The following is a 55,834-nucleotide window of genomic DNA, read 5'->3' on the forward strand; positions in this document are numbered from 1 at the left end:
GACAAATGCATGGCGATGCAGAGTTGCACTTGAATAGCCCCTTCGCTTACTCCTTCTTAAGGAATTTCAAGAGCGAGCTCGAAAGACGTTCTAGCCTGAAGAGGTTCCAGAAGGGGAAGCCCTATTATTCCCTATGGTCCATTGGGGAGTACACATTTTCTCCGTTCAAGGTGTTATGGAAAGAGATTGGTGGGAGTAAGTTCGAGGTGGCTTATGTAGGGAGTTCCGATATTGCGGGGCGTTCTGTTGTAGTTATACCTGACCACAAGTTGTACTTCATTCCCGTGGAGACTGAGTATGAGGCGGCATTTCTAACAGGGTTTTTGGGCTCTACGCCGATATCCAAAGCAATCGCCTCGTACGGTGCGTCGCTGAGTTTCGGTACTAGCGTGGCGAGCTACGTTAACATTCCAACTTACGATCCCAGTTCGGCGGAAATGCGAGAGCTGGCAGAAGCGGTCATCCGGGTCTCGGCAGGAGTCGGGAAAGTTGAAGATAGTGAGCAGTGCGAAATTGATTATTTAGTCGCGAGAATTGTCGAGAATTTGCGCAGAACTTAAAGTTGGCCGCTCTGCTTAGCTATAGGTATCGATACTTTTAGGGCGATTGTTTAGGCGTAAAGATTTACTGCTTGCTTATTAATGCTATTCCAAGCCTCAAATGAAAATGGATGGCTATGTTTAAAGTCCGGCAGAGCCCCATCCATCTCTTGGGGTATTGGGTCACTACACCCACGCGGGGCGCCCCGATAGCGTTACAGGCGTATTAATGCACGTGGTGCACGGTAAAGGTCCCGGGAGGCGCGCAAGCGTGGCGGGAAACAAGTGCGCGCACGAGTAAGAGAAGCGCGAGACAGGATAAGCTGCCTCGCGACCGTGCTTTCCCTGCTAGTTCAACGCGGGTCTAAGTGACAATAACTCGGATACTTGAGTCAGCTTCTTCTTAGAGAAGTTCCAAGCGTAAGTGCCGTCTCGGGTCCTGATCCACTTGCCGCCCAAACCTTTCAGCTCGTCTTTGAACTCAGTGGAGTCGCCTCGGACGACAAACGATTTATCTGAATACTCTTCGAGACGACAGTCGTGTCCAGGCTTATTCTCGATCCGTTTCGTCGCCGACTTCTTTGTAGGAGCAGACCTCTTTGCAGCGGTGGGCGCAGTGGGCTCCACTGCATCCTTGGTTGATGCCTTTGCCTCTTTGACGACCTTGGCATTCACGACGGCATCGACCGTCATGCCCCGCATCACGATCGTCAGTTGGCGGGACAGCTTCGCCTTCAGCTCATCGATCGAGCTGTACTCCTCCTGGATTCCCTTGTTCCTGATACTCGCCTTAAATTCCTCCAGCTTATCAAACTGCTTTGTGTCGATCTTGCCGCGCGGAATGGGCGCGTCGGAGTAGTACAGCATCACCGGCTTCTGCTTAGTAAGGAAAAACTTGATCTCCTCAACCGTGCCGCTATCCTCTACGCCAGTCGGTGTGCCCAGCCTTGTCCAAAATGCGCCGATGAGCATGTCGCAAGACTTGACCACTTGCTCGTTAATAAGGGCCTGAGGCCTATCGGCCATGCTCGGGGCACTGTGCGACTCCCACATAACGGGAAGTAGCACTTTTCCTGTCTCGGCTGAGTTCAGAGCATTCCACTCGTGCAAGCTCGCCGCAATCGCCTCGCGTTCGTGAGGAACGTCCGATGGCGATGCTATTAGGACATTGAAGACATTCGCTGAAAAAGACATCCTTGCCTCCCTGTGTGGTGCCTCAATCGAATCGCTAGAAACCGCACCTCAGCGAGCTATTTTTGACGCGCCGGACTGCGGGCTTTTACGCACCTGCCGGAGGATATTAGGGTCAGTGCCAAGCGTGAGCAAGAGGACACGGGCCATCTGTGTTCGGACAACCGCGTTGAGTTCCTGGGCAAAGTGTTCACCCAATGGGCCGAGCTCTGTCGCGTGGCATTGCGATACATCCAACCCGGAAAACCCAAACAGAACGCCTTCATCGAGCGCTTTAGCTGCACCTTCCGCGAGGAGGTTCTGGACTAACACCTCCTCGCACGGCTCCACGATAGGCGCGAGGCGGCGCATTGGCGGATGATCGATCACAACGAGATTCGTCCACGCGACTCAGTCAGCGGCGTGGGCCCCGTCAAGCTCCGTGCCCTTCACGCCAGAGCTCTACTTTAGAAACTTCTGCTTGACAGGTAAGCTGACGCTTCGCCCCTTTCTGACGTGGCAATCAAAAGATTGCTCCCGGTGTTCTAGCTGACCTCTAGCCCGCCATGGGGTCGCGAGTCTGCAGTGCTTCCTGCAAAAAGGCTGGTGTTCCAAAAGATAGGTTGTATTCTCTGCTTATGTGGATAATGCGTGCTCTGTCCACAAAAATAACCTGTGCTGGACGGCGCTCCCAGTCTCCGTTATTACTGCGGTAATCTAGCGGTGCTATGTAATACGCTGCCGCAGGATGGTCTGGGACCATCCATCGGTTAAAGGAGGCCGGCGTAGCTTCAAATTGTTTATGCTCTACATCGGTCGTCGAGCAGCCGCATTGTGCAAACGCAATCGGCATTTGTCCTAAGCTATCGCCAAAGACATGCCAGGCCACCAAGTCTAATCCGGCATCGCCACTATCGCCAGATTTAATCTGCGTATCACGAAATGTCGCGACTGCACGCAGTTGGTCGGCTAATTCTGTAAGTTTTTGCTGCTTTGTTCCCTGGCTGATTGTCGAATTCTTCCCGAAACTCTCGACTTTCCAGTGGGCTGGCATCAGCGCGCCAAACACTTTGGCGCCGATAGCCTCTAGATTATCCGCAATCTCCTGCATTCGCTTCCGATTTACGTACCTGAGGGTGGAGGATAGCAATAGCATCAGATACAACTGGTGGAGATTGTTTGTGGAATCATTCCTGAGGTAAAGCCTATCCTCAACTAGCTCGAACGGCCACGCATTTTTCATTCGCTTGTGTCTTGAGCCTAGCGCGACTGAAATGGCCTGCCAACGGCGCTCAAAGGCAGCATCCTGCTTCTCTACGGCGCTATCTTTCGAGAGACCCTCACCCTCATCCTCATCGTCCTGCTCTTCCTCTTCCTCTTCCTCTTCCTCTTCCAGGTTCACGTCAATGTCGGAGGATTGATCAAACGTATCAAAGAGAAAGCCACGGGAAAAGAATCCGTCACTACTGGTCATGGCACGAAGTTCCATGTAGTCGGCCCAGAGGTGGGTCGCAGATCCACTTGGAAGGCGCTCCAAATCCCTAATTAACTTTTGTTTAGGTGCTGGTGCTTGAGCTGCCGGCTGGGGCGCGATCACGATTCGTTACCCGCTTCACTCGTGGGGTTCTCAGGCTGGTCTGTTGCCTCGCCAGCCGCCCTATCACCTAATGGAACCATGTCTGCCTTGTCGCGCATCCTTCGTCGAATACTCGATCGAAGATCTTGAACTAGGTCATCGGCCGCCGCGACAGCCCTTTGGTGTGACTCATCGACATCAGATATGTCAGGCACCACGGCATACGCGCCCTTGAGGTTGTCTATCACAAGCCTCATAAATTTCTCGAACGCGCGAGTGGGGCCTTCACTCATTAAAAATGCTTTTTGAAGGTTCTTCTCCGCCTTCAAGTACTGCGTTGCAGGCTCCTTGTCCAACACCGCTGCTAAGATCTTGAGATTTCTAGATTCACCCAGAATCGTGAAGCCATCCTCTCTCGGTGAATACATCCAAAGGAACAAGTCTCGACAGTGATCCCTAACCAGGCCTGCGCCCACCACGTCCGATTTGGACGACAGGCCCGCGTATGTGTAAATAGAACGATACGAAAGCGCTGTTGTAAGAAGGCTGAAATCCACTGAAGAATCATTTACGCCAGAAAGCGAATAGAAGTCGGCGGACTTAGCCTGATCATAGACATTCAGTCCGGACAGCATCTGCGCGACATAATCGCTCCTGCTGCCGATTTCTTTCGCTAGCATCTTGTGCTGTTCTTCGTCGGGAAGATGGGAAAAGAACTCCTGCTTAAGCTGTTGCAAGTATCTTGCTTTGGGCAAAGGATCCCATCGCTTTGCCCCCGTGATATGACGATATCCTAGATACCGAAGGATGTCTCGTCGCTGAGCAAAAACAATGCAGGGCGCAGTTTCATCTTTGTGTGTTGCCGATGCGACAAGAGCTGCAATTGATGGTCGATCGATCTTTATCTTGCCTGCTAGGAGCTTCAGTGCAGCCAAGCGCCTGTTGCCTTCGACCACGACGTACGTTTCGGGCGAAGTCGCGGGCTGTGCCGGCGCAACTAGAAGAGGCTCACCAGAAAAGTAACCCTGCTCGCCAATTGAGCCCATCAGCTCTTGAACGTTTTCAGTCTCTGTCATACGCCCAATGACTTGCTCATCAGTCGACGTTTCAAATAATGAAAATCGCGGATTCTCAGGATCAAATAACAGCTGGTCAAGTGATATATCTTGAATAGATGTCGGCGGCTGAACTTGGTCGGTGGAGTTCATTGATTGGCCTGGCAGGCGATGGGAAGTGGGCTTAGTAGGAACATAGCATCGCCTGACGCGGGCCACAGATCAATTCCCAGCGCTTGTTGCCCGAACTTGTGCTGGCGAAAATGGCCGGCACAGCGTGTGTGCCAACCTTTTGACTGCGCCTTGGCGTGCAGTAGGATGGCCTTAGTTCCTCCTAATTCATGGAAATTTAAGGATAAAATTCCGGAAGTTGGGTCATGGGGGGGCATAGCTTGCATAAGCATCGGGGGCCAACGCCTTCATCAGGAATCTCCTCTTGTCTAGCATGCTTCCACGCTTGTATGTATCTCTTCGCTTCTCGCGGACTCGATGAGCTAGTGCCGCTTTGGACAGATCATCCTCGAAGACTATTGCCTCGCTAGCCCAACCCTTGAGTGTTGAACTGAGCCCGTGGAGTGTGATGTGACCAAAACCTATCCGTTTGAGAGGGGCCAGCATTGCGTCCTCGCTGGGTGCATCATCCATCAGGTCAATAGGTAACCAGAGCACGGGCTGCATGCGTGGTCTGACCAACGCCAGTGCAACCGCCACCAGCGGAATCGCCTAATGACCAGCCGCTTTCTGCTCAGGTCATCCGGTTAATGTAGCGGCATAGGCCGCATCCGGAATCACCATTTTCCGCGCTTGATATGGGCGCTGTTGTTTTAGAACGAAGTCCAGTCAGCAATCACGCGCAAGGTGTGCACCTGTATCTTGACGCGGTAGGCCCCAACCGCCGCCGCCAGTTCCCATGAGTCCACTCGGTCATCCTCCGTCTCTCCGGTCTATGAGAATTTTGGCTTCGATAGGGCGAAAGCACGGCCTAGATGAAACCTCTTGTCGCAAAAAGCCTACTAGCTATTCATGGCGAGCCGCCTCGGCGGCCAAAACGTGTCGACCCGACACATGTCATAGTCCTGCCCATACCCTTTCGCAGCATCTTTCGCCGGAAGGTCCGCGTACCAAGCCAGTTTTCTTTCATCCATCCCAGCGTCCACATGGTCGATGGCGAGAGACTTCAGCATGGCCTCATCAAAAGCTTCCAGCCAATCCGGATCAAGCGGAGTCATCTGCTGCGCTCCAAGTGAGCAGGAGAGGTGCCCACCCCCCGCCCCATTTCCTGCGACACCAACGAGCCACTTGCGACGCACCAAAGGAATTGCCAACCAATCCCCGCCAGATCAACAGGAACAAGCGATTTCCCATCCTCCGCACCAATGCGCATGTTGTTCATCGGAGCGTAGAAACTCTTCTAGCAAGACAATGTTGGACGTCCCCATGTCGGGAGGGTGGCTAATACAACACCCCCTGTGGAAATACGCCCGCCGGTTCTTGCTAGACGGTTTCTAACCTCCCGACGCCCTTGCCATCCCGGCAAGGGCAAGCCCTGCAGGAGGTCCAACATGTTGACGCCGTGGGAAGACGAACCCGATGACGCGCGCCCCAAGCGCAAATCCTACGCCCGCCCCGCACGCAGCTACCGCGTAGGCGCGCTGACGTACCCGGACCGCGAAGAGTGCGGTCCCACCGAGATTGTTCCCTACCTCAAGCTGCGCGGCCGCTGGCTGGACAAGCTCGGCTTCGACGTAGGCGCCCGCCTGAAGGTGGAGGCCACGCACGGCAGCATCACCCTTACGGTGGTGGAGCGGCCCGTGCCGGTGGTCAAGAAGATCCCCCGCAAGTTGCAGCGCCGCACCGGCTGAGCGCCCGCGCCCACCCGCCGGGTGGGCCGCTGCACGGCCAGTGCCCGCCAGCCCTTGCGGGCGGCCTGGCCGCACAGCCGCAGTGCCTGCCCCGGTTCGGCAGCGCTGCGCTGTGGCAGGCGCAAACGCCAGCACGTCACTGCACGCCCGGTGCAGTGTGGATGTACAACCTGTTTCATAACCCAGCAGTGGGAGGAACGCATGAGCAAGAGTGTCTTCATGCAGTTGGAAATGGCCGCTGGCCTGCGCGCCAGCTTTCAGCACGCGGCGGCGCGCGAACACCGCCCCGCCGCACAGGTGCTCCAGCGGTTGATGCGGGAGTATGTGGTGCGGCAATCGTGTGTGGATGCCGACGCAGAGGCCGGGGCCTTCGACCCGGTCGAGCGGCCGGCAGGCACTGTAGCCCTGGAGGGGGCGAGGGTGGCCAGGTGTGAACCGGAGGCGGTGCCGTGCTTTGAAAGCAGCGACCGGGATCTTGAGGCGATGGTTGCCCGGCAGCTTGGGTGGCGGTGTTCGCCGTTTGGGGTGGGGTGAGGGGCGGCAGCCGCTCTGCGTCTGACCGTTCATCTGGTGCGCCTGCCGAGGCGGTAGGCGTACCGCATCCGCCTTTATCGTCAGCCTGGCAGTTCACCGGGGCACTGGCCTTGTCAGGTAGACGCCTGGCACCCGGGTACTTCAAGCTGTTGCCGGCCTCAATGACAGGTGCAGGCATGACCAACTTCTCAATCGACTTCGTAAGCCCGCCAACCTTCGATTCCCTGGCAGTAGAGGTCTCATTCTGCTCGCAGCTTCTTTGCCGCATCGACCGCGAGCGGCAAGATGGTGCGCTTGAAGTAGAGTTCTTTCACCTGGCCAGGGCGCTGGGGAATGAGGTCACCATGAAGTTTTCTCTGGCTGAGTTCCTTCGGGTCGTTGAGCACGCCTCGGCGGAGTTGCTGGCGATTCCGCCGGCCTCTCTATCTCAAGCAGTACCAGGAAAGACCTAAGGCGAGTGTGCAGCTGCACCGGCGACCTTGTATCGGTTTGGCCAATCGTGCGCAGAAAATAAATGTGCGATGCACAGAGTCAATGGGGCATGGCAGGGATCACTCGGCGTGATCTATGTGACGTGCCACTTTGACCGAAACACCGTTTCCGCAAGATCAGATCCCTACTGTTCCGCTTCCTGAACTACGCTCTGTCGCGTAGGAAATGTCTGATGCGGCTAAAAGTGTGAGCGCGTTCCTGTTCGGTTCGTGATCCTCATCAACAGGAGCCGCATTCCAAGTTGCTAGCCTTCCCGCCACATCAAAAGCCAAGGACCCGGCGTGGGGCGCATTGCAATTGTCGTAGGCGATAGCACCAGCAGTGGCGGCACCGTCCTCACGGGCTCGCCCTTCACCGACATCAACGGCATGGCCGTCGCTCGCGTAGGCGACAAGGCCTTCTGCCCGAAGCACAAAGGTGCGTTCCCCATCGTCACCGGCGACGCCACCTTCATCGTGGATGGCCAGGCGCTGGCCAGGCATGGCGACGCGCTGGCCTGTGGGTGCAAAGTGCTGGCGGTGAAGCAGAGCACGGTGTCCGTGGAGTCGGGCGGTGGTGGCGCGGCCAAAGGTGGGGGCGCAGCCGCGGCAAGCCCCGTGGCGCCCGCCGCCGGTTTCGTCGCCCAAAGCACCACCGCCAAGGCGCCTGCAAGTCCGCCGGTCAAGCAGGACATCCTGCTGCACTACCACTATGGCGACCTCGACCGCACCCCGGTGCGCGGTGTGGCCTACCAGGTGATGCTGCCCGACGACAGCATCCGCACCGGCCACCTGGACGACGAGGGCCGCGCGCGCATACCCGAGGTCACCGTTGGCCCGGTACAGATGGTGCAGGTGCTGTTCCAGCCTGACGAGCCCGACGAAGACAACGCCGCCATCCTGGCCGCGCGCGCGCGGCTGAAGGCGGCTCTGGACGCCATCGTCGTGCAGACCCGCACTGACATGGCGCCGGAATGGCAGCAGTGGGACAAGGCCGGCAACGCCATACGCTGGGGCCTGCAGCGCGGCAACCAGGCGCTGGGCATGGGGCAGGGAACGTGGGACTACGTGGCCGGTACCGTGGAAACAGCGGTGGACATGGCCGTGCTCATGTACAAGGCCGACCGCGAGCTCAAAGAGTGGACCCGCCTGCTGCTCACCGGCGACCGCGACGGCCTGGACCGCAAGATCGCCGCGCTGCGCGCCACCGGCGGCAAGGTCATGGACGCCGCCAGCGAGGCCAAGGAGCTGTTCAACCTGCTGATCGAAGACCCCGGCATCACCGAGATGCTGCCGTCCTTCGGCGTAGCCTGGTGGGAGGCGGTACCGCCCGACGAGCAGGAGCGTATTGAGGCCCGCTTCAGCTCACAGATCATGGTGGACGTGGTGGTGTCCATCCTGCTGGCGGCCGTCACCGTGGAGTTGGGCGGCGCCGGTGGCTTTGGCTATGCTGCGGCCAAGGCGGGCAACACGGCCGCCCGCGTGGGCAAGAAGCTGCTGCACCTGATGGAAGAGGTGGAGGACGCATTCAAGGGCCTGGCCAAGGTGCTGAAGACGCGCAAGCGGCGGCAGGCCGATGGCAACCGCACGCCGGATGGTGGCAGGAAGATCGAGACCACGCGGTTGCCGAAGCGGATGCCGCGGAAGAAGTTGCCTTGTTTCAGCCCGCAAAAGCTACCTGCCTCGAAGTACCCGGAGATGGACCGGCAGTTGAAGGGTCAGGAGCAGGGACTGAACGATATGAGCGTTGAGGAGTACATCAAGGCTCGGGAGGCGTTTGATCCGAAGAATCGGGACAAGGCTGCTGCCCAGCAAGCAAGAGCGCGTTTCAAGGAGAAGATTCAAGCAGAAAAAATCGATGAGCTATCCATGGAGATGGACGACATGGCGGCTGCAGAGCGCATGGCGATGGAACATGCCGATGCCACAATGAAGACGATGCATGCCCTGCACAATCCTGACCTAGTCGCAGGTGGTGTGGATGACATAGCTGACTTTGGCGATGGCCAGGTCAACAAGACCATTGGTAGGCAGTGGAAGCTCGCGAAGAAGAATGAGAAGTCGCGCATCGACGTATTGGATGAGGCCGCTGCTAAAGTGCCAGTTGGAGAACGCCGGAAGACTAAAATGAATGGCGGTCTGGAGCGATGCAAATGATCAAGATGGTTGACGAGAAATTCGCCCACTTCTATGACAAGAAGGGCTTTGGCCCCTCACTTGAAGCCAAGCCTGTGTCGCAATCCCAGATTCAACACTATCGTGGACGATTGCCGGCCAAGCTTCTTGAATACTGGTCCGAATACGGCTTTGCCGGATACGGGCGTGGACGATTCTGGATGACGGATCCAGCAGAGTACAGCGATGTTCTAAACGCTTGGTTGCACCAAACGCGCTTCCACGGAACCGACAAGTACTACGTAATAGGCCGTAGTGCGTTCGGCAATCTGATGGTGTGGGGTACCGAAACGGGTCCCAGCCTAAGCATCGACTGTCCTTGGGGCATGATCTTCCCGAGCGACAAATCTCGATGGATGAACGAGGGAAAAGGTGACCTTCTCATCTCGAACTGGCTAGCCGGGATGCAAATGGACAGCCTAGACCAGGCAGATGAGGCCGATGCTCTTCTCTTTGATCGGGCGGAAAAGTTGTTGGGTCCACTCGCCAACGATGAGATGTATGGATTCGTCCCGGCCTTGGCAGCTGGCGGCCACCGCCGGCTGGATAGCTTGAAGCGCGTCAAGGCAGTTGAGCATTTGATGTTCCTCGCGCAGCTGGTCAAGCCTGAGGTCATGATCGACATCGTAAAGGAAGCAAAGGATCGAGGGCTGTGGAAGTAGTCTCCAGCGAGACGCAACCAAGTAGCCCCACGCCACCGAAGCAACAGCGCAACGTTCTCGACATGTCGCCACGAGTGTCGCCCGGAACCATGAAAGTCAATAGTGGCCTTGAGTGTTGCAAATGAAACCCGTGCTAGATGAGAGCTTTGCGTACTTCTACGACAGGAAGGAATTCGGACCTGCAGTACCAGGAGGCGCGGTAACTCCCGAGCACCTTGCCCGGTACCGTAGCAAGCTGCCTGCCCGGCTCTTGGCTTACTGGCAGCTCTTCGGTTTTGCTGGGTTTGGAGACGGAAGGTTCTGGCTTGTCGATCCTGCAGAGTATGAGGTCGCGCTTTCCACCTGGATCCAGGGCACGCCTTTTGACGGTATCGACGATTTCTTTGTCATCGGCCGCAGCGCCTTCGGGTGCCTTGATGTGTGGGGCACGAGAACCGGCCCGAGTCTCAGTATCCTGCCAATGTGGGGGATGCTCTTCCCCAGCGATAAGTCCAAATGGATGAAAGAAGGCGAGGCTGATTTTCTTGTGTCCATGTGGATCGAGCGGATGGACAAGGTTGATCTTGATGAGACAGACGAGGATGACCAGCCACTCTTCGAACGGGCGATGAAACTGCTTGGGCCGCTTCACGACGATGAGATGTATGGCTTCGTTCCTGCATTGGCATTGGGCGGGCCCTGCCGCTTGGACCACATGCAAAAGGTCAAAGCCGTTGAGCACCTTACGTTGCTTGCGCATCTTGGAGAGCGGGAGATCATGATGGATATCGTGAAGGAAGCAAAAGATCGAGGGCTCTGGAAGTAGTCTCCAGCGAGACCCCCCAAGCACCCACCCCCACACCCTGCTACCATTCCCCGGCATTCCAGCCAGCCAGCCCACGCACACATGCGGGACCGGCCGTCACACGTACGGCCCAGCGAGCCAGGACACCCTCCCGTGCCCATTCAAGGACGCTCGCATGTACCCCCGTTCCCTTCTCCGTTCGGCCGCGCTGGCCCTCGCCGTCACTCTCTCTCTTGGCACCCCGTCGGCGTTCGCCGTGGGCAAGGCCACCCCGGCTGCAGAAACCGCCGCCGCCGTGCTGCGCAAGCCCGTTGCCCAGGGCCTGTATGAGCTGGCCTACAGCCCCACGGTAGACGTGGTGTACGTGGCCTCGTCCGGTGGCTTCGGCGATGCCGCCGGTCCGGCGCAGCTGTTGCTGCTGGACCCCAACACCCTCGACGTTGAAGCGCAGATCCCGCTGGAGCGCAAGGCCTTCGGCCTGGTGCTGGACGACGCCAACCACCGCCTGTACATCGGCAACACCGTGGACACCTCGGTCACCGTGGTGGATACCAACACCCACAAGGTGGTGGGTATCGTGCAGCTGATGGAAAAGAAGGTGGGCAAGGACGGCAAGGCTGCCTACACCCACGACCTGCGCGAGCTGGTGGTGGATGGCGCGGCCAACCGCCTGTATGTCACCGGGCACTCTGGCGACGGCAGCGTGCTGTTCGTGGTGGACACGCAGTCGCTGAAGGTGGTCAACACCATTCCGGGCTTGGGCAACGCCAAGGCACCGGGCCTGGCGCTGGATGCCAAGAGCAAGCGCGTGTACACCTCCAACCTGCTGGCCGAAGTGGTCACCGTGGGCACCGACAGCGGCAAGGTGGAGCAGCGCTTCAAGGTGAGCGCCGAGCAGCCGATGAACATCGCGCTGGAGCCGTCGGGCAAGCGCCTGTTTGTTACCGACCAGGGCTCGGAGATGATCCGCAAGTACCAGGCCAGCAGCTCGGGCTTCACCTCCACCCACCCGGGCCAGCGCGTGCTGGTGCTGGACCGCACCACCGGCAAGGAACTGGCCAGCATCCCCACCGACGCCGGCCCGCTGGGCATCCTGCTGGACGCCAAGCGCAAGCGCCTGTTCGTAACCAACCGCGAAGCGGGCACGGTGACGTCGTACAACAGCGACACCTACAAGCCGCTGAAGACCTACTCGCTGCCCACGCACCCGAACAGCCTGGCGCTGGATGCGAAGAAGAACGTGCTGTACGTGACCGTCAAGAACGGCGACAACGAGGCCAAGGGTAGCCCGGAGTCGGTGGCGCGGATCCAGCTGGACTGATGCGCTGATGCGGTGCCCATCCGCGGGAGCGGGTGGGCACGGTAGCGTCATCCCTGTGGATCAGCTGCGGTGCAACGCATGTTGGACAACGTTGCCGTAAAGGCGGCTAGCTCGAGATGAGACTGCAGGTGCTTGTCAGTTCCTTGTCCTCGCGGGCCTCGCCAGCCAGGTTTGGAATGGCCGCGATGCCTGAATTCAGGTAAGACAACCCGTCGTCAGTCCTGCCGACGGAACACAGGATCTTCGCTGCATTGATGATGACGAACCGGCGAAGGCGTGCATCCGAAGGGGACAGCGAAATGGCTTCGGATATGCTGCTCAACGCTCCTTGACCGTCTTTCATCCGGAACTGTGCGTAAGCCTTGCTGTTCCAGCTAGACGGGTTGGAGGGGTCGAGGGTTAGCGCCGTATCCAGATGACGCAGTGCAAGCGAGAAGTTGCCAGCCACAATCTGCCGCTGCCCAACAGCCAACTCACTATCCGCGCGCTGCCGTGCGGTGGGTTGCTGCGCCATGCGCTGTTGTTTGTCTGCTAACAGTACCGAGATTTTTGCGCGTACCAGCGTGTTTTCGGGCTCGTCAGAGAAGACTGCGTAGGCCACTGCTACGGCACCTTGAGACACGGCCGGGTCGTCGGAGGTGATTCTTTGGTATTCCTGTCTGACGAAGTCCTGGATGCGCTGGTTACGAGCCGCTTTGGCATCCTCATTACGCAGGCCAAGCTGGCTCTCCTTGTCGCGCAACTGCATTTTATGTACATCGATCGCGAGCTGGTGCTGGCGTTCGGCCATGTTGGTATTGCCGAAGTACGTTGCAGCCGCCAGCACGACAATCACTGCGGGCATCACGATTTTGCCGAAGGTGTCCTGGCGTAGTCCTTTGCGGGCAAGTCGCAGTTTCTCTTCCTCGATGTCGAGCTTGCGCTGTTCGGGGTCGGGAGTGTTCATCTTTTCTTCCTTGAATGCTGAGGCTGGCGGCCCCGGAGCTTGGGTCCTCTGTGTACTTAGCGGCGCCAAAGCCGCTGAATTTAGCGTGTGCGCCAATGTGATCCCTTGCGCGATAATCAACGGTCGCGTCCATCGCTGACGCACCGCTACCGAGATCACGGATGTCCCCACCTTCCCCGCGCACCCTCACCGCGATGCCCGCCGAACTCCGCTCCCGTTTGCAGGCCGACCTCACCCGCCAGCGCGCCACCGGCAATCTGTGGCTGTTGATTGCCGTCTGCCTGGCTGTTGCGATCACCGCCTACTTCGGTTGGCTGGGCCTGCACCGCGCGCATGCCGCGCCCACTTGGGTGCCGATGATTCTGGCAGCGGTGGTGGGGTTGGCTGGCATCGTCGCGGCGGCGCTGGTGCGGCAGCGTCGCCCGGTGTGGCTGCGCGAGGCACTAGCATCTTCCGAGGTGGCGGTGATGGAGGGTGCGCTGCAGTCCGCCGAGATCCTGCCGCAGCAGGCACGCTTTGCGCGGGCGCCACGCAGCTACGTGCTGGGCGACTACCGCCACTTGGTGCTGGAGGAATCGCCCGGGACCGACGCGCTGTCCGGCTTCGTGCCGCAGCACGTGTTGGGCCCCGCACCGGGCACGCCGCTGCGCCTGGTATGGAGCGCGGCGCATCCCGGTCACCTGCTGCAGGTGGACTACCCCGGCATGGCGGCGGTGGCCGATGCACCCGTACCGATGGACGCACAGGATTGGCGCGACCTCTGCACCCGTCCGGTGGCGGCGCTGCGTGCAGCGGCTTGGCTGTGTGGTGCGGCGCTGCTGGGCATCGCCGTGCTGGCCGCAGTGCCTGCCGTCGGCGCGGGTGTCCGGGTGTGGCTGTGGGCGGGCGTGGGCGTTGCGCTGCTGTGGCTGCTGGGTGTGTGGGCCCCGGTGGCGCGGCTGTGGCTACAGCGCGGGCAGCTGCGCCGCCATACCGTCAGCGGGCCCGTGCAGGAGTTGATGTGGGCGCGCCGCAACGATGGTCGCCAAGGCGTTGAGCATGCGCTGTTTGCGCGTCTGGGCGGGCAGTGGCATCTGCTGGACACGGCCGGCAAGGCCAGTGCGCTGCAGACCGCGCTTGTTCCCGGCGCACCGCTCACGGTGCGTTATGCGGTGCTGGGCGACCACCGCGTGCGGCTGCGGCATTCGGCGGCGCCGGCCTGAGCGGTCACGGCCGGCGCGCTGCAACGTCTGGCGTTGCAGCGCGTGCCGCTGTCACTTGCGCTCGTAGTACGCGCGCGCCTCGCCATGCACCACGCTCAACGCGTTGACCTTGCCCCACGCATCGCGGTGGAACTCGATCTGCAGTCCGTCGATATCCGGTGACACGAAGCGGTTGGGGGCAAGCGGCAGTACTTGCCCGTCCTGCGTCCGCCCGGCAACGCCCACGCGCACCTGTCCGTCGGCCACCTTCACCTGCAATGCAGGAATGTCGAAGATGTCGGCCAGGGCGCGGCGATGCGCCATGGGTACCGAAAGGTCCTGCGCGAACACGCCGGCGTAGTCGGCATAGGCCGGCGCGCGCAGGTCCAGCGCGATGGGACGTACCGGCGGGTTGACGCCACGGCCCAATGCGTCGGATAGAGCATTGCGGATCTCGGTGGTGAGCTCGGCGCCGTTCTCGCCATTGGTTAGGATGACCAGGCCGTCGCCGCTGTCCAGATAGCCTTCGATCCACGCGCGGTAGCTGTCGTTGGAGCCGCCGTGGTGGAAGATGCGGGTGGCGCCGCTGCCGTCAAGGCGCGGGCCCAGGCCATGCCAGCTTGGGGACACCTCGGTCATCATGTCGATGGCGATCGGTTGCGGCAGGAAGCCGCCTGGCGCGCGATAGCTGTTGGTCAGCGCCGCCACGAACGCGGCCAGATCATTGGCGCTGGTCCACAGGCCCGACGCACCGGCTTCAGGGAACGTCTGCCAGCCGCGCGGCAGGGCGGTGGGCGCGCCGTCGCCGTCGTGGGCCTTGGCGATGTTGTCGAGGGTATCCGGCGGGGTGGTGAAGCGGCTGCGCTGCATGTGCAGCGGTGCGAACACCTGCGCGCGGGCGAGTGCATCCAGGGGCTGGCCGCTGGCATCTTCAAGCACCTGCTGTTCCACCATCACCCCGCCGCCGGAATAGTCGCCACGCTCGCCGGGGGCGTGGATCAGGCGCACCGGCTTGTTCTTGGCCGGGGCGATGCCGTCCAGCGTTTGCAGCAGCGTGGGCAGCGGCTCGCCCGGCAGGTAGTCGGCAAAGCCGTGCACGCCCAGCCCGGCGGTGTGCGACATCAGCATGCGCAGGCTCACCTGCGGGGTCGGGGTGGTGGGCGTCGCCGCCAGCTTCCAGCTGCGCAGGTAGGTGGTGATGTCCTGGTCCAGCGCGAGGCTGCCATTGGCCACCAGCCGCAGCGTGGTGGCCGCGGTGATGACCTTGCTGACCGAGCCGACCGAGAACAACGTGTCCGCGTTCACGGCATCGCGGCTGCCGGCCTGGCGCAGGCCGTACCCGGCACTGTGCACCAGCTTGCCGTCACGCAGCACCGCAATGGCCACACCAGGCACGTGGTAGTGGGCCATGCGCGCCTGCAGCGACCAGCGCGGCAGCGAATCGCTGGCGGGCACCACGCTGGGGCGCAGGCCGGCGGTCAGTGCGCTGTCGATGGCGGTGTCGTGGCGGTCGGCGGCGAAGGCGGGCAGGGCCAGCAGCAGTGAGAGCGTGGTGGTGAGTGCGCCACGCAGCAGGATGTGGCGGGGCGGCAGCACGGTGGCGGCAGGGGAAGCGCGACGGATCGAAACCATGCGGAACCTCGGGGTGGGGTGTGCGGGCGGGAAACCGGACGTGCGGCGCTGCCAAACGCAGGCCGCAGTCGGCCGGTGATGGCCGGGCTGCGCACCACGTGGGGGTGCTGTTGCAGGGACGGGTTACGCGCGGTGTGCGCGCGGGCTCAGCGGCGGCCGGTGACAGCGCCGCGTTGGATCAGGTAGTCGCGCACGCGGCTGTTGCGCGCCTGGTTCAATGGCGAGCGCCACTGCCCGGCGTCGGCCACCACGCCCAGGTTGACGTCGGCACCGTGGTTGACCAGGTAGGCCACGGTGTCCACGTCGCCGGAGCGGGCGGCGTTGATCAGCGGGGTTTCGTCGTAGGCGACGATGCGGTTGACGTCAGCTCCGGCGCTTACCAGCCGCTCCACCACGGGCAGGTGGCCGCGGCGGGCGGCGGCGATCAGCGGGTTGCCGTCGCCACGGGAGGCCAGGTCCGGCGCGGCACCCAGGGCGAGCAGCGCGTCTACCGTGGCCAGTTGCCCGTGGCGCGCGGCGGCGATGAGCGCGGTGCCGTCACCGGGAAGCAGGGTATCCACGGCGACGCCGCCTTGCACCAGTTGCCGCACCTGCGCGAGGTCGCCTTCTGCAGCGGCGTCGAGCAGGCGTTCGGCCTGTGCCGATGCGGTGCGTGTGGCGGCGTCGCTGTCAGGCGCCACCACGGTCGGCGCGCCCAGGCGCGGGGTGGCGGCCACGGTGACACCTACGTGCGTGGCCAGCGCGGCCAGGCACAGGGCGCTCCATCGCACCCGGGTACGCCAGCTCACCTGCCCCCGCTGCAACTGCAGCAGCCCGTCCACACGCTGCGTCAGCCCACTGCGGCTGCCCGACATGCCCACCGCCAGTGCGGCGCGCTGTGGGCGTTGCTGCACCATGCCGGCGATACCGCGCAGCAGCGAATCGGCGTAGTCGCGGCCACTGCTGGAGCGGTGCGCGGCGCGGGCATCGCAGGCCATTTCGCGGGCCAGTTCCAGCCGGTTGCCCAGCATGCGCAGGCACGGGCTCCACCAATACACCGCAAGCAGGGTGCGCTGCAGGGCGGTTACCCAGAGATCACGGCGCTGCACGTGTGCGGCTTCATGCAGCAACAGGTCGCACAGCGCCGGGGGCGACAATGTGCTGGCCAGATGCGGTGGAACCAGGATGCGCGGTGCGAACAGGCCCACCACCATCGGGCCGGCCACCGCATCGGACAGTGCAACGCCGCAGCCGCGCGGCAGTGCCGGGCCCAAGAGGGCATCCAGTGCGGGCGAAGGGCGTGCAGCACTGTGCAGCCGCCGTGCCTGCCAGATGCCCTGCGCCAGGCGCAGTAGTCCCCAGAGCGTGCCCAGCAGCCAGATCATCGCCAACGCCTGCAGCGCGGTGGGTACGAAAGCGGACAGTGATGCAGTGGGTGACGCTGGCGCGGCCGGTACAGCGGATGTCGGTAGTGGCGTCGACTGTGCTGCAGTCGGTAGGGCCACCGCGGCCTCGGCTACGGTGACCACTTCGCGCGGCAGCAGCACCAGCAACGGCGACACCGCGGCCAGTGCGAACGCACCGCACAGCAGCCACGAACGTGCCTCGGCGCTGAGCCGCGCGCGCTGCACTACCAGCAGCACCAGGGCCAGCAACAGCGCTGCATGCCACAGGTGCTGCACGGCAACGGTCAACAGGGTGTGGGTGGTGTGTGCGCTCATGCTGATTTCCCCGGGGTGCCCGCGTCGTCAACACGCTTCTGCAGGGCGGCCAGTTCGTCGGCGTCCATGTCGTGTTCGTCGATGAGGTGCTGGGCCAGCACGCTGGGCGAGTCGTTGAAGAACGACTTGAGCAGGTTTTCCAGGGCCTGGCGGCGGGCCTCGCTGCGGCTGATGGCGGCGCTGTAGATGAACGCGCGGCCTTCGCTGCGGTAGGTCACCAGGCCCTTCTTTTCCAGCACTTTGAACATGGTCAGCACGGTGGTGTAGGCGACCGGCTTCTTCTTCGACAGTGCGTCGGTTACCTCGCGTACGGAGGCTTCCTTGGTCTTCCACAGCACTTCGAGGATGCGGCGCTCGGAGTCGGTCAGGGTTGGCGAGCTGGGGCGGGCCATGGGCTGTCTACTGGTTTCTTAGTTGATGAGCAGATCGTGCGCCCGCCGCGCACGGCATGTCAACTATGTAATTAGTAATGGGGCAGGCCGCGTGCCAGGCGCGAGGACCCGGGGCGCTTGGATGTGGGGCTGCTGGGCGGGTGCGAAACCGGTGCGCTCAGGCGTTGGCTACGCAGGCCGCCATGCCTGCGCACGCCGCGCTGCGGGCGGCCGGAGAAGCGGCACACCCGTGCGAACGCGGCGCCGCGGGGCAACATTGGCATGTCCCGACCTGCATGCTGCTGCGCAGTGCCCTGCGCAATGCGGCGCGCGAGGCGGGGTGTGCGCCCACGCCGTGCAGCAGCAACGTGCGCGCCAGGCCGCCGCAGGCAACGCGCGGCAGGGCCAGCACGGCTGGGGCGGTGGCGCGGGGATAAAGCGGGCGAAGGTCCATCTGTCCCGGTCTCTGTGGAGTGGCACGTGATGCAGCATGCGGCGCAGCTGTCTCACAGGTTGAGACAGCTGCGCCGATGGACCGCGCCGCTACGATGGAGGAGACACGCATGTGTGCGGCGTGGTTGACCCGGAGTGGATGACGCGCCGTACGGTTGATGTGCGATTCATTCCCGTACGCCGTGCGCTGGCGATGGCGCGTGCAGGCGCGCACCGCTGTGCAGGCGGCGTAGACGTTGCGGTGGATTTTTTCACAGGCCGCGCGGTGCCGTCTGCCTAGCATCGGCCACTCTCTTCCCGCCCACACACGGAGTTTCCATGACTGCTTCCCGCGTTCGTCTGCACGTTGAAGACACCGGCGGTACCGGCCGCCCGGTGGTGTTGATCCACGGTTGGCCGCTGTCAGCCGAATCCTGGAAGGCACAGGTGCCGGTGCTGAAGGACGCCGGCTATCGCGTGGTGGCCTACGACCGCCGTGGCTTCGGGCGTTCGGACAAACCGGCCGCCGGCTACGAGTACGACACGCTGGCCGACGATCTGGCCGGGGTGATCAACGACCTCGACCTGCGGGATGTCACGCTGGTGGGCTTCTCGATGGGCGGCGGCGAAGTGGCCCGCTACATCGCCCGCCACGGCGAGCAGCGCCTGCACAGCGTGGTGTTCGCCTCGGCCGTGCCGCCGTACATGCTCAAGACCGATAACAATCCCGAAGGCCCGTTGACCCCGGCCAAGGCCGATGAGATGAAGCAGGGCCTGGAGCGCGATCGCGATACCTTCTTCGATGGCTTCACCAAGGACTTCTTCAGCGCCAACGGTGAGCTCAAGGTCAGCGAAAAACAGCGCCAGGAGGCCATCGCATTGTGCAAGCAATCCGACCAGACTGCCGCGCTGGGCTGCATGAAGGCCTTCGGCACCACCGACTTCCGCGAGGACCTGAAGAAGGTCACCGTGCCCACCCTGGTGCTGCACGGCGACAGCGATGGCACGGTGCCGTACGAGGGCTCGGGCAAGCGCACCCACGCGGCCATTGCTGGAAGTGAGGCGGTGGTGCTGAAGGACGCGCCGCACGGCTGCAATGCCAGCCACGCCGAGCAGTTCAACGCGGCGTTGGTTGCGTTCCTGGCCAAGTGACGGTGCGGTAGCATCTGCCCATGCGCCAGACCCGCACCCCGCCGTGGAAGAAACCCAATCCCAAGGGCGGGGCCTCGCGCCCGTTGTCGCCGGCGCAGAAAGAAGCCGCACGGCAACGGGCCGAAGAAAACGGCCGGGCGTATCCAAACCTGGTGGACAACATGTGGGCGGCAAAGCTGCCGCGCGGGGAGTAGCGCACCCCGCTCACGCATCGTCGCCCGGAAACGAGCGGCGACGTCAGCGACGAACCGCGAGTACGCCGTCCATGGCCAGGTCGGCCTTGAAGCCGGCCTTTTCCAGACGCTTGGCCACTTCGCGCGGCACATCGCGGCCGCTGGTGAGTTTGTTCGGCGCGCCGGTGTAGTGGAACATGCGCCCGCCCTTGCGGATCACCCGCGCCAACTGGTCGTAGAACACCTGCGAATACAACTCGCCGGCAATGCCGAAGCGCGGCGGGTCGTGCAGGATGGCGTCTACCGAGCTGGATTCGATCCCTTCAATGGCCTGTGACACATCGGCATGGGTCAGCGACAGGCGTCCTCCGCTGCTGGCCGCCTCCGGGTCGGGCGACCACGGGTTGAGCGTGCGCAGCCACAGCACGTCCGGGTTCTTCTCGAACGACTGGATACGGGTGACGCCACCCTCCAGGCAGCACGCCGCGAAGTACCCGAGCCCGCCGCACGTATCCAGCACGGTCTTGCCGGCCGGGGCGATCAGCGCCACCTTGCGCCGCGCGTCTTCAAACGGCGACACCTGCGCGCTGGGCAGCATCTTGATGCCGTCGATTTCGAAGGTGGGGGCATCCCACTCGGTGGGCACCAGCTTGATCAGCGCCGAGCCGAAGCGCGAGACCGCCAAGAACTCTTCGCCGTCCCAGTAATACAGGGTGCGGTCCTTCGTCTTGCCCGGGTAGTCGTAGCGCTCGCCCTTCCACAGCCAGTGGTCGACAGCCAGCGTGGCGGTGCCGGTGGACAGGCCGAGGTCGAGCGAGCCGGTCCATTCGCTTGCGCCGCTGTCGCGGGTGCGGGTGAGGGCTTCGGCAAGCGGGCGGGTCAGCAGGGGGCCGGTGTAATGGGGCACGGGAGTGGGGGCGCCGGGGCTGCGGGGCAGCGTGGCGTCAGGTCAGCCAGGGGAGGGCATCGTACCTGAGACCGCGCCCGGGGGCAGGCTGCGGCCGCGCGGGAGGCTCTATAGTACCGGCGGCATACCGTGCTGCAGGGCCTTACAGGGAATCGACGTGGTCACACCGTTGGAGTACATCCGCCATTTCCCGCGCTGGCCGCGCGCACTGATGATGCTGGGCGTGGTGCTGGTTACCGGCTGCAGCGCGCCGCATGGCCCGCCGGCAGGCGCCTTGCAGGACGTGCAGTCCATCGAGATCCGGTACCAGTACAGCGGCTGGGGCCGGGTGGACGAAGTGCACCGATTGGAACCGGGCGCGGGCCGACGCACGTTCCAGCGCAGCTCGCAGCTGGACAGCCAGGACGACCCGGATGCGGTGGTGACCGATGCGATCCCGGCGCAACGCGTTGCCGAGCTGCTGTGGGCGGTTTCCGGTCCACCGTGGTCGCGCGAGCGCGGCGTGGACGCGGTGGCGCGACGGGTGCGGCCAGCGCGGATACTGGAGCAGGCGCTGCCGGACTATTCGACGCCGGCACCTGGTTGCACCCCGCGCGCGTTCGAGGCCAAGGTGCATGCGCTGCTGCAGGGCGCCTCCCTGAAGGCACAGCTGGGTCGTTACTACGCCAGCGGCATCTGGACCGATGATGACCCCGCCATGCGGGTGGTGATCCGCTACGAGCACCGACCACCGCAGGTGCTGGCCTCCAACGAGCGCACGTTGCTGATGCTGCCGTGGGTACTGGGTGACCCCGGCGCAGGCGATGCCGCCGTGACCACCTGGTCGGTGCCTGTCAGTCAAGCGCTGCGTCGGCTGCTGCCCGACTCCTCCAAGGCGTTTGAACGGCTGGGCCGTCGCGAGGACGCGATCCTGGTGGAGCGGATCGCCGCCACCGCGCGGGTCGCCTGCGAGGCCCAGCAACGCTGACGGTCGCGCGCATCAGGTTCCGTAGCGCAACAGCGTTCCACGGCTGAACAACCACTGGCAGCGTTGCTTGCGCATGGCACGCACCTGGCCGCCTTCGACCACCACATGCGCATCGTCCAGCGCTTCGCCGTGGACGCGTGCACCGGGCTTGAAACGGAACACGCCACTCTGGCCGTCCGGGGTCAGCAGGGCCTCTTCGATCTGGGCAAGCTCGGCCGCACTGAACAGGGCCGCGCGCTGTTCGTCGTCGGGAGTGATCAGCGGTGTGTCCACCTGGCGCCAGGGCGAGGCGAGCCGGTAGGCGATGAAGTAACGGCCGTCCACGCGCGTCAGTTTGACGCCTTCCCGGCTGTAGGCCCCCGGTGCGGCATAGCAGCCGATCAACCGCCCCTGGCCGATCGAATCACCGTTGCCGCAGCCGGCAAGCAGCACAAGCGCAGGCAACAACAGGGCGAACAATCGCATCGGGCAGCCACGGGTGCGGGTGACCGCGCAGTGTAGCGTCGCCACCCCGATGAGGAGATGCCTGACCCGCTGCGGCTCATGCGATGACAGCACCGTGCGTGGCTTTCCCAGCCAGCGGCACTGCGTGTCCTGATCGTTGCTTCGCAGGCGGACACGGACACTGCGTGCATGTCCTCCGATTACCGCCCCTGGCAGCCCGGCAACGCGTACTTCTTCAGCGCGCACCTGCACCGTGCCCACACCGGGTTGCTGGTGGAGCACGCGCAGGCATTGCGGTTGGCGTTCCGGGTAGCGCAGCAGGCACGGCCATTCCGCATCGACGCCATCGTGGTGCTGCCCGACCATCTGCATGGCGTGTGGACGCTGCCGGCAGGGGACGATGACGGGCACCGGCGCTGGACACAGATCCAGGCCATCTTCGACCGCCATCTACCGGGCAAGCCGCCGCGCGCGGTGCTGCGTCGCGATCGTTCCGCGCGGCCGCTGTGGCACAGCAGTTTCCGCGAACACCGCATCCTGGACGAGGACGATTTCCATCGGCACGTGGCCTATGTGCACCAGAACCCGGTGAAGCACGGCCACGTGCGCGATGCGATGGAGTGGCCGTACAGCTCCATCCATCGCACGGGGCGGCAGGAGGAGGTGCCATGCTGAGGTAATGCCCGTTGTCGCCAGGATCAGCCGCAGCGCACCTTGAACACCGGCCCGGCCCCGATCAGTACCAGGGCCATGTAGTCGCTGTTCTTGTCCTTGCCCTTGAGCGTGGCGCCCGGGTTGAAGTGGAAGATACCGAACCCGCCAGTGGGCCGGACCAGCGCCTTGTCGATCTGGTCGGCATCGTCCTTGAAGTAGCGGGTGATGTCCGCGCGCGAGGAAACCTGCAACGCCGTGGGATCGCGCTGCCATTGCTCGTCGCGGTTGAAGCTGACGAAGTACTGGCCCTGCTGCTGCTCGATGCGGAACTCGGCGGGTTTGCGTGCGTGGGTGGCGTAGCAGCCCAGCAGGGGATCGGCGGAGAACACGCCCGCGCCGTTGTCGTGGTTGCCGCAGGCGCCAAGCAGCAGTACCGGGGCAAGCAGAAGCAGTGAAGCGGCAAGGCGCATGGCGGTGACCTCCTACGGCGGTAGGCGCAGTCTAGGCAACCTCGTCCAACGACGCCGTGTAGAGCGGCCAGCGTGTACGCCGCTGCCATGCGCCCGGGTGTACGGTGGAGGCATTCCAGACGAGTAGCGCCTGTGCCCCAGGACACCCTTTCGCCCGCACCAGCATCCGTTCCCGCATCACCGCGTGCCACGCGCGCCCCGCTGTTGGGACTGTGCAGCTTCCTTGGCCTGCCCGTGGGCGGTGCGGCCGGCTGGCTGGCCGGCGTGGCCAATCACGGCGTCATTGCCGGGGCCGGGACCACCGGCGTCGCCATCGGCGTGCTCGCGGCGGCGGCCGTGGGGCTGGTGGCCAGCATGGCTTCGCGGGTGCGCCAGGAACGTTGGCCGTGGCTGGGGATCGTCGGTGCGGTGGTCAGCACGGCACCGTTGGCGCTGTTCCTCGTGTCGATGCTGCTGCACCGCTGAGTGCGGTGACGGCGGGCGGCCGCGCGCTGACGCGGGGCCGTATCACGCCCGCCGCTACGGCTGACACCCGCTCAATGCCGATGCCGCCGCCATGCGTTCCACACATGCGTGGCCGCCAGCAGCAGGCTGCCGGCGACGGTCATCGGGGTTTCGCTCTCGTGGCTGGGCCACTCGGCGGCCCCGGCCAGCAACAGCAGCAGGCCCAGCGCAGCGCTGGTGACGGCCGCTGCAGGCAGGCGTTGCTGGCGGTGCGCGCGCCACAGGGCGAAGCCGGTCAGTGGGGCGGCGATGGCCACGAACAGCACGTGCACCCATTCGGCCTGCGCCCACACCCCGAACAACGGCAGGGTGGCGGCCAGGATCGGCAGGGCCAGGCAGTGCAGCAGGCACAGGCTGGACAGGGCGATGGCGCCGGCATCGAGCAGGGTTGAGGAACGCTTCATGGGGGTGGGGCCCGGATCGGTGAATGTTATATAGTAACATTTCATTCCGCTGCGGACCCTGTCCTTCCATGAACGCCACTGCTGCCCCCACCGATGCCCGCCTGCCGGTAACCGTGTTGTCCGGTTTCCTTGGCGCCGGCAAGACCACGCTGCTCAACCAGCTGCTGCGCAACCGCGAGGGACGGCGGGTGGCGGTGATTGTCAACGACATGAGCGAGATCAACATCGACGCGCAGCTGGTGCGCGATGGCGGCGCGGCGCTGCGCCGTACTGAAGAGACCCTGGTGGAATTCAGCAACGGCTGCATCTGCTGCACCCTGCGCGACGACCTGCTGCAGGAGGTCAAGCGGCTGGCCGCCGAGGGCCGCTATGACTACCTGCTGATCGAATCGACCGGTATCGCCGAACCGATGCCGGTGGCGGCCACGTTCTCGGTACGCGATGAGGACGGCTTCTGCCTCAACGACATCGCACGGTTGGACACGATGGTGACGGTGGTGGACGGGCAGCAGTTCCTGCACGACTTCGGCTCGACCGACCGGCTTGCCGACCGCGGCCAGCAGGCCGGCGCCGATGACGCGCGTGGGGTGGTGAACCTGCTGGCCGAGCAGATCGAGTTTGCCGATGTGATCGTGGTGAGCAAGTGCGACCTGATCACCGACGACACGCTGCAGTCGACCCTGGCCGTGCTGCGCGCGATGAACCGCGAGGCGCGGCTGGTGTTGTCCGAGCACGGCAACGTACCGCTGCACGAGGTGCTGGACACGCATCGCTTCGACCACACCAAGGCGCAGTTGGCACCGGGCTGGATGCAGGCGCTGCGTGGCGTGCATACGCCGGAGACCGAGGAGTACGGCATCAGCAGCTTCGTGTACCGGGCGCGCCGCCCGTTCCACCCGCAGCGCTTCGCACAGCTGCTGCAGCAGGGGCTGGGGCCGGTGATCCGCAGCAAGGGCTTCTTCTGGCTGGCCAACCGCATGGACTGGGTGGGCGAGCTGTCCAGCGTGGGCGCGGCTACCCGCACCGAGGCTGCCGGTTTCTGGTACGCGGCGCGCCAGCGTGTGGAGGCCGGGTTGGAAGACACTCCGCCGCTGCTGCCACCGCCGCAGGTGCCGTACACCGACGTGGGGTGGGTGCGCCAACAGGCCGCCTGCTGGACCGCGCCCATGCCGGGCATGGACGAGGTGGGCGATGCCGGCGAATACCAGGCCATGCGCCGGATGTGGCATCCGTGGTGGGGCGATCGCCGCCAGGAGCTGGCGGTGATCGGGGTGGAGATGGACGAACGCGCGGTGCGTGCCGAGTTCGACGCTTGCCTGCTCACCGATACCGAAATGCGCGCCGGACCGATGCTGTGGCAGCTGCTGCCCGACGCGTTCCCGGCGTGGTCGCGGCACTGACGCGTCCGTTTACACCGCCGTCAACGACCAGCCTTCGGCGGCTGCGTCCAGGTAGTGGGTCAGCCCCACGGCGTCGAGCAGCGCCGGGTCGTGCGAGACGAGCATCAGCGTGCCCGGGAACTGGCTGAGCATCTGCTCCAGCGCGGCCAGCGAGGGCAGGTCGAGGTGGTTGCCGGGTTCGTCGAGCAGCAGCAACTGCGGCGGCGCGTGCGCGTACAGCACGGCGGCCAGCGCGGCTTTCAGGCGCTCGCCGCCGCTCAGCGTGGACAGCGGGCGCAGGCTGCGTTCGGCGTCCAGCCCGAGCAGCGCAAGCCGGGTGCGCGCATCGGCGTCGCCGCCGTCGGGTTGGGCATCGCGCAGCAGCTCCAGCGCCGTTGCCTGCGCGGGCAGCGACGACAGGGATTGGTCGAGCAGCGCGGTGCGCGCGGCCACCGTGCAGGTACCGGCGACGGCCTCACACTGGCCGGCCAGCAGCCGCAGCAACGTGGATTTGCCACTGCCGTTCGGGCCGCGCACGCCGATGCGTTGGCCGCGCTGCACCTGCAGGGTAAGGTGCTGCCACGGTGGCGACACCCACGGCAGCTGGAGGTCGGTGAGCTCGGCCACGCGCTGCGGCCCGGGCTCTGCGTGGTGGGGGGGCAGCAGGGCAATTCCGGTGGCATCGTCCAGCTGTGCAGCGGCGTCGCGCACGCGGGCGTCCACCTCCGCGCTGCGCTCCAGCTGCTGGGCCTGCCAGCGCCCGGCACTGTGCTCGCTGCGGTTCTTCATGCCGCCCAGCAGGATCGGCGCCTGGTTGGCCGTGCGCGCGGTGCGCTGCGCGCGCGACTGGCGGTGCTCAAGCCGTTCGCGTTGTTCGCGCGCGGCATCCTGTTGGTGGCGCCGTTCGCGCTTGCGCAGGGCGAGCAGTTCGGTGGCGGCGCTGTGCTCGTCGTGCTTCTGCGCGGCGTACAGGTCGTAGTTGCCGCCGTAGCTGCGCAGCCCGCCCGGCGACAGTTCGACGATGCGCTGCATCGCGCCCAGCACGCGGCGGTCGTGGCTGATCACCACCAGGCCGCCGCGCCATTGCGCCAACGCATCCAGCAGCCGCGTGCGGTGGCTGGCATCGAGATGGTTGCTGGGTTCGTCGAGGATCAGGCCGTCGGCCTGCGACAGCAGCGCACCGCCAAGGGCCACCTGCATGGCCTGGCCACCGCTGAGCGACGCGGCCGGCCGCGCGGGATCCAACGGCGGCAATCCCAACTGCTGCCATTGCGCCTGCAGCTGTTCGCGGATGTTCCAGCGCTCGCCCACCGCGGTGAAATCGGCGGGGTCGACACTGCCGGCCTCGATGCGCGCCAACGCATCCAGCAGCGGGGCCACGCCGGCCAGGGCGGCGATGCTGCCCGGTGGGGCGCCGCTGTGCTGGGCCAACAGGTGCACGCGGCCGGTGCGTTGCACCTGGCCGGCGCTGGGCGCGTGCTGGCCAGCCAACACGCGGGCCAGCACGCTCTTGCCCACGCCATTGCGCCCGACCAGACCGGTCGGGGTGGTGTCGATGTGGGTGCTGATATCGGAAAACAGGACCCGCCCATCGGGCAGGGTGCAGGTCACGCGGTCGAGCGTGAGAGAAAATGCGGTCATGCGACCTCCGGGGATGCCGTGGGTTCCCTTCACGCACGGGGCGGGAAGGACACAGGCCGTCAAACAGACGGCGGGGCATCACTGGCGCATGCGGGCATACCTCATTACACAGGCGACTGGCTGTCGCGCGGCCAGTATAGATTTGCACCGGGCCAAGGGAGTGAATGCACGCTGTTCAACAGCTAACCCCGGTGAGCCGCGCGCTGACGAAATCGATGAATACCCGCAGCTTGGGCAGCACGTGGCGGCCCGACGGCCACAGCAGGTGGAAGGTGCCGCAGGCGTGGATCTGCTCGGGCAGCACGCGCACCAGGCGGCCATCGGCCAGCGCAGCACGCACCGAGTGCTCGGGGATGTAGCCGATACCGCGCCCGGCCAGCGCGAAGGCCAGGCGCGCCTCGATGGTGTTGGCCACCATCGATACCGGCAGCTCCAACGCCGGTTCCCCGGGTGCGCGTGGCAGCGGCCACGGTTCCAGCTTGCCGCTGCTGGGGTAGCGGTAGTGCAGGCAGTCGTGCTGCAGCAGGTCGTGCGGGGTCTGGGGCGTGCCGCGCCGTGCCAGGTAGTCCGGCGAGGCCACCAGGTAGCGCGGGAACACGCCCAGCCGGCGCGCGCTGAGCCGTGAGTCGGACGGCTCGCCCACGCGCAGCACCGCATCGAAGCCTTCTTCGACCACATCCACCAGGCGGTCGTCGAAATCCAGCTCCAGGCGGATGCCGGGGTAGGTGGCCATGAACGCCGACAGGATCGGCAGCGAGAGGTCACCCACCAGCGGCAGGCTCAGCCGCAGCACGCCACACGGGGCGGCGGCCTGCTGGGCCAGTTCGGTGCGGGCGGTGTCCAGCTCGTCGAGGATGCGCCGGCACCGCAGCAGGAAGCGCTCGCCCTCGGCGGTGAGGGTCACGCTGCGCGTGCTGCGGTGGAACAGGCGCACGCCCAGCGCCTGCTCCAGGCGCGTGATGGTCTTGCCGGTGGCCGAGGCCGACACGCCGAGCAGGCGTCCGGTGTCGACGAAGCTGCGGGTGTCGGCCACGTGCACGAACGTCTGCAGGTTGCCGATGTTATCCAGTGCCGACATGGCCGAACCCAAGGGGAAAGGCGCCACTCTAGCGGCCCGGCGCAGCGGCGGCGCACGGCCGGTGGGATGCAGTGGTGCGTGCCGCGGTGGCATCGGCTGCATCCCTTGCTGGTACGGGGTCTGCGCGGATTGCGGAATGCAGTGTCCGGAATGTGTGGACCGCTGCCTGGGTGTTTGGCGCGCCGCCGAACGCCGAGCATGGCGCTCCCCCTGTTGCTGGAATGCCGCCATGTCCTCCGTGCTTGATGCGCCCCCCTTTGCCCCGCTGCGGCTGGCCGCGGTGGATGCCTTACTGTCACGCGCCGGTGCCAGTGCCTGTTCCAGCAGGACGTGGGCATGAGCGGCGCTGGCATGAGTGGCGAGGCCGGCGCGTGTGCGCTTGCGGCTGAGCCCGTGGCGGCCGAGCGGCTGCCGCTATCCGGGTTGCTGGCGCTGGCCTGCGCCGGCTTCATCACCATCCTCACCGAAGCCTTGCCGGCCGGGCTGCTGTCGCCGATGAGCGCCGATCTGGGCGTGAGCCGCGCGCTGGTGGGCCAGCTGGTAACCATCTATGCGTTCGGGTCGCTGGTGACCGCGTTGCCGATGACCGCCCTTACCCAGCGCCTGCCGCGGCGACCGCTGCTGCTGGCCGCGATCGCCGGTTTCGTGGTGGTCAATACGATTACAGCCCTGACCCACCACTACGCGGTGATGCTGGTGGCGCGCTTCGTCGCCGGTATCAGCGCGGGCTTGCTGTGGTCGTTGGTGGCCGGCTATGCCAGCCGTATGGTGGCGCCCCGGTTGCAGGGGCGCGCCATCGCGGTGGCGATGGTGGGTACGCCGTTGGCGTTGTCGCTGGGCATTCCCGCCGGCACCTTGCTCGGGCAGACCATCGGCTGGCGCTGGGCGTTCGCGCTGATGTCGCTGCTCAGTGTGGGCCTGCTGGTGTGGGCACGGCTGGCCTTGCCGGCGCTGGCGGCACCGGGCGCGGGCGCGCGGCAGACGCTGGGCGCGGTGTGGCGGCTGCCGGGCATGCGCGCGGCGCTGTTGACCATGTTCCTGTTCGTGCTGGCGCACAACGTGCTGTACACCTACATCGAACCGTTCGCGGCCTTGTCGGGCGCGGTGGCCTGGCTGGACCGGCTGCTGCTGGTGTTCGGTGTAGCCGCGCTGGCGGGCATCTGGATCACCGGCTTGTGGGTGGACCGCTGGCTGCGCGTGCTGGTGCTGGCCAGTACGGCCGGGTTCGTGCTGGCCGCGTTGGCCTTCGCGCTGTGGCCTGCATCGGCCTGGGTGCTGGTGCTGGGTACGGTGGTGTGGGGCATGGCGTTCGGCGGCGTACCCACCTTGTTCCAGACCGCCGTGGCGCGCCGCGCCGGGGTGGCCGGCGACATCGCGCAGTCGTTCGTGGTCACCGGCTGGAACCTGGCCATCGCCATCGCCGGGGTGGTGGGTGGGGTGATGCTGGAAACGTGGGGCGAGCGGTGGCTGCCGGCGGTGGTGCTGGCACTGTTGGCCGCCACGCTGGTGGTGGTGATGCGCCGGCCGGGGGCGTGGGGGCCCAGCGCGGATCGGTAATGGAGGACGCGTAGTGCCGGGCTCTGCCCGGCATTCCCGCAGAAGAGCAGCCGGGCAGAGCCCGGCTCTACGTCCCCGCGCGGTGAGTACTGAGCGCGTGGCGACGCGTGGTACTGCCGCGCCACGCGAACCGCAGGGCGCCATTGCGTATAGCGCGTCGCCACGCGCCCGGGACCCACCGTGTCGCGACGTAGAGCCGGGCTCTGCCCGGCTGCTCTTATGCGGCAATGCGGAAATGCCGGGCAGAGCCCGGCACTACGCGTTCTTCGCCCCGACATTCCCGAGTCCCGCCATGACCCATGGTTTAAGGTGGTGCCACGGATCAGGAGGGTTGCGTGCGCCACATCGGATTGCGTTGGATGGGACTGGGACTGTTGGGACTTGCCGCTGCCGTGCAGGCGGCGCCGGACCAGCGCATTGCGCTGACCATCGATGACCTGCCCTGGCAGCGGCTGGATGAGCGCGATGATCCGGAACTGGCGCAACGCCATGCGCAGCTGCTCGCCGCGTTGAAGGCGGCGCAGGTGCCGGTAGTGGGGTTCGTCAACGAGATCAAGTTGGAGCGCGATGGCCAGGTGCAGCCGGCGCGGGTGCAGATGCTGCGCGACTGGCGGGACGCCGGGTTCGAACTGGGCAATCACACCCGTGGCCACGTGGACCTGCATGCGATCGGGCTGGACGCCTACGAACAGGACATCCTGCGTGGCGAACAGACCTTGCGCCCGTTGCTGGCCGAACGCGGGCAAACGCCGCGCTGGTTCCGCCATCCGTACCTGCGTGCCGGGGAGACGCCGCAGCAACGCGCTGCGCTGGCGGCCTTCCTGGACCAGCATGGGTATCGCATCGCGCCGGTCACGGTGGACAACAGTGAGTGGATATGGGCGTTCGCCTACGACCATGTGCGCGACACCGAGACCGACCCGGTAGTGCGCGAGGCGCGGCTGCGCCAATTGCGGCGTGGCTATGTGCCCTACATGCTCAACAAGCTGGACTACTACGAAGACCAGTCGCGGCAACTGCTGGGCCGGTTGCCGGCGCAGGTGTGGTTGATGCATGCCAATGCGCTCAACGCGGCCAGCATCGACGAACTGATCGCCGCTACCCGTCGCCGGGGCTACACGTTCATCACCCTGGAGCAGGCGCTGCAGGACCCGGCCTATGCGCATGCCGACGGCTACAACGGCGCCGGCGGCATCAGCTGGATCCACCGCTGGGCAATGGCCGAGGACAAGCCGCGCAGCTTCTATGCGGGCGAGCCCAAGGTGCCGCGCTGGGTGCTGGAGTTAGCGGGTATTGCGGACGAGTAGGGCCGGTCCCCGGAAAATGTGGTGCCGGGCTCTGCCGCGCCGCGCGACCGGTGGGCGCCAATGCGTACAACGCGTCGCCACGCGCCTATACCCATCCGCGTTCCCCGGAAAACGTAGTGCCGGGCTCTGCCCGGCAGTTCTGTATTACCCGCATAACAGCAGCCGGGAAGAGCCCGGCTCTACGCTACGTGTAGCGCGTTGGGTCCTGGGCGCGTGGCGACGCGTTTTACCCCACGGCGCCCCACTGGTCATGGGGCGCGGCAGAGCCCGGCTCTACGCTACGTGTAGCGCGGTGGGTCCTGGGCGCGTGGCGACGCGTTTTGCCCCAAGGCGCCCACCGGTCACGCGGCGCGGCAAAGCCCCGCTCTACTCCACCGCGCTGTTCGGGTTCTGGAAGTTCTCGCGCGCCTTGCCGTACTGCTGCAGGCGCTGGTGGTGGAAGGCGATGAACTCCTCCGGGGGCAGCGCACGCGAGAACAGCCAGCCTTGCCCGAACTCCACCTGGCGGGCCTGCAGGTAGGCCAGCTGGGCGGGGGTTTCGATGCCTTCGGCTACGGTGAACAGGCCCAGGGTCTTGGCCATGTCGATGATGTGCGAGGTGACCGGGCTGGTGGCGCTGTCGGTGCCGATGGCATCGATGAACGACTTGTCGATCTTCAGGGCATCCAGTGGCAGCTGCTGCAGGTACTGCAGGCTGGAATAGCCCACGCCGAAATCGTCGATGGCCACGCAGTGCCCGGTGCGCCGCGCGATGGCCAGGGTGTTGCGCGCGCGCTGGATGTCGATGAAGCCCCGTTCGGTGGCCTCCAGCCAGATCTGCTGCGGGTGGATGCCGGTGCCGGCCAGCTTGGCCGCCAGTACCTTGAGGGCGCGCCCGCTGCTGACATCGCCGGCCGACAGGTTGATGGCGATATGCGCGCTGCGGTCCTGGACAAGCAGCTCGCGCATGTCATCGATGACCCGCTCGATCACCTGGTCGGTCAGCGCGTCGATCAGGCCATGTTCCTCGGCCAGGGGAATGAACAGGTCCGGGCGTACGTGGCTGCCGTCGGGCCGGGTCCAGCGCACCAGCGACTCGGCACCCACGCAGATGCCGGTGTCCAGCTCGATGATGGGCTGGTAGTGCATGTGGAATTCGCGGCGGCGCACGGCCGTGGCCAGTTCGCCACGCAGCGACAACCGCCGCCGCGACAGCCACACCACCGCAGCGATCGCTGCCAGCGCGCCGAGCACGCCCAACGGAATGAACTGCCAGAACTGCTGGCGGAAGCTGGCCAGCAGGTCGGTACGCGGGGCGGTGGCGATGGCCAGCCACTCCTGGTCCTGCGCGGTGGCATACAGGGTGTGGCTGTCCCTGCCGCTGTGCGGGTTGCGCAGCAGGCGTTGCAGCAGGGGCTGGTCGAGCAGGTCCTGCTGGGCCATCAGGCGGCCATCGGGGCTGGCCACGGCCAGCCGCACATTGGGATCAGCGATGACGTCCACGAAGCGGGCCGGGTCCATCAGGATGTCGTAGCGGCCAAAGTGCAGGGCGATCAGCGGCGACCCATCGCCGGCAATCGGGCGTACCCCCAGGGTGATACCGGCGCCATCAGCGGTGACGTGGTCCGGCCGGGGCTCGGGCACCTGTCCGTCCATCATGCCCCACGAGGTACACCGCAGGCGGCCGTCCTCGAAGTAGCCCACCTGTTCGGCCGAGTGGGTGCTCAGGGTGAGCGCCCGCATCAGGTGCAGGTGCTCGGCCGAGCAGGGCTCCAGCGGGCTCTGGTTGAGGCGGCGCAGGGCCAGCATGCCGGCTTCGTAAGCCCGGTTGGCGCGCAGCAGGGTGCGTTCGGCGGTGAGCTGCAGGCGGACGCACTCGGCCTCGGTGGCCCGGCTCCAGGTGAAATACACCAGCGCAGTGATCGGCACGAACGCGCCGAGCAGGGCGAACAACACGGTGGCGGCGATGATCCTGGCGCGGTTCAAGCAGACCTCGATGCCGTGGAAGGGAGACGGGGGGCGGCGCTCACGACCTCGATCCCCTGTGGCCCGCCGCGCTATCTCACCACCTGACGGGCGCGATTGGAACCGGGATGTTCCGAGGCGCCTGTCAGGCGGCCGCCCGCCGGACCGTCAGGCGGCACCGGGGGGTGGCAAAACCGACATCGGCCGGCCGCCGATGCACGCAACAGTGGCGCGGCGGCCAGCGGTCTTCTATGTTCAGAGCCTTCGCCCTGCTGGCCCCGTCCATGACCGATCCCGCCGTGCCGCCGGAACACCTCCGGCGCAGCCTCTCCAACCGCCACCTGCAGCTGATCGCCATTGGTGGCGCCATCGGCACCGGCCTGTTCATGGGCTCGGGCAAGACCATCAGCCTGGCCGGCCCGTCCATCGTGCTGGTCTACCTGATCATCGGCGCGATGCTGTTCTTCGTGATGCGCGCCATGGGCGAGCTGCTGCTGTCCAACCTGGAGTACAAGTCGTTCATCGACTTCTCCACCGACCTGCTCGGGCCCTGGGCCGGGTTCTTCTGCGGATGGACCTACTGGTTCTGCTGGATCATCACCGCCATCGCCGATGTCATCGCCATTGCCGCCTATGCGCAGTTCTGGTTTCCCGAGCTGGCGCCCTGGATACCGGCGCTGCTGTGCGTGATTTTGCTGCTCAGCCTGAACCTGGTTACGGTGAAACTGTTCGGTGAAATGGAGTTCTGGTTTGCGCTCATCAAGATCATCGCCATCTGCGCGCTGATCATCACCGGCTTCGGGCTGGTGGCGTGGGGCTTCACCTCGCCGTCGGGCCACCAGGCCTCGTTCGCCAACCTGTACAACGATGGCGGCCTGTTCCCGATGGGCATGGCCGGGTTCTTCGCCGGCTTCCAGATTGCGGTGTTCGCCTTCGTCGGCATCGAACTGGTCGGCACCACCGCCGCTGAAACCGCCGATCCCGAACGCAACCTGCCCAAGGCGATCAACTCCATCCCGGTACGCATCATCGTGTTCTACGTGCTGGCGCTGATCGCGATCATGGCCGTCACCCCGTGGCGCGAGGTGGTGCCGGGCAAGAGCCCGTTCGTGGAGCTGTTCGTGCTGGCCGGCATTCCGGCCGCGGCCAGCCTGATCAACTTCGTGGTGCTCACCTCGGCCACCTCGTCGGCCAACAGCGGCATCTTCTCCACCAGCCGCATGATGTACGGGCTGGCCGAAGAGCGGCACGCACCGGGCTTCTTTGCGCGGTTGTCGCGGGCGGCGGTGCCGGCGCGCGGGCTGGTGTTCTCGTGCATCTGCCTGCTGCTGGGCACCATGCTGATCTACCTGATCCCCAACCTGGTCACCGCCTTCACCCTGGTCACCACGCTGGCGGCCGTACTGTTCATGTTCGTGTGGTCGCTGATCCTGTGTTCGTACATCGTGTACCGCCGCCGTCGCCCGCAGCTGCATGCGGCGTCCAGATTCAAGATGCCCGGCGGCGTCTTCATGTGCGGGGTCTGCCTGGCGTTCTTCGTGTTCGTGCTGGTGCTGCTGACCCTGCAACCGGACACCCTGTACGCGTTGGCGATCAGCCCGCTGTGGTTCCTGTTGCTGGGCCTGGGCTATGCGGCCAAGCGGCTGATCGAACGCTGAGCGCGGCCGGGCCCGCCGCCGCGGCGGGCCCGGTATTCACCTTCGGTTCGCGGGCGTGGCCGGATGATCGCGCCGCACCCTTCCGTGCCCCGATCCGAGCCCATGAATCCGACCCTGCCTGCCGCGTTGGCCCTGTTGTCGATGCTGCTGCCGTGGTCGGCGTCGGCGCGCACGGTGTACCGCTGCGTGCGGGACAACACCGTGAGCCTGGCCACCGCCCCCGAGCCGGGGTCGAAGTGCACGCCGCAGCAGATCGATGACAGCGCCGTGCAGACCCCCAACCTGTGGGGCAACATGGGCATCTTCAGCGGCACCCTGTACGAACGCGAGCAGGACGGCGCGCTGGTGTATTCCACGCGCAACCTGCCCGGGTCACGGGTGTTCCTGAAGTTCACCGTGGCCACCCCGCCCGGCGAGCCGGCGCATGAGGGGCTGGGCAAGGTGGGCACGCCGCAGCTCAACCGCCATGCCAAGCAGTTCAAGGCGGCCGCCAAGGCCACCGGGGTGGACGATGCCTGGCTGCGCGCGATCGCCCATGCTGAAAGCGGCTTCGATGCCGGTGCGATATCGCCCAAGGGTGCGCAGGGCGTGATGCAGCTGATGCCCGATACCGCCACCGAATGGGGCGTGGCCGACCCGCTGTCGGCCGAGCAGTCCATCAACGGGGGCGCGCGCTACATGAAGGCGCTGCTGAAGCGCTACAAGGGCGACCGCACCCTGGCGGCGGCCGCGTACAACGCCGGCATCGGCGCGGTGACCCGCTACAAGGGCGTGCCGCCGTACGCCGAAACCCTGGCGTACGTGGAAAAAGTCAGCGCGTTGTACCAACGCTACCGCGAGGCGATGGGCTTCAAGGTGGAAACGCCGGCGCGCTGACCGCGGCGTGCGGCTTCAACGCCACGCACCGCGCCCGTAGATCGGCAAGGTCTCGCGGCGGCCGACCCGTTCCAGCGCGGCGCGCACATCGGGTCGCTTCAGCAGCGCTTCCCAGCGTGCGTCGTTGTCCACGTCGGCGGGCATCGGGGGCAGCGCGCGGAAGTCCTGCATCACCTCCAGCAGGTCCTGGCGGCGCCGGGGCGACTGGAGTTCGGTGATGACCCAGCGTGCCGCCTCGTCGGTGCGCTGCTCTTCCAGCAGCACGTTTACGTACACGCTGCGGCCCTCGTCCTGGTTGGCCTGCAACCACTGGCGGGCCTGCGCCGAGCGCGCGGTATCGCCCAGCGTCCGGTACGCGCTGAAACGGATCCACTGGCGCAGGTACTCGCCGAACATCGGTTCCTCATCCAACCCCTCCAATGTCTGCAGGGCACGCGCCGGTTTGGCGCTGGACAGATACCAGCTGGCCAGATAAAGGCGCTGCAGCGGATTCACCGTGTCGCCCTCGTCGGTGAGCGTACTGGCCAGCTCCAGCGTTGCCTCTGTCTGGTCGTCCTGGCCCAGCCGGTGCTGGGCCACGGCACGGTGCAGCAGCACCCACGCCGCATAGGCACCACCGGGGAAGCTGCGCGGGGCGCCGGCCTCGGTCAGGCGCGCAGTGAACGGGTCCGTAGCGGTCAGCACCTGCGCGTGCTCGCCCAGCAACAGCAGGGTATCGGTGAGCGCGGCGAGGTCGCTGGCCTCTGGCTGCAACAAGGCCGACACGCGCAGGGCATCGGCATGGCGACGCGCCGATTGCAGCGGGTCGAAACGGGGATCGCGGCGGTCGACCACGGCATCGAAACGCTTGTCGCTGCGCAGCGCGACCACTTCGATCGGCGCATCGATACGCATCACGGTGGCGGCCAGGCGCTGCTGCTGCCCGGCATCGGCCTGCAGCGTGGCCAGCGTCAGCCACAAGGCCGTCGGCTCCAGGCCATCGACCTTCCACTGTCGGTCGAACAGCACCTCCAGCAGCGCGCGGTAGTCATCGGGTTGCTCCTGCAGCGCATCGCCCAGCCGGTACACCAGCGGGGCATCGATGTCGGCCAGGAACCGGTCCGATGCACGCAGCGAGCGGGTGATCAGGGCGGCGCCCTGCACCGGTTGGTCCTGCAGCAGCTTCAGGCGACCCAGCACGTACAGCGCACGCGCGTCGTCGGGTGCCTGCTTCAATGCGGCATCCAGATAGCGCTGCGCTTCCTGCGGCTGGCGCGCATTGAAGGCGGTGCGCCCGGCACTGACCAGGCCTTCCAGGCGCTGCGCTGCATCCAGGCTGGCGAGATCGGGGTCGTTGAATACGCGCTCGAAACCGATCAGCGCACCCACGCTGTCGCCCTGCTCGGAGAGCGCGATGGTGTCGGTGAGGCGTTGCGCCAAGGCATCTTCAGACGGTGCGGCCGCCGCCGTCGCGGCGAGTGCTGGCATGCCGGACATCGCCAGCAGCAGGGACAGGGCGAGGCGATGGTGCGGGCGGTGCATGGCGCATCCTTGCGTGGGGTCTGCACCGATTGAACCCGGAACCACGCAGCCACACAAGCGCATGGGGTGTGCAGACGCGCAGGCAACGTTTAAGGTCTACGCCGGACAAGCGCAGGGATGGCAATGAAACGTTGGCAGGTAATGATCGGCGGGGTGGTGGCGATCACCGCTGCGGCACTGGCATGGACGTTTTTCGACACGCCTGCATCGGCGCCGGTTGAACAGGGCCCGGTACCCACGCCGCTGGCGTGGCAGGCGCAGATCGACACGCTGGCCGGCGATGGAGTGGGCGGCCTGCGCGATGGCGCGGGCGCACAGGCGCGCTTCGCCGACCCGTATGCGCTGGCGGTGGATGCGCACGGTGTGGCCTACATCGCCGATGCCGGCGACAACAATCGTATCCGCCGCGTGTATCCCGATGGGCGCGTGGATACGTTGGCCGGCACCGGTGAGGGGTGGCGCGACGGGCCCGGCGTGCAGGCACAGTTCCATACCCCGTCCGGCATCGCGCTGGATGCCGCGGGCAACGTGTACGTGGCCGATACCGGCAACCACCGCATCCGCCGGATCGGCGCCGATGGCGTGGTGAGCACGCTCGCCGGCGACGGGGTGGCGGGCTTTGCCGATGGGCCGGCCGCGCAGGCGCGGTTCGATGCGCCCATGGGCGTGGCCGTGGATGCCACCGGCCGCGTGTACGTGGCCGATACCTACAACGACCGCATCCGGGTGATCGAGCCGGACGGCACGGTGCGCACGGCAGCAGGCGGCGAGCACCCGGGCAACGTGGACGGCTTCGGGGCCGAATCGCGGCTGGATACGCCGGTGGCACTGGCGCTGGACAGCCACGGCAACCTGCTGATCGCCGACCTGTACAACAACGCCATCCGGCGACTGTCGCCGGACGGCATGCTGCGCACCCAGGTGGCCAACGGCAGCGTGATGAGCGGGCCGTTGTCGGTGGCCGTCACTCATGATGATGTGCTGTACGTGGGCGATATCAACGGCAAGGTGGTGCAGGTGTCCACCCAGGGCCACCAGGTGGCATTGGCGGGCGTTTCACCGCAGCCGCGCTTTGCGCGGCCCAGCGGGTTGGCGCTGGATGCGCAGGGCGGTGTCTATCTGGCCGATGCGGCGGCGTACCGCGTGCACCGGCTGCGTCCGCTGGACATCGGTGCGGTGCCGGCACCGGCGTTGACCGGTCCGGCCGCCGACGCGCCATTGCCGGTGACGGGCGGGCGCTGGCCGCTGGCCCCCCAGGACGGATGGCATGAAGTGGTGGGCACGCTGGGTGAGGTGCGCGGCAACTTCACCGGCGAGAGCCGCCATCACCTGCACGGTGGCTTCGACATCCGCGGCGATGTCGGCCAGCGCGTGCTGGCGATCGCCGACGGCAAGGTCGACAGCGCGTTTGCCAGCTGGTCGGTGGGCGGGCAGGCCGAAGGCCTGGCGCTGGGTCGGCTCAAATACATCCACATGCAGGTGGGGCGCGATCCGCGCGGCCAGGCGTTCGACCCCCGCTGGCAGCAGGTGCTGGGCCCGGATGGAAAGCTGGAACGGGTGCGCGTGCGTCGTGGCACGCGGTTCCATGTGGGCGAACCGCTGGGTAGCATCAACCGCATGGCGCACGTGCACCTGAGCGTGGGGGCCAGCGGGTTCGAGCGCAACGCGGTGGCGCTGGGCTTTGTCGGCTACGCCGATGCGTTCGCACCGCGCGTCACCTCGGTGGAAGTACTGGATGACCAGGATCTGCCGATCAAGGCCGTGGGCACGGCGCCGGTGGTGGTGCCACGGCAGGGTCCGGGCGTGCAGATCGTGGTGGAAGCCTGGGACCAGGTGGATCGCAACCTGCCGCGGCGTCGGCTGGGTGCCTACCAGGTGGGGTACCAGATCCTGGATGCGCAGGGCCAGCCGCTGGCCGGTTACGAGCAGCCGCGCTTCAACATCGTGTTCAACCGCATGCCGCCCCAGGACAGTGCCACCGTGGTGGCCTACGCACCGGATAGCGGCATCACCGTGCATGGCAGTGCGGTCACGCGCTTCCGCTACCTGGTGACCAACACGGTGCGCGACGGACTGGTGGAAACCGGGCGCTGGCGGCCCGACGCGCTGCCCGCCGGCGACTACGTGATCCGGGCGAGCGTGCGCGACTACAGCGGCAACGAGGGCGTGGGCGCGCGCGACCTGAAGATCACGCTGCTGTAGCGCGGCTCAGGCGCCGACGCGTTCGCGCTCGGCGTCCATGTCGGCCAGCGGCCGCACTTCGATGCTGCCAAAGCGCGACCACGGAAACTGCCGGGCGATGCGCAGTGCGTCGTCGTGGTCGCGTGCGTTGATCAGGTTGAAGCCGGCCAGCAGTTCGTGGGTTTCGGCGAACGGCCCGTCGATGATGCGCTCCTTGCCCTGGCGGGTGCGCAGGGTGCGGGCGCTGTGCACCGGTTCCAGTTTCTGCGCCAGCACCAGGGTGCCGTCGGCCTGCAGTGCATCGGCATGCTGCAGGCAGTCGTGCATGAGGCGGTCGTATTCCTCGCCGGGCAGGGCCTGCAACAGGCCGTCGTCGATGTAGATCAGCAGCAGGAATTGCATGGCCGGCACGCTCCGGGGCAGGGGCGGCCATGATGCCGCAGCTGGCGCTACCGTGCTGTTGCAGCGCGGCACGAGGTGCCTGTTCAGGCGGCACCGGGGGCGGCAGAAAATTATTTCTGCCGGCGTGTCGATTTCCGGTGCCCGGCTGCGTTGTATCCCTTGAAGGGCCCACCAACCGGGCCTGCCCTGAGGGAAACACCGATGAAAGTCATGGTACTGGTCAAGGCGACCCCGGAGACGGAGGCCGGTGAGATGCCGACCGAGCAGGAAATCCGCGCCATGGGCGCCTACAACGAACAGCTGGTGCAGGCCGGGATCATGCTGGCCGGCGAGGGCCTGCACCCCACCTCGCGCGCCCGGCGCGTGGCCTTCGGGGCGCAGGCGCCGCGGGTGATCGACGGCCCCTTCGCCGAGACCCGCGAGCTGGTCTGCGGCTTCTGGCTCTGGCAGGTGCGCTCGCTGGACGAAGCCACCGAGTGGCTCACGCGCGCCCCGTTCGGCCCCGGCAGCGTGGTCGAGCTGCGCCCGATCCTCAGCGCCGAGGATTTCGGCGAGGCCTTCACCCCCGAATTACAGGCGCAGGAACAGCGTCTGCGCGAGCAGATCGGCACCGCCGACTAACCCCCCACGTCCCTGGAGCACACCCATGAAACTGATTCCGTTCCTTGGCTTCAACGGCAAAACCCACGAGGCAATGGCCTTCTACGCGCAGGTGCTCGGCGGCAAGGTCACCTCTGAAATGCGGTACCGCGACATGCCGCCCATGGAGAACACCGATGGCTGCGGCGAGATGCCACCCGAATCCCTGGACCACGTAGCGCACAGCCAGCTGGAGGTGGGCAGCGCGATCCTGATGGCCGCCGATGGCCCGTCCAGTGGCGGGGAGAACAGCACCACCATCAACATCGATGTGGACACGGTGGAAGAGGCCGAGCGCGTGTTCAAGGCGCTGGCTGACGGCGGTGAGGTCAAGATGCCGATCGGCGAAACGTTCTGGGCCCACCGCTGGGGCTTCCTGATCGACCGCTACGGCAAGCCGTGGATGGTCAACTGCATGAAACAACCCTGATTCGCACACTTCTAAGGATGGCACCGTGACCGATTCCCCGCAGATGATCTTCGTCAACCTGCCCGTGCGTGACCTGGAGGCGTCCAAGACGTTCTTCGCCGCGCTGGGCTACACCTTCAACCCGACCTTCACCGACGACAACGCGGCCTGCATGATCATCAGCGACAGCATCTTCGTGATGCTGCTGGTGGAGTCTTTCTTCGCCGGCTTCACGACTCGGCCGATCAGCGACGCGCGCCAGCAGACCGAGGTGATCACCTGCCTGTCGGCGACCAGCCGCACGGCGGTCGACGCGCTGGTGGACACGGCCCTGAAAGCCGGTGCCAGCGAGCCGATGCCCGCGCGCGACTACGGCTTCATGTACCAGCGCGGCTTCCAGGACCTGGACGGCCACCTGTGGGAGATCGCGCACATGGACGGCCAACCGTAGAGCGGGGCTCTGCCCCGCTGGCTGCCGTGGTCGCGCTGGCGGCGGGCTTGTACCCGCCTGCCGCCAGTGTTTTGATCGCCCGCATGGAAAACGCCTTGTCGCACCGCTTGGACACCCTCTGGCGCATGGAGTCGCCGGCCCTGATCGCACGCCTGGCGCGGATGCTGCGCGGCGACGTGGGGCGTGCCGAAGAACTGGCCCAGGACACCTGGCTGGCCGCGCTGGAGCGTTGGCCGACGCAGGGGGTTCCGGACAACCCGGGAGCGTGGCTGATGACCACCGCACGCAATCGCGCCATCGACGTGTTGCGTCAGCACCAGCGCGTGGCCGGCCAGCATGCGCTGTGGGGCAGCGAACTGGAGCCGCAGCCGTTGCCGCTGCCCGACGACAGCGATGCGCTGCAGGACGACATCGGCGATGACCTGTTGCGCCTGATGTTCGTGGCCTGCCACCCGGTGCTGTCGGCCGATGCGCGGGTAGCGCTGACGTTGCGCCTGCTGGGCGGGCTGACGACCGACGAGATCGCGCGGGCGTTCCTGCAGCCCGAACCGACCATCGCCCAGCGCATCGTGCGTGCCAAGCGCACCCTGGCCAGCAAGCAGGTGGCCTTCGAAGTGCCGCGCCAGGCGGCGTTGCCGGAACGGCTGGAGTCGGTGCTGGAGGTGGTCTACCTGGTGTTCAACGAGGGCTACACCGCCAGCGTGGGCGACGACTGGATGCGTCCGGCGCTGTGTGAGGAAGCCCTGCGGCTGGGGCGGGTGTTGGCCAGCCGGTTGCCGGCGTGGCCGCAGGTGCACGGGCTGCTGGCGCTGATGGAACTGCAGGCCTCGCGCGCGGCGGCGCGGGTGGATGCGCACGGCACGCCGATCCTGCTGCCCGAACAGGACCGTGCGCGCTGGGACTGGCTGCAGATCGCGCGTGGGCAGGCCGCGCTGGCCCAGGCGATGGCGCTGGGCGGCAGCGATGATCCCTATGTGCTGCAGGCGGCAATCGCCGATTGCCATGCCCGCGCGCGTCGCGTCCAGGACACCGACTGGGCGGCGATGGCGGCGCTGTACCAACGGCTGGCTGTGCAGCAGCCGTCGCCGGTGATCGAATTGAACCGGGCGGTCGCCGTATCGCGCGCGCAGGGCGCGGCCGCGGCATGGCCGCTGGTGGAGCAGCTCGCGCAGGACCCGCGCCTGCAGGGCTATGCCCCGCTGGCGGCGGTGCAGGGCGACCTGCTGCTGCAGCTCGGGCGCGGCGATGAAGCGCGCGCCGCGTTCCTGCGCGCCGCCAGCCTCACCGCCAACGCCCGCGAGCAGGCGGTGCTGCTGGCACGGGCGCAGGCTGTTCCGGTGGCGTAACGCCGGCTGCGGCACACCGTCGGACGGCTGTTGCGTCGCGCGGCCCCACCGCGGTAGAGCCGGGCTCTGCCCGGCTGCTGTGCATTGCGCGGTGCGGTCGAGGCAGCGGGGCAGAGCCCCGCTCTACGGGCGGCTGTTACGGGCTATGGCAGCGGGGCAGAGCCCCGCTCTACTTCGCCTACACTTGGGGTTTCGTGGTCCTGGCTGTGGAGAGAGCGATGAAACGAGTAGTACTGAGCGTGCTGGCCCTGTCGGTGTCCGGCGCCCTGATGGCGGCAACGCCCAAATTCGACGGGGCGCGGATCTCCGCGGACGTCAAGGAACTGGCCTCCGACGCCTACGAAGGCCGCTCCCCGGCCACCGCCGGTGAAGAGAAAACCGTGGCCTTCCTGAGCAAGCAGTTCGCAGCAGCCGGGCTGCAGCCGGGCGGCGACCTCAAGGACGGCAAGCGTCTGTGGACCCAGGCCGTGCCGCTGCTCAAGGGCGATATCGTCGGTGCGCCGAGCCTGTCGCTGAGCAGCAAAGGCACGCCGCAGGCCCTGAGCCAGGGCAAGGAAATCGCCGTGCGCGCGGCGATGAACGGTGCCAGCAACGTGGACATCAAGAACGCGCCGCTGGTCTTCCTCGGCTACGGCGTCAAGGCCGGCGAGCGCAACTGGGACGACTTCAAGGGCGTGGACCTGAAGGGCAAGATCGCCGTGGTGCTGATCAACGACCCGGACTTTGAAAGCGGCCAGGGCGACTTCGACGGCAAGGGCATGACCTATTACGGTCGCTGGACCTACAAGTACGAAGAAGGCGCGCGCCAGGGCGCCCTCGGCGTGCTGATCGTGCACGAGACGGCACCAGCGTCGTACGGCTGGGCCACCGTGGCCGGCTCCAACACCAACACCATGTTCGACGTGGTCCGTGACAATCCGGCCGACGCACACCCGCTGCTGGAAGGCTGGATCCAGCGCGATCTGGCGGTGGACCTGTTCAAGCGCGCCGGGCTCGATTTCGAGGCGCTCAAGCGCCAGGCGCAGACCCGCGATTTCAAGCCGGTGGAACTGAAGGGCGAAACCTTCTCGGCCAAGTACGCGGTCAAGACCGAGGTCATCACCTCGCACAACGTGGCCGCGCGCCTGGAAGGCCGCACGCATCCGGACGAGACCGTGGTGTACAGCGCGCACTGGGACCACATCGGCGTGGGCAAGCCCGACGCCAACGGCGACACCATCTTCAACGGCGCCCTCGACAACGCCAGCGGCACCGCCTCGCTGATCGAACTGGCGCGCGGGTTTGCCAAGGGCAAGCGCCCGGAGCGTTCGGTGCTGTTCCTGGCCGTCACCGCCGAGGAAAAGGGCCTGCTGGGCTCGGAGTACTACGCCAGCCACCCGCTGTATCCGCTGAGCAAGACCGTGGCGGTGATCAACATGGACGGCATGGCGCCGTTCGGGCCGTCGCGTGATTTCGGCATCTACGGGTCGGCCAAGCTGGAACTGCTGGACCAGCTCAAGGACGTGGCCAAGGGCTGGGACATCCGCTACACCCCGGACCCGAAGCCGGAGGCCGGCCTGTTCTTCCGCTCGGATCACTTCCCGTTCGCCAAGCGCGGCGTGCCGGCGGTGTCCTACTCGGCCGGCCAGGATTGGGTGAACGGCGGCGTGGCGGCCGGCAAGGCCGCTTCGGACGACTACACCGCCAAGCGCTACCACCAGCAGGGCGATCAGTGGCAGCCGGACTGGACCTTCGCCGGTGCCTCGCGCGACCTGGAGGTGCTGTACACGCTGGGCAACCAGCTGGCCAATTCCCGCGCCTGGCCGAACTGGAGCGCCGATTCCCAGTTCCGCGCCCCGCGTGAAGCCAGCGCCGCCGAGCGCAAGTGACCCACCGTCCCCACCGGCACAACGCCGGTGGGGACACCCCGGGCGTTACGTTATCCGGGCAGAGCGCGGCTTCATCCCCCCATTCCCCGCCTTCGTCGCATGCCGCTTGTCCTGGCCGGCGGCAGGGCTATGCTCGGCCCATCCCATCGTGAAGACGCCGCCGTGTTCGCCAGCCTCGCACTGATCCTTCGCATCCTGTTGGCCTGGGCCGTCGCCATCATCGTGGCCGGCTTCGTCTGGAGTGGCATCTTCAGCGGCATGGACGATGGCCCCGGTTGGGTCTTCGGTCTGCTGGCCATGTTCCTGGCGGTCACCGCCATCGGCAGCTGCATCACCCACATCCGCCGGGTCTGGTTGATCGCCGGGCGCCTGGACGGCACCACCCTGTCCAGCCGCCAGCGCCGCCAGATCGAACTGCCGATGGATGCCGGCCCGGCCTTCGCGCTGCTGGAAAAGGCCATCGCCGAGTTGCCCCGCGTGGAGGACATCGAAAGCGCCGCCGGCAGCCTGCAGGTGCGCGCCTACGTACGTCGCGTGGATCCCTACAACGGCCGCCCGCCCTCGCGCTGGAACCTGCCGGCGCGGCTGGCGATCCGTCGCAACAGCGTGCTGGCCACGGTCACCCCGGGGCAGGGCACCAGCAGCGTGACCCTGCTGTTCGAACCCGACGCGGGGGTCTGGGCCGATCTGCTGGCCGTGGATGAGGGCAGTAATTTCGAGAATGCCGAAGCGGTTACCCGCGCCATCACCCGGCGGGTGTCCGAGCAGCGCCGCGACGAACAGGCCGCGGCCGAACAGACCGCCACCGAGAAGGAACTGTCGGTAGCCAAGCTCAACCTGCTGCATGCCCAGGTGGAACCGCATTTCCTGTACAACACGCTGGCCAACGCACAGGTGCTGACCCGCACCGACCCGCCGCGCGCCGACCAGATGCTGGGGCATCTCATCCAGTACCTGCGCAGCTCGCTGCCCAGCGTGGAGGAGTCCATGTCCACGCTGGGCGTGGAGCTGGAACGCACCCAGGCCTACCTGGAAATCCTCAAGATCCGCATGGGCGCGCGGCTGGCGCTGCAGGTTGACGTGCCGCCGGCACTGACCGGCTTGCCGCTGCCGTCGATGGCGCTGCAGACGCTGGTGGAAAACGCCATCAAGCATGGCCTGGAACCCAAGCCGGGTGGCGGCACGGTGTGGATCATCGCGCGCGCCTTCGATGACCATGTCACCCTCACCGTTGCCGACGACGGGCTGGGGTTCGGCCAGGGCACCAGCGGCACCGGCATCGGCTTGAAGAACCTGCGCGAACGCCTGCGTCTGACCTGCGGCGACCGCGCCGGCGTCGCCATCGTGTCCAACTTCCCCAGCGGCGTCGCCGCCACCATCACCCTGCCGCGCGATGCGCGCGAGGCCGTCCATGCAGCTTGATGCCCTGATCGCCGAAGACGAAGACCTGCTGCGGCAGTCGCTGGTGGCGCAGCTGCAACGGCTGTGGCCGGAGCTGCGGCTGGTGGCCGAATGCGAAGACGGTGCGTGCGCGCTGGAACGGCTGGCCGAGTTGAAGCCGGACCTGGCCTTCCTGGACATCCGCATGCCCGGCATCACCGGCATCGACGTGGCACGTGCGCTGCCCGAGATCAGCCCGCGCACCCAGGTGGTGTTCGTGACCGCCTACGACCAGTACGCCATCGACGCCTTCGAACAGGGCGCGATGGACTACCTGCTCAAGCCGGTCAGCGATGAGCGCCTGCTGGCCACGCGCGAGCGCATCCTGGCGCGCATGCAGCAGGGCCGGCCGGACAACGCGATGCTGGAGCAGCTGCTGCAGCGTCTGGGGCAGGGCGGCAGCGCGCCCAGCAGCGCGCCGCCGTTGGCCTGGATCACCGCCAGCAACGGGCGCGACACCCAGTTGATCATGCTCGAAGACGTGCTGTATTTCCGTGCCGACAGCAAGTACACCACGGTGGTCACCGAGCAGGGCGAAAGCCTGCTGCGCACGCCGCTGCGCGAGCTGCTGGACGTGCTGGACCCGCAGCGCTTCCGCCAGGTGCATCGTTCCACCATCGTGAACATGAAAGCGGTGGCGGCGGTGAGCCGCGACGATACCGGGCGCGGCCAGCTGCGTCTGAAACACCGGGCCGAAGTACTCAATGTCAGTCAACCGTTCATGAGCCTGTTCCGGGGCATGTAGCCGGAGCAGGCCCTCATTTTTCCTGGAGTGATCATGCGTACTTTCCTGCCCCTGTGCGTCGCCGTAGTGCTGCTGGCCGGGTGCCAGCAGTCCAGCAACACCTCGGTGACCCGCATCCGTGCCAACGGCGTGGATGCGCTGTACAGCAAGAGCACCCTGGTGGCCGGCGTGGCGCACTTCGAGTGCATCGCCAGCAGCAGTGGAACCTGCCACTACCTGCTGCTTGATCCCACCTGCAGCAAGGACGCGGCGTGCACCAAACCGCCGCTGCACCGGCTGGCGGTGGCGGTCGGCAAGACCGAACAGATGGCCGGGCTGCCCACCGGCTTCAACCAGTGCGTCAGCGAGCAGCCCAAAGAACAATGCCACCGTGAGTGATCACGGTGGCATTGTGGCTCCCCCCACTTTCCGGGTTGGTCAGAATGCGGGTTGCAGGTGCAGGTTGCTGCGGTTGTCCTGCTCGCCCACATGGTTGAGCTGGCCCACCAGCTCGGTGTGCTGCTGCATCCGACCGATCTCGCGCATGATGCGGATGTCTTCGTGGCGAAGCTCGCGGCGCGCGGTGACGGCCTGCTTGTAGTCCAGCACGTCGGGATAGTGCTGGGCCATGTCCAGCGCTTCGGCCACGCATTCCACGCTGTCGGCGTCGGAGGTGATGCGGGCGCGGCTGTTGAAGGCCTTCATCCAGCGCTCGAAACCGGCCGTGTGGTCGAACATGTTGGCCATGAACCAGATCACGAACAGGATGGAAATCCACGAGCCGAACACGATCACCACGCGGGTGAAGGTGATATGGAAATCGTCCTTCCACAGATAGTTGGAGATCAGGCCCAGGATCAGCAGCGAAGCGGCCTGCCAGCCGACGATCGAGGCCATCAGCCACTGGCCCTTGGCCTTGGCCAGCACCGCCACTTCCTCGCGGATCTGCTGCTCGCTCTTGTTACGCCAATGCGCGACCTGTTTTTCGAACGGGCTGTTGTACAGCTCGTTGTCCTGCAACAGCAAACCCAAACCCTTGAACAAAGCGATCATGACGTGCTCCTTCTGGAACGTGCGGCAGCGCATTGGACGAACGTGAGGCGGATTCAGTTCTAGCACTTCCAGCGGGTCGTGCAATGGGGGAAATGCGAAGCCACCGGGCTGATATTTCTGAATGCGGGTGGCCTGATGCGGTGCATCATCGCCATCGCAGCGTGCGACAAGATGTCGCAGGTAAAATCGTGCTGCACCTGCACATCGAACGCCGGTTAAGCGCAGGAGCTCCCCGGGGGCGCCGGGATCGGCCAGAATCGGCCCCGACCGCGCAGACTGCCGTCGCCTCCGCCCGATTGGACCCCCGAGATGCCGCCGTTGCTGCACCGTCTTTCCCAGCCTGTCACCGCGCCCATCCGGCGTTGGGTGCTGGGCGCCTTCCCCCGCGGCCAGAGCGGCATCGAGTACGACCATCCGCAGGGCGACCCCGGCTGGTTCGGGCCGCACAGCGCGACCTGGCGGGTGCATTCGGAATTCCCCGGGATGCTCGCCGGCGGCCTGTGCGCCTTGATGCTGCAGACCCTGCACCCGCTGGCCCTGGCCGGGGTGTACGACCACTCCAACTTCCGCGACGATCTGGTCGGGCGGCTGCGTCGCACCACGGCCTTCGTGGCCGGCACCACCTATGCGCCCAGCGCCGAAGTGGATGCGCTGGTGGCCAAGGTCACGCGCATTCACGCGCAGGTGCGCGGGCACAGTGCCGACGGCCGCGCGTATTCAGCCGATGATCCGGCCCTGCTCACCTGGGTCCACGTGACCGAGGCCTACGGTTTCCTGCAAGGCTGCCGGCGCTACTGCCGCGAGGTGCCCGGTGCGGTGGCCGACCAGTATTACCGCGAGTACAAGCGCGTTGCCGAGGCACTGGGCGCCACCCAGGTGCCCGCGTCTGAGGCGGAGGTGGACGCGTACTTCGCCCGGCAGCTGCCGCAGCTTCGGTTCGATGCGCGCTCGCGCGAAGTGCTGGGGGTGTTGTCGGGCATCCGCCTGCCGGTGCCGATGGCCGGATTGTCGCGTGAGCTGTTCCTGGGCGCGGGCGCGGCGTTGTTGCCGGACTGGGCCGAGGCGATGCTGGAACGCACGGCAATGCAACGCGCGCAGGCACGCACGTCCGCCCGCGTGCTGCGCGCGATGACGCCGTTGTTCCGGCGCGCGCTGCAGGATGGTCTGGCCCCGCGTGCCTGCGCGCGGATGGGCCTGCCGGCCAGCGTGCTGGCCGAGTGGCCTCCCCCGTAGAGCCGACCGTTGGTCGGCTGCGCCATCGCCGCACGGCCCGGATTGGCGTGCGGGTGTGCGTGGGGTGTCGCGGAGGGCAGCCGACCAACGGTCGGCTCTACCGGGCGTTCAACACCACGCCGATGCGCGCCGGCTGTTCACCGCGCCCCCAGACGCGAAAACGGGCGCCGAAGCGCCCGTTTTCAGGTGTCACCGTCGCGCGGTGACACCGATCACCACACCTTGACCCGCTTGTCCGGGGCCAGGTACAGCTTCTGGCCTTCCTTGACCTCGAACGCCGGGTACCACGCGTCCAGGTTGCGCACGGTGAGCGCGCGGAACTGGCCCGGTGCGTGCACGTTGGTCAGCAGCGAGTTGCGCAGGGCCTGCTCGCGCGCCTTGCTGCGCCAGGCCTGGGCAAAGCCCAGGAAGAACCGCTGGTCCGGGCTGAAGCCTTCCAGGGTCTGGCCCGGCTTGCCCTGCAGCGACAGCTGGTAGGCGTCGTAGGCGGTGGCCAGGCCGGCCACGTCGGCGATGTTCTCGCCCAGGGTCAGGCGGCCGTTGACCGACACGCCCGGGAACGGCTGGTAGCTGCTGAACTGCGCGGCCAGCGCATCGCCGGCGGCGTTGAACTTCTTCAGGTCATCGGCCGTCCACCAGTTGTGCAGCTTGCCGGTTTCATCGAACAGCGCACCGGCATTGTCGAAGCCGTGGCTGATCTCATGGCCGATCACCGCACCGATCGCGCCGTAGTTCACCGCGTCGTCGGCAGCACCATCGAAGAACGGCGGCTGCAGGATCGCGGCCGGGAACACCAGGCGGTTTTCCAGCGGCACATTCATCGCGTTGATGGTCTGCGGCAGCATCGCCCATTCGCCGTGGTCGACCGGCTTGCCCAGCTTGGCAATGTTGCGCTGGTACTCGAACTGCTCGGCGCGCTCGGCATTGCCCAGTGCGTCGTCGCGCTTGATCTCCAGGCCGCTGTAGTCGCGCCAGGTGTCCGGGTAGCCCATGCCCACGGTCAGCCCGGCCACCTTGGCCTTGGCATGCGCCTTGGTCTGCGGCGACATCCACGCCAGCGCGTCGATGCGCTTGGCGAAGGCAGCGATGATGTTCTTGGCCATCTCATCGGCGCGGGCCTTGGTGGCCGGGTCGAAGTGGCGTTCCACATACAGCTTGCCGATGGCCTCGCCGACGGCGTGGTTGCTGTCATCCACCGCGCGCTTCCAGCGTTCGCTCTGCTGCGGGGTGCCGTTCAAGGTGGTGCCGTGGAAGGCGAAGCGCGCATCGGCGAAGGTATTGGGCAGGTACGGCGCGGCACGGTCCAGCGCGTGGAAGGCCAGGTAGTCCTTCCACACATCCAGCGGCTCGGTGGCCACCAGGCGCGAGATGCCGGCCACGGCCTTGGGCTGCCACACGATGAAGTCCTGCTGCTCGCCCAGCTTTGCACCGGCCAGGAACGCGGCCCAGTCCATGCCCGGCGCCTTGGCGTTCAGGTCGGCCTGCTTCCAGGCATTGGCGCCCTTGGCCACATCATTGGTTTCTTCCTGGGTGGCGTGGGCCTGGGCGATCTTGGTCTCCAGCGCCAGGATGCGCTGCGCCTTGGCCGCCGGGTCGGCAACGCCGGCCAACTGCAGCACCTGGGCGATGTAGGCCTGGTACTGCTTGCGCAGCTCGGCCATGCGGCCGCCCTGCAGGTAGAAGTCGCGGTCGGGCAGGCCCAGGCCACCCTGCACCAGGTACGGCGCATTGCGGTCCGGCTGCAGCAGGTCCACCGACACCCATACGCCGAACAGGCGGTCGGTGTAGAAGTTGGTCGCATTCAGCAGGTCGACGTCGGCGCGCAGGGTGCCACCCAGGGTGGTGGCCAGCGCGGCCTTGTCGGCGATGCCGCCGATCGCGTCCAGTTCCGGCTTCACCGCGGCCACGCCACGCGACTCGATGCCGGCTTCGTCCATGAATGCGGCGTAGTAATCGCCAATCAGCTTGGCCTCGCCACTGGCCTTGGTGTCGGCGGCGGCGCCTTCGAGGATGGCGCGGGTGTCGGCCAGGGTCTTCTCGGCAATGACATTGAAGCTGCCGTAGCTGGAGCGGTCGGCCGGGATCTCGGTGTTCTTCACCCAGCTGCCGTTGGCAAAGCCGAAGAAGTCGTCACCGGCGGCGACGCTGCGGTCCATGCCGGTCGCATCGAAGCCGAAGCTGCCCAGCTGCGGCTTGGGCGCGGCCGGCGCCGCGGCGGGGCTGTCCGGCGCGGTGGCGACGGGGGCGGCCGGCTCACGGTCGCAGGCGCTCAGGCCCAGCGACAGGCTGGCGGCGATGGCAAGCATCAGGGTAGGGCGGCGCAGCATGGACATGGACTTCTCAGGCAACGGGGAAACCCCAAGTCTAATCCCCCGGGGACGGGGTGGGTTGCCGCTGCAGCCGTGCCTGGCTGTGCCAAGCGTGGCCGTTTTCCACGCCGCCCGCTGCCGTGGCTCTTCCCGTGCTGCACGCGCTGGTGCATGCTGGCAGACAGGATTCGGGGCGCGCCCGCGTGCAGGCACGGCGGGGCGACGCAGAGGTCAAGAATCCCGGGCTTCGGCCGCTCAGGTTTGGGGAAACCAGGAAGCGTTTACGCATGAAGTCAGCCCATCGCAGCGGGAGAGGTCGGCAATGCCCGCGTTGAACCGCGCCTTGGCGCGGCCATTGCGCACGATCGTGTGGCTGGGCGTGAGCCTGGGCGTGCTGCTGGCCGTTGGGCTGGCGCTGACGCTGGCCAACGATTACCAGCGCCGCCAGGAAGCCGCGCAGCGCCAGAGCGCGGCGTTGGCCACCGGCTCGCAGCGCCTGTTGCGGCTGGAGCTGCGCAACCTGGAACGGGCCATGCTGGGCATCGCCGAGGACGGCGCATTGCTGTTCGAGCGGGTCCCGACGCAGGCGCCGGACCTGCTGGACGACGCCATCGGCGGGGTGCTGCAGCGGCATGCCGAGCTGGACAGCATCGTGGTGGTGGACCAGTACGGCCGCGCACTCACCAGTGGCAGCGGCGACCTGTACCTGCCGCTGTGGGCCGTGGATACCAATCGCGGCAGCGACAGCCGTCTCTACCTGGGGCCGCCGCAGCAACGCAATGCGCAGCGCTGGGTGCTGCCGCTGGCGTTGCGCATGGGTGACGACCGCTGGCTGCTGAGCCGGCTGCACACCAGTGAGCTGCAATCGATCATCGGCGGCATGGACACCGGTGACCAGGGCGTCATATCGATCACCGATGCGCAGGGCTACGTGCTGGCGCGCAGCCCGGACACCGTGGGCCTCACCGGGCAACGTTTCGGGCTCGGCAAGCGCGAGATGCTGCGCCGCGACGCCGTGGTGCCGCTGGGCGTTGAAACCAGCGCCATCGACAACATCGAGCGGATTTCCACGCTCACCACGTTGGGTCAGTACCCCATCGCGGTGTACGCCGGGTTGGGCCGCGCGGACGTGCTGGCCCCGTGGTGGCCCTACGTGCAGGCGTCGGTGGCGCTGTACTTGTTGTACTGGGGTGTGTTCGCGCTGGTGTTTGTGAGCGTGCGCCGTGCCACCCGCAGCCAGGATGCGCTCACCGAGGAACTGCGCACCGGCCACGCCGAGCTGCTGATGGCCCACCAGGTGGGCAAGGTGTGCACCTGGTATGTGGACGAGGATGCCTCGCAGCTGCGCTGGTCGCCGCTGGCGCGGGAGATCTTCGGCATCGAGACTGAAAGCTTGCCGGTGGCCGCGTTCTTCGCGCGGGTGCACCGCGAGGATGCCGAGCGCATGCAGCTGGCGTTCGACAACGCCTTCGCCGGCAACGGCGTGCTGGATGAAATGTTCCGGGTGGTGCTGCCCGGTGGCACGGTGCGCTGGGTTTCCGCGCGCGGCCAGCGGGTGGCGGTGGCGGACCGGCAGCGGCACATGATCGGCGCGCTCACCGATGTGAGCGAGCGCGTGCAGGCGCTGGCCCGCGTGCAGCAGGCCGAGCGCCAGTTCCGGCTGCTGTTCGACCGCAATCCCGCCCCGTTCTGGGTGTTCGACCCGGACACACTGCGCTTCATGGAGGTCAACGAGGCGGCGGTGAAGCAGTACGGCTACAGCCGCGACGAGTTCCTGTCGATGAGCATCCTGGATATCCGCCCGCGCGAAGGCTGGGACGAAATCCGCGGCGCGATTTCGCGCGCCACCATCGGCGATGCCCAGGACGCGCAGGTACGCGTGCACCGGCGCAAGGACGGCACCTTGTTCGAGGTGCGCGCGCATCTGTCGCGGCTGGATTTCGACGGTCGCCAGGCCTGCCTGGTGCTGGCCGAGGACATCAGCGAGCGGCTGGCTTACGAGCGTGACCTGGCGTATCACGCCACCCACAACCCGGCCACCGGCCTGCTCAACACGCGCGCGCTGGCCGCGCAGCTGGACGAGGAGGGCGGCGGCTACACGATCGCCTACGTGCAGTTCCGCGGGCTGCAGCTGGTGGCCGACACGCTGGGCCGCGAAGTGGGCGATGTGGTGCTGCAGGCCATGGCCAAGCGCCTCGGCGGGCTGGGCACGCGCTATGGCCTGCTGGCATTCCAGCCGGCGGAAGATTTCATCTTCGCCATCCGCGACGACCACGAGCGCCAGACGGCGCTGGATACGCTGGTGCAGACGGTATCGGAGCCGGTGCGCGGACAGGACTGGCTGCACCAGTTCGAGCCGCGGATCGGCGTGGCGGTGAAGTTCGAGGGTGACAACGTGCCGGCCGAACAGCTGATCGGCATGGCCGCACAGGCCGCGCACGCCGCCCGTGACGAGGGCAGTGTGATTGCCTGGTTCGACACCACGGTGAGTTCGCGGCTGGCCGAGCGGCTGCGTCTGGCCGGGCGCATCCACAGCGCGATCGACACCGAGTTCGAGCTGTACTACCAGCCGATCTGCCACGCCAGCGACGGCACGCCGGCGGCGTTGGAGGCATTGCTGCGCTGGCCGCAGGCCGACGGCAGTTTCATTCCGCCGGGCGAGTTCATCCAGTTGTGCGAAGACACCGGGTTGATCCTGGCGTTGGGGCGCTGGGTGATCCGGGCGGCGGCGCAGGCGCAGCGACGGTTGGCCGATGCAGGCTGGCCGTTGCCGATCGCGGTGAACGTGTCGGCGGTGCAGTTCTTCAACAGCGACCTGGTGGCCGAATTCGCACGCGCAACGCAGGAGTTCGGGCTGGAGCGCGGCGCGTTGCAGGTGGAGCTGACCGAGAGCAGCCTGATGCGCAAGCCGGCCCAGGCCAAGCAGACGATGCAGCGGCTGCATGAGCAGGGCGTGTGCATTTCGCTGGACGACTTCGGCACCGGGTATTCCAACATGTCCTACCTGCAGCACCTGCCGCTGGACATCCTGAAGATCGACCGCAGTTTCGTTTCCGATGTGGAAACCAATCCGCGCAATGCGTCGATCTGCCGCGCGCTGTTGTCGCTGGGCCACAGCATGGGGCTGACGGTGATCGCCGAGGGCGTGGAAACGCCGGGCCAGCATCAGTGGCTGGCCGCGCACGGCTGCGACCAGGTGCAGGGTTACCTGCTGGGCCGCCCCTCGCCGCTGGTCGAGGTGATCGCGCGGTTGGAAACCGCCGAGGCCACCTGATGCAAGGCAGCCGGGCAGAGCCCGGCTGCCAGCACACGACGCGTATGTTCGGCCGCCGTCACCCGTAGCGCCGGGCTCTGCCCGGCTGCTCTACACGCGAACGCCCGCCGTCACCCCAACGCCTCCACCAGGTAATCGATGAAGCTGCGCACCTTCGGGGCCAGATGGTTGCGGCTGGTGTAGACGGCGAAGATGCTGATCGGCGCGATCTCCCACTCCGGCAGCAGGCGTTCCAGGCGGCCGTCGGCCAGCGCGTCGGCAATCAGGAAGTCCGGCTGCAGGATGATGCCCATGCCGGCCAACGCGGCCTCGCGCAGAACGTCGCCGTTGTTGGCGCGCAGGCCGCCGTGCACCGGCACCGACACCTCGCCGCGCGGGCCGCGCAGTTGCCAGCTGTCGCCGCCGCCCCAGTAGCTGTAGCCCAGGCATTCGTGGTCGGACAGGTCGTCGGGCTGTTGCGGGCGGCCGTGGGCGTCCAGGTAGGCAGGGGCGGCACACAGGGTGATATGGGTGTCGGCCAGCTTGCGTGCGATCAGCGCCGGGCTGGGTTGGCGGGTGATGCGGATGGCCACGTCGTAGCCTTCTTCCACCATGTCCACCAGGCGGTCGGACAGCGACAGGTCCAGCTGCACCTGCGGGTAGCGCGCGCGGTAGCCGGCCAGCAGCGGTCCCAGCCGGGCGATGCCGTAGCTGACCGGGGCGTTGACCCGCAGCAGCCCCGACGGTTCCAGCGCCTGCGCGCCGATGCCTGCTTCCAGTGCGTCGAACTGGGCCAGCAGTTGCACGCATTGCGCGTAGTAGGCCGCGCCGGTGCTGGTGGGGCTTACCCGGCGCGTGGTGCGGTTGAGCAGGCGCGTGGACAGGCGCTTTTCCAGCGCGGCAATCTGCCGGGTAACCCCGGCGGTGGACATATCCAAGGCCTGGGCGGCCGCGCTGAAGCCGTTGCGTTCCACCACCGCCACGAACACACGCATCGCGTCGAGGGTATCCATTGTTTCAGATCCTGTAATAAACAGCGTCGTCTGATCGTATTTATCGCCACGGCTGAGCGCAATAACCTGTCGCCATCCTAGTCCGCGAGGTGTCCCATGCCTACCACCGCTCTCCGTGTTTCCGCGCTTGCCCCTGTCGGCGCCACCCTGCTGCGCTGGGGCCTGGGCGTGCTGTTCCTGGTGCATGGCCTGACCAAACTGCTGGTGTTCACCCCGGCCGGCACCGCGGCGTACTTCCAGTCGCTGGGCCTGCCCGGCGCCCTCGGTTACGTCGCCCTCGTGCTGGAGCTGACTCTTGCCGCGGCGCTGCTGCTGGGCGTGTACGCGCGGTGGGTGGGGCTGCTGGGCGTGCCGCTGCTGCTGGGCACCATCGTGAGCGTGCACGGCGCCAACGGCTTCAGCTTCGCCAATGCCGGGGGCGGTTGGGAATACCCGGCGTTCTGGGCGCTGGCGCTGCTGGTGCTGTT

52 protein-coding genes (2 of these 52 running past the window's edge) are annotated in these 55,834 nt (G+C 66.3%); 31 read left to right on the top strand and 21 right to left on the bottom strand.

The window, feature by feature from the left end; all coding sequences use genetic code 11:
• A protein-coding gene (locus ACZ0AE_RS02010; protein ID WP_463600260.1) for an N-6 DNA methylase crosses the window boundary here: on the top strand, nt 1–560 show its final stretch. The gene continues 2,566 nt to the left of window position 1, outside the view; only the last 560 of its 3,126 coding nucleotides appear in the window; the start codon falls outside the window, past its left edge; the stop codon is at nt 558–560.
• A 327-nt stretch (nt 561–887) separates the two neighbouring features.
• On the opposite strand, the gene ACZ0AE_RS02015 is transcribed toward ACZ0AE_RS02010, so the two are convergent.
• The 5 genes from ACZ0AE_RS02015 to ACZ0AE_RS02035 form a co-directional block, all read right to left on the bottom strand.
• Entirely contained in the window at nt 888–1,733 is an 846-nt protein-coding gene (locus ACZ0AE_RS02015) for a hypothetical protein (RefSeq protein ID WP_463600261.1), read from the bottom strand.
• 48 nt (nt 1,734–1,781) lie between these two features.
• Complete coding sequence (locus ACZ0AE_RS02020) at nt 1,782–2,099, bottom strand: hypothetical protein (protein WP_463600262.1); 318 nt, start codon at nt 2,097–2,099, stop codon at nt 1,782–1,784.
• Between the two features lie 166 nt (nt 2,100–2,265).
• Entirely contained in the window at nt 2,266–3,183 is a 918-nt protein-coding gene (locus ACZ0AE_RS02025; protein WP_463600263.1) for a hypothetical protein, read from the bottom strand.
• 119 nt (nt 3,184–3,302) lie between these two features.
• Nucleotides 3,303–4,493 (bottom strand): hypothetical protein, encoded by a 1,191-nt coding sequence (locus ACZ0AE_RS02030; protein WP_463600264.1) that lies wholly within the window; start codon nt 4,491–4,493, stop codon nt 3,303–3,305.
• Between the two features lie 860 nt (nt 4,494–5,353).
• Complete coding sequence (locus ACZ0AE_RS02035) at nt 5,354–5,569, bottom strand: hypothetical protein (RefSeq protein WP_463600265.1); 216 nt, start codon at nt 5,567–5,569, stop codon at nt 5,354–5,356.
• A 333-nt stretch (nt 5,570–5,902) separates the two neighbouring features.
• Here ACZ0AE_RS02035 and ACZ0AE_RS02040 point away from each other — a divergent pair, with 333 nt between their 5' ends.
• The 7 genes from ACZ0AE_RS02040 (at nt 5,903) to ACZ0AE_RS02070 (ending at nt 12,148) form a co-directional block, all read left to right on the top strand.
• Nucleotides 5,903–6,202 (top strand): SymE family type I addiction module toxin, encoded by a 300-nt coding sequence (locus tag ACZ0AE_RS02040; RefSeq protein WP_463600266.1) that lies wholly within the window; start codon nt 5,903–5,905, stop codon nt 6,200–6,202.
• Between the two features lie 201 nt (nt 6,203–6,403).
• Entirely contained in the window at nt 6,404–6,736 is a 333-nt protein-coding gene (locus tag ACZ0AE_RS02045; protein ID WP_463600267.1) for a hypothetical protein, read from the top strand.
• Nucleotides 6,737–6,912: 176 nt separating this feature from the next.
• Nucleotides 6,913–7,188, top strand: coding sequence for a hypothetical protein (locus ACZ0AE_RS02050; RefSeq protein ID WP_463600268.1), 276 nt, complete (start codon nt 6,913–6,915; stop codon nt 7,186–7,188).
• Nucleotides 7,189–7,509: 321 nt separating this feature from the next.
• Nucleotides 7,510–9,363 carry a polymorphic toxin type 15 domain-containing protein gene (locus tag ACZ0AE_RS02055; protein ID WP_463600269.1) on the top strand — a complete coding sequence of 618 codons (1,854 nt, stop codon included), beginning with the start codon at nt 7,510–7,512 and terminating at the stop codon, nt 9,361–9,363.
• Complete coding sequence (locus ACZ0AE_RS02060) at nt 9,360–10,043, top strand: GAD-like domain-containing protein (RefSeq protein ID WP_463600270.1); 684 nt, start codon at nt 9,360–9,362, stop codon at nt 10,041–10,043. Before ACZ0AE_RS02055 ends, ACZ0AE_RS02060 begins: the two co-directional genes overlap by 4 nt.
• A 121-nt stretch (nt 10,044–10,164) precedes the next feature.
• The gene (locus ACZ0AE_RS02065) at nt 10,165–10,848 is read left to right on the top strand and encodes a GAD-like domain-containing protein (protein WP_463600271.1); all 684 of its coding nucleotides are present in this window, start codon (nt 10,165–10,167) and stop codon (nt 10,846–10,848) included.
• 154 nt (nt 10,849–11,002) lie between these two features.
• Nucleotides 11,003–12,148 carry a YncE family protein gene (locus tag ACZ0AE_RS02070; protein WP_463600272.1) on the top strand — a complete coding sequence of 382 codons (1,146 nt, stop codon included), beginning with the start codon at nt 11,003–11,005 and terminating at the stop codon, nt 12,146–12,148.
• A 106-nt stretch (nt 12,149–12,254) separates the two neighbouring features.
• On the opposite strand, the gene ACZ0AE_RS02075 is transcribed toward ACZ0AE_RS02070, so the two are convergent.
• Nucleotides 12,255–13,094, bottom strand: coding sequence for a tetratricopeptide repeat protein (locus tag ACZ0AE_RS02075; RefSeq protein WP_463600273.1), 840 nt, complete (start codon nt 13,092–13,094; stop codon nt 12,255–12,257).
• 161 nt (nt 13,095–13,255) lie between these two features.
• On the opposite strand from ACZ0AE_RS02075, the gene ACZ0AE_RS02080 reads away from it, so the two are divergent.
• A complete protein-coding gene (locus ACZ0AE_RS02080; RefSeq protein ID WP_463600274.1) occupies nt 13,256–14,296 on the top strand; it encodes a hypothetical protein in 1,041 nt (346 codons plus the stop codon).
• Nucleotides 14,297–14,347: 51 nt separating this feature from the next.
• Here ACZ0AE_RS02080 and ACZ0AE_RS02085 read toward each other — a convergent pair whose 3' ends face one another.
• The 3 genes from ACZ0AE_RS02085 to ACZ0AE_RS02095 all read right to left on the bottom strand — a co-directional run bounded on the left by ACZ0AE_RS02085 (nt 14,348) and on the right by ACZ0AE_RS02095 (nt 17,999).
• Nucleotides 14,348–15,907 (bottom strand): serine hydrolase domain-containing protein, encoded by a 1,560-nt coding sequence (locus ACZ0AE_RS02085; RefSeq protein ID WP_463600275.1) that lies wholly within the window; start codon nt 15,905–15,907, stop codon nt 14,348–14,350.
• Nucleotides 15,908–16,053: 146 nt separating this feature from the next.
• Nucleotides 16,054–17,607 (bottom strand): M56 family metallopeptidase, encoded by a 1,554-nt coding sequence (locus ACZ0AE_RS02090; RefSeq protein WP_463600276.1) that lies wholly within the window; start codon nt 17,605–17,607, stop codon nt 16,054–16,056.
• A complete protein-coding gene (locus ACZ0AE_RS02095) occupies nt 17,604–17,999 on the bottom strand; it encodes a BlaI/MecI/CopY family transcriptional regulator (RefSeq protein ID WP_463600277.1) in 396 nt (131 codons plus the stop codon). The genes ACZ0AE_RS02090 and ACZ0AE_RS02095 overlap by 4 nt, the downstream gene beginning before the upstream one ends.
• A gap of 750 nt (nt 18,000–18,749) precedes the next feature.
• On the opposite strand from ACZ0AE_RS02095, the gene ACZ0AE_RS02100 reads away from it, so the two are divergent.
• The gene (locus ACZ0AE_RS02100) at nt 18,750–19,562 is read left to right on the top strand and encodes an alpha/beta fold hydrolase (RefSeq protein ID WP_463600278.1); all 813 of its coding nucleotides are present in this window, start codon (nt 18,750–18,752) and stop codon (nt 19,560–19,562) included.
• 20 nt (nt 19,563–19,582) lie between these two features.
• Nucleotides 19,583–19,756 (top strand): hypothetical protein, encoded by a 174-nt coding sequence (locus ACZ0AE_RS02105; protein WP_313425618.1) that lies wholly within the window; start codon nt 19,583–19,585, stop codon nt 19,754–19,756.
• 43 nt (nt 19,757–19,799) lie between these two features.
• On the opposite strand, the gene ACZ0AE_RS02110 is transcribed toward ACZ0AE_RS02105, so the two are convergent.
• Nucleotides 19,800–20,642, bottom strand: a complete 843-nt coding sequence (locus ACZ0AE_RS02110) for a class I SAM-dependent methyltransferase (protein ID WP_463600279.1) — start codon at nt 20,640–20,642, stop codon at nt 19,800–19,802.
• A gap of 157 nt (nt 20,643–20,799) precedes the next feature.
• Here ACZ0AE_RS02110 and ACZ0AE_RS02115 point away from each other — a divergent pair, with 157 nt between their 5' ends.
• On the top strand, nt 20,800–21,609 hold the full coding sequence (locus tag ACZ0AE_RS02115; protein WP_463600280.1) for a hypothetical protein: 810 nt from the start codon (nt 20,800–20,802) through the stop codon (nt 21,607–21,609).
• 12 nt (nt 21,610–21,621) lie between these two features.
• Here the strand turns inward: ACZ0AE_RS02115 and ACZ0AE_RS02120 are convergent, their stop codons facing one another.
• Complete coding sequence (locus tag ACZ0AE_RS02120; RefSeq protein ID WP_463600281.1) at nt 21,622–22,074, bottom strand: hypothetical protein; 453 nt, start codon at nt 22,072–22,074, stop codon at nt 21,622–21,624.
• A 168-nt stretch (nt 22,075–22,242) separates the two neighbouring features.
• Here ACZ0AE_RS02120 and ACZ0AE_RS02125 point away from each other — a divergent pair, with 168 nt between their 5' ends.
• A complete protein-coding gene (locus tag ACZ0AE_RS02125; protein WP_463600282.1) occupies nt 22,243–22,728 on the top strand; it encodes an REP-associated tyrosine transposase in 486 nt (161 codons plus the stop codon).
• 23 nt (nt 22,729–22,751) lie between these two features.
• Here ACZ0AE_RS02125 and ACZ0AE_RS02130 read toward each other — a convergent pair whose 3' ends face one another.
• Complete coding sequence (locus tag ACZ0AE_RS02130; RefSeq protein WP_463600283.1) at nt 22,752–23,177, bottom strand: hypothetical protein; 426 nt, start codon at nt 23,175–23,177, stop codon at nt 22,752–22,754.
• 204 nt (nt 23,178–23,381) lie between these two features.
• Between ACZ0AE_RS02130 and ACZ0AE_RS02135 the strand changes: the two genes are divergently transcribed.
• Complete coding sequence (locus tag ACZ0AE_RS02135; RefSeq protein WP_244880141.1) at nt 23,382–23,642, top strand: hypothetical protein; 261 nt, start codon at nt 23,382–23,384, stop codon at nt 23,640–23,642.
• A 71-nt stretch (nt 23,643–23,713) separates the two neighbouring features.
• Here ACZ0AE_RS02135 and ACZ0AE_RS02140 read toward each other — a convergent pair whose 3' ends face one another.
• The gene (locus ACZ0AE_RS02140) at nt 23,714–24,085 is read right to left on the bottom strand and encodes a MerC domain-containing protein (RefSeq protein WP_038690775.1); all 372 of its coding nucleotides are present in this window, start codon (nt 24,083–24,085) and stop codon (nt 23,714–23,716) included.
• Between the two features lie 68 nt (nt 24,086–24,153).
• Here ACZ0AE_RS02140 and ACZ0AE_RS02145 point away from each other — a divergent pair, with 68 nt between their 5' ends.
• Nucleotides 24,154–25,485 (top strand): GTP-binding protein, encoded by a 1,332-nt coding sequence (locus ACZ0AE_RS02145; RefSeq protein ID WP_463600284.1) that lies wholly within the window; start codon nt 24,154–24,156, stop codon nt 25,483–25,485.
• 9 nt (nt 25,486–25,494) lie between these two features.
• Here the strand turns inward: ACZ0AE_RS02145 and ACZ0AE_RS02150 are convergent, their stop codons facing one another.
• Together ACZ0AE_RS02150 and ACZ0AE_RS02155 are read right to left on the bottom strand one after the other, a co-directional pair.
• The gene (locus tag ACZ0AE_RS02150) at nt 25,495–27,105 is read right to left on the bottom strand and encodes an ABC-F family ATP-binding cassette domain-containing protein (protein WP_463600285.1); all 1,611 of its coding nucleotides are present in this window, start codon (nt 27,103–27,105) and stop codon (nt 25,495–25,497) included.
• 175 nt (nt 27,106–27,280) lie between these two features.
• Nucleotides 27,281–28,183, bottom strand: coding sequence for a LysR family transcriptional regulator (locus ACZ0AE_RS02155; RefSeq protein ID WP_463600286.1), 903 nt, complete (start codon nt 28,181–28,183; stop codon nt 27,281–27,283).
• A 336-nt stretch (nt 28,184–28,519) separates the two neighbouring features.
• Here ACZ0AE_RS02155 and ACZ0AE_RS02160 point away from each other — a divergent pair, with 336 nt between their 5' ends.
• Entirely contained in the window at nt 28,520–29,740 is a 1,221-nt protein-coding gene (locus tag ACZ0AE_RS02160) for an MFS transporter (protein WP_463600287.1), read from the top strand.
• A 350-nt stretch (nt 29,741–30,090) separates the two neighbouring features.
• Complete coding sequence (locus tag ACZ0AE_RS02165; protein WP_463602049.1) at nt 30,091–31,047, top strand: polysaccharide deacetylase family protein; 957 nt, start codon at nt 30,091–30,093, stop codon at nt 31,045–31,047.
• 366 nt (nt 31,048–31,413) lie between these two features.
• On the opposite strand, the gene ACZ0AE_RS02170 is transcribed toward ACZ0AE_RS02165, so the two are convergent.
• Nucleotides 31,414–33,012, bottom strand: a complete 1,599-nt coding sequence (locus ACZ0AE_RS02170; protein WP_463600288.1) for an EAL domain-containing protein — start codon at nt 33,010–33,012, stop codon at nt 31,414–31,416.
• Between the two features lie 263 nt (nt 33,013–33,275).
• Between ACZ0AE_RS02170 and cycA the strand changes: the two genes are divergently transcribed.
• Nucleotides 33,276–34,649 carry a D-serine/D-alanine/glycine transporter gene (cycA, locus tag ACZ0AE_RS02175; protein ID WP_463600289.1) on the top strand — a complete coding sequence of 458 codons (1,374 nt, stop codon included), beginning with the start codon at nt 33,276–33,278 and terminating at the stop codon, nt 34,647–34,649.
• Nucleotides 34,650–34,751: 102 nt separating this feature from the next.
• Nucleotides 34,752–35,525: a lytic transglycosylase domain-containing protein gene (locus ACZ0AE_RS02180; protein ID WP_038690762.1), complete on the top strand. Its 774-nt coding sequence runs from the start codon at nt 34,752–34,754 to the stop codon at nt 35,523–35,525.
• Between the two features lie 15 nt (nt 35,526–35,540).
• Here ACZ0AE_RS02180 and ACZ0AE_RS02185 read toward each other — a convergent pair whose 3' ends face one another.
• Nucleotides 35,541–37,046, bottom strand: coding sequence for a tetratricopeptide repeat protein (locus ACZ0AE_RS02185; RefSeq protein ID WP_038690760.1), 1,506 nt, complete (start codon nt 37,044–37,046; stop codon nt 35,541–35,543).
• Between the two features lie 123 nt (nt 37,047–37,169).
• Between ACZ0AE_RS02185 and ACZ0AE_RS02190 the strand changes: the two genes are divergently transcribed.
• Nucleotides 37,170–39,248 (top strand): gluconolaconase, encoded by a 2,079-nt coding sequence (locus ACZ0AE_RS02190; RefSeq protein WP_463600290.1) that lies wholly within the window; start codon nt 37,170–37,172, stop codon nt 39,246–39,248.
• A gap of 6 nt (nt 39,249–39,254) precedes the next feature.
• Here ACZ0AE_RS02190 and ACZ0AE_RS02195 read toward each other — a convergent pair whose 3' ends face one another.
• Nucleotides 39,255–39,629 carry a YciI family protein gene (locus ACZ0AE_RS02195; protein WP_038690756.1) on the bottom strand — a complete coding sequence of 125 codons (375 nt, stop codon included), beginning with the start codon at nt 39,627–39,629 and terminating at the stop codon, nt 39,255–39,257.
• A 201-nt stretch (nt 39,630–39,830) separates the two neighbouring features.
• Here ACZ0AE_RS02195 and ACZ0AE_RS02200 point away from each other — a divergent pair, with 201 nt between their 5' ends.
• From ACZ0AE_RS02200 to ACZ0AE_RS02235, 8 genes are all read left to right on the top strand, one after another.
• Nucleotides 39,831–40,250 carry a YciI family protein gene (locus ACZ0AE_RS02200; protein ID WP_447591668.1) on the top strand — a complete coding sequence of 140 codons (420 nt, stop codon included), beginning with the start codon at nt 39,831–39,833 and terminating at the stop codon, nt 40,248–40,250.
• A gap of 25 nt (nt 40,251–40,275) precedes the next feature.
• Complete coding sequence (locus tag ACZ0AE_RS02205) at nt 40,276–40,698, top strand: VOC family protein (RefSeq protein ID WP_448132934.1); 423 nt, start codon at nt 40,276–40,278, stop codon at nt 40,696–40,698.
• A 43-nt stretch (nt 40,699–40,741) separates the two neighbouring features.
• Nucleotides 40,742–41,128 carry a VOC family protein gene (locus tag ACZ0AE_RS02210; protein WP_313425773.1) on the top strand — a complete coding sequence of 129 codons (387 nt, stop codon included), beginning with the start codon at nt 40,742–40,744 and terminating at the stop codon, nt 41,126–41,128.
• A gap of 83 nt (nt 41,129–41,211) precedes the next feature.
• Nucleotides 41,212–42,474, top strand: a complete 1,263-nt coding sequence (locus ACZ0AE_RS02215; protein WP_463600291.1) for an RNA polymerase sigma factor — start codon at nt 41,212–41,214, stop codon at nt 42,472–42,474.
• 218 nt (nt 42,475–42,692) lie between these two features.
• Nucleotides 42,693–44,342, top strand: coding sequence for a M28 family metallopeptidase (locus tag ACZ0AE_RS02220; protein WP_038690748.1), 1,650 nt, complete (start codon nt 42,693–42,695; stop codon nt 44,340–44,342).
• Nucleotides 44,343–44,504: 162 nt separating this feature from the next.
• Complete coding sequence (locus ACZ0AE_RS02225; protein ID WP_038692555.1) at nt 44,505–45,764, top strand: sensor histidine kinase; 1,260 nt, start codon at nt 44,505–44,507, stop codon at nt 45,762–45,764.
• Entirely contained in the window at nt 45,754–46,527 is a 774-nt protein-coding gene (locus tag ACZ0AE_RS02230; protein WP_038690746.1) for a LytR/AlgR family response regulator transcription factor, read from the top strand. The genes ACZ0AE_RS02225 and ACZ0AE_RS02230 overlap by 11 nt, the downstream gene beginning before the upstream one ends.
• 33 nt (nt 46,528–46,560) lie before the next feature.
• A complete protein-coding gene (locus tag ACZ0AE_RS02235) occupies nt 46,561–46,905 on the top strand; it encodes a hypothetical protein (RefSeq protein WP_463600292.1) in 345 nt (114 codons plus the stop codon).
• 39 nt (nt 46,906–46,944) lie between these two features.
• Here ACZ0AE_RS02235 and ACZ0AE_RS02240 read toward each other — a convergent pair whose 3' ends face one another.
• On the bottom strand, nt 46,945–47,559 hold the full coding sequence (locus ACZ0AE_RS02240) for a hypothetical protein (RefSeq protein ID WP_038692551.1): 615 nt from the start codon (nt 47,557–47,559) through the stop codon (nt 46,945–46,947).
• Nucleotides 47,560–47,868: 309 nt separating this feature from the next.
• Here ACZ0AE_RS02240 and ACZ0AE_RS02245 point away from each other — a divergent pair, with 309 nt between their 5' ends.
• The gene (locus ACZ0AE_RS02245; protein WP_448132937.1) at nt 47,869–48,792 is read left to right on the top strand and encodes an oxygenase MpaB family protein; all 924 of its coding nucleotides are present in this window, start codon (nt 47,869–47,871) and stop codon (nt 48,790–48,792) included.
• A gap of 212 nt (nt 48,793–49,004) precedes the next feature.
• On the opposite strand, the gene ACZ0AE_RS02250 is transcribed toward ACZ0AE_RS02245, so the two are convergent.
• Complete coding sequence (locus ACZ0AE_RS02250; protein WP_463600293.1) at nt 49,005–51,125, bottom strand: M13 family metallopeptidase; 2,121 nt, start codon at nt 51,123–51,125, stop codon at nt 49,005–49,007.
• A gap of 298 nt (nt 51,126–51,423) precedes the next feature.
• On the opposite strand from ACZ0AE_RS02250, the gene ACZ0AE_RS02255 reads away from it, so the two are divergent.
• A complete protein-coding gene (locus ACZ0AE_RS02255; RefSeq protein ID WP_463600294.1) occupies nt 51,424–54,375 on the top strand; it encodes a bifunctional diguanylate cyclase/phosphodiesterase in 2,952 nt (983 codons plus the stop codon).
• A 110-nt stretch (nt 54,376–54,485) separates the two neighbouring features.
• Here the strand turns inward: ACZ0AE_RS02255 and ACZ0AE_RS02260 are convergent, their stop codons facing one another.
• Nucleotides 54,486–55,367 (bottom strand): LysR family transcriptional regulator, encoded by an 882-nt coding sequence (locus tag ACZ0AE_RS02260; protein ID WP_463600295.1) that lies wholly within the window; start codon nt 55,365–55,367, stop codon nt 54,486–54,488.
• A gap of 96 nt (nt 55,368–55,463) precedes the next feature.
• On the opposite strand from ACZ0AE_RS02260, the gene ACZ0AE_RS02265 reads away from it, so the two are divergent.
• On the top strand, nt 55,464–55,834 hold the 5' portion of the coding sequence (locus ACZ0AE_RS02265) for a DoxX family protein (RefSeq protein WP_137191163.1). 40 nt of this gene lie beyond the right edge of the window; only the first 371 of its 411 coding nucleotides appear in the window; its start codon is at nt 55,464–55,466; the stop codon falls past the right edge of the window.

The sequence above is a fragment of the Stenotrophomonas sp. AC248 genome (assembly GCF_979258185.1).

What these genes read in the sequence shown, in the direction of transcription:
- ACZ0AE_RS02100 (WP_463600278.1), top strand. Translation starts at nt 18,750, where the DNA reads ATGACTGCTTCCCGCGTTCGTCTGCACGTTGAAGACACCGGCGGTACC.
- ACZ0AE_RS02035 (WP_463600265.1), bottom strand. Translation starts at nt 5,569, where the DNA reads ATGACTCCGCTTGATCCGGATTGGCTGGAAGCTTTTGATGAGGCCATG.
- ACZ0AE_RS02155 (WP_463600286.1), bottom strand. Translation starts at nt 28,183, where the DNA reads ATGTCGGCACTGGATAACATCGGCAACCTGCAGACGTTCGTGCACGTG.
- ACZ0AE_RS02080 (WP_463600274.1), top strand. Translation starts at nt 13,256, where the DNA reads ATGTCCCCACCTTCCCCGCGCACCCTCACCGCGATGCCCGCCGAACTC.
- ACZ0AE_RS02220 (WP_038690748.1), top strand. Translation starts at nt 42,693, where the DNA reads ATGAAACGAGTAGTACTGAGCGTGCTGGCCCTGTCGGTGTCCGGCGCC.
- ACZ0AE_RS02030 (WP_463600264.1), bottom strand. Translation starts at nt 4,493, where the DNA reads ATGAACTCCACCGACCAAGTTCAGCCGCCGACATCTATTCAAGATATA.
- ACZ0AE_RS02180 (WP_038690762.1), top strand. Translation starts at nt 34,752, where the DNA reads ATGAATCCGACCCTGCCTGCCGCGTTGGCCCTGTTGTCGATGCTGCTG.
- ACZ0AE_RS02095 (WP_463600277.1), bottom strand. Translation starts at nt 17,999, where the DNA reads ATGGCCCGCCCCAGCTCGCCAACCCTGACCGACTCCGAGCGCCGCATC.
- ACZ0AE_RS02015 (WP_463600261.1), bottom strand. Translation starts at nt 1,733, where the DNA reads ATGTCTTTTTCAGCGAATGTCTTCAATGTCCTAATAGCATCGCCATCG.
- ACZ0AE_RS02130 (WP_463600283.1), bottom strand. Translation starts at nt 23,177, where the DNA reads ATGCGCCTTGCCGCTTCACTGCTTCTGCTTGCCCCGGTACTGCTGCTT.
- ACZ0AE_RS02235 (WP_463600292.1), top strand. Translation starts at nt 46,561, where the DNA reads ATGCGTACTTTCCTGCCCCTGTGCGTCGCCGTAGTGCTGCTGGCCGGG.
- ACZ0AE_RS02250 (WP_463600293.1), bottom strand. Translation starts at nt 51,125, where the DNA reads ATGTCCATGCTGCGCCGCCCTACCCTGATGCTTGCCATCGCCGCCAGC.
- ACZ0AE_RS02140 (WP_038690775.1), bottom strand. Translation starts at nt 24,085, where the DNA reads ATGAAGCGTTCCTCAACCCTGCTCGATGCCGGCGCCATCGCCCTGTCC.
- ACZ0AE_RS02200 (WP_447591668.1), top strand. Translation starts at nt 39,831, where the DNA reads ATGAAAGTCATGGTACTGGTCAAGGCGACCCCGGAGACGGAGGCCGGT.
- ACZ0AE_RS02075 (WP_463600273.1), bottom strand. Translation starts at nt 13,094, where the DNA reads ATGAACACTCCCGACCCCGAACAGCGCAAGCTCGACATCGAGGAAGAG.
- ACZ0AE_RS02230 (WP_038690746.1), top strand. Translation starts at nt 45,754, where the DNA reads ATGCAGCTTGATGCCCTGATCGCCGAAGACGAAGACCTGCTGCGGCAG.
- ACZ0AE_RS02090 (WP_463600276.1), bottom strand. Translation starts at nt 17,607, where the DNA reads ATGAGCGCACACACCACCCACACCCTGTTGACCGTTGCCGTGCAGCAC.
- ACZ0AE_RS02060 (WP_463600270.1), top strand. Translation starts at nt 9,360, where the DNA reads ATGATCAAGATGGTTGACGAGAAATTCGCCCACTTCTATGACAAGAAG.
- ACZ0AE_RS02245 (WP_448132937.1), top strand. Translation starts at nt 47,869, where the DNA reads ATGCCGCCGTTGCTGCACCGTCTTTCCCAGCCTGTCACCGCGCCCATC.
- ACZ0AE_RS02025 (WP_463600263.1), bottom strand. Translation starts at nt 3,183, where the DNA reads ATGACCAGTAGTGACGGATTCTTTTCCCGTGGCTTTCTCTTTGATACG.
- ACZ0AE_RS02160 (WP_463600287.1), top strand. Translation starts at nt 28,520, where the DNA reads ATGAGCGGCGCTGGCATGAGTGGCGAGGCCGGCGCGTGTGCGCTTGCG.
- ACZ0AE_RS02210 (WP_313425773.1), top strand. Translation starts at nt 40,742, where the DNA reads ATGATCTTCGTCAACCTGCCCGTGCGTGACCTGGAGGCGTCCAAGACG.
- ACZ0AE_RS02215 (WP_463600291.1), top strand. Translation starts at nt 41,212, where the DNA reads ATGGAAAACGCCTTGTCGCACCGCTTGGACACCCTCTGGCGCATGGAG.
- ACZ0AE_RS02065 (WP_463600271.1), top strand. Translation starts at nt 10,165, where the DNA reads ATGAAACCCGTGCTAGATGAGAGCTTTGCGTACTTCTACGACAGGAAG.
- ACZ0AE_RS02040 (WP_463600266.1), top strand. Translation starts at nt 5,903, where the DNA reads ATGTTGACGCCGTGGGAAGACGAACCCGATGACGCGCGCCCCAAGCGC.
- ACZ0AE_RS02255 (WP_463600294.1), top strand. Translation starts at nt 51,424, where the DNA reads ATGCCCGCGTTGAACCGCGCCTTGGCGCGGCCATTGCGCACGATCGTG.
- ACZ0AE_RS02045 (WP_463600267.1), top strand. Translation starts at nt 6,404, where the DNA reads ATGAGCAAGAGTGTCTTCATGCAGTTGGAAATGGCCGCTGGCCTGCGC.
- ACZ0AE_RS02050 (WP_463600268.1), top strand. Translation starts at nt 6,913, where the DNA reads ATGACCAACTTCTCAATCGACTTCGTAAGCCCGCCAACCTTCGATTCC.
- cycA (WP_463600289.1), top strand. Translation starts at nt 33,276, where the DNA reads ATGACCGATCCCGCCGTGCCGCCGGAACACCTCCGGCGCAGCCTCTCC.
- ACZ0AE_RS02260 (WP_463600295.1), bottom strand. Translation starts at nt 55,367, where the DNA reads ATGGATACCCTCGACGCGATGCGTGTGTTCGTGGCGGTGGTGGAACGC.
- ACZ0AE_RS02205 (WP_448132934.1), top strand. Translation starts at nt 40,276, where the DNA reads ATGAAACTGATTCCGTTCCTTGGCTTCAACGGCAAAACCCACGAGGCA.
- ACZ0AE_RS02195 (WP_038690756.1), bottom strand. Translation starts at nt 39,629, where the DNA reads ATGCAATTCCTGCTGCTGATCTACATCGACGACGGCCTGTTGCAGGCC.
- ACZ0AE_RS02190 (WP_463600290.1), top strand. Translation starts at nt 37,170, where the DNA reads ATGAAACGTTGGCAGGTAATGATCGGCGGGGTGGTGGCGATCACCGCT.
- ACZ0AE_RS02105 (WP_313425618.1), top strand. Translation starts at nt 19,583, where the DNA reads ATGCGCCAGACCCGCACCCCGCCGTGGAAGAAACCCAATCCCAAGGGC.
- ACZ0AE_RS02240 (WP_038692551.1), bottom strand. Translation starts at nt 47,559, where the DNA reads ATGATCGCTTTGTTCAAGGGTTTGGGTTTGCTGTTGCAGGACAACGAG.
- ACZ0AE_RS02145 (WP_463600284.1), top strand. Translation starts at nt 24,154, where the DNA reads ATGAACGCCACTGCTGCCCCCACCGATGCCCGCCTGCCGGTAACCGTG.
- ACZ0AE_RS02120 (WP_463600281.1), bottom strand. Translation starts at nt 22,074, where the DNA reads ATGCGATTGTTCGCCCTGTTGTTGCCTGCGCTTGTGCTGCTTGCCGGC.
- ACZ0AE_RS02125 (WP_463600282.1), top strand. Translation starts at nt 22,243, where the DNA reads ATGTCCTCCGATTACCGCCCCTGGCAGCCCGGCAACGCGTACTTCTTC.
- ACZ0AE_RS02150 (WP_463600285.1), bottom strand. Translation starts at nt 27,105, where the DNA reads ATGACCGCATTTTCTCTCACGCTCGACCGCGTGACCTGCACCCTGCCC.
- ACZ0AE_RS02070 (WP_463600272.1), top strand. Translation starts at nt 11,003, where the DNA reads ATGTACCCCCGTTCCCTTCTCCGTTCGGCCGCGCTGGCCCTCGCCGTC.
- ACZ0AE_RS02185 (WP_038690760.1), bottom strand. Translation starts at nt 37,046, where the DNA reads ATGCACCGCCCGCACCATCGCCTCGCCCTGTCCCTGCTGCTGGCGATG.
- ACZ0AE_RS02085 (WP_463600275.1), bottom strand. Translation starts at nt 15,907, where the DNA reads ATGGTTTCGATCCGTCGCGCTTCCCCTGCCGCCACCGTGCTGCCGCCC.